We start from the raw sequence: 52,857 nt of genomic DNA, 5'->3' as shown, positions 1-52,857 counted from the left end.
GCCAGAGGAATCAACTAGAACCTACTAGACAACACCCCCCCCCAAAAAAAACCGTTAAAATTCGAAGAGCATTTTATCGGCGACTTGGTTTAGTGTGCCCATAGTTTGATGGATTATTACGTCAGACAGGGGTTTGAACGGTTCATGAAACGGAACTTGCGCTAGCGTTCCATGATTGACGCATGAGCGAGGACTTCAATCATTGTAAAAAGTGCGAGTGCGCGTTGTTGACGCTCGGTGCTAGCAACTTTCAGGAACATATGAGAGCTGATACCACATGAAAAATGGACGCCAGCATTGTCAGCGCACCACACTCACAATCCCCACGAACTCCCCCGCGAGCCCAACTCCACTAACTCCAACTCCCCACAATTGTTATATTTTCGTGGGAATATTGCACAACCCATCAGCTCCCCTCGTCTTTAGGCAGGGCATCACGCTAAAATATTGCATATGTCTGATCAAAATGGGAAGAATAAACTTACTCCTAAGCGTGTGTTCACGCTGATTTTATCGTATTTATTATTCTGCGTCATGGGTGGCGTAGTTGCTTCTGGTGTTGTGATGCCAGCAGTTGTGGGTGCGAACGTTCTTACGAAGGCCATTGAGCCACAAATGAGTGCCGGTTTGGAAGATGTGAAGTTCAATTTGGAAGATCTTCCACAGCAGTCTCGCATGTATGCTTCCGATGGCACCACTCTTATTGCTACTTTCTATACTCAAAACCGCATTATTGTGCCGTTACGCGATATTTCTCAAGCCATGCAACAAGCAGTTGTTGCACGAGAAGACCGTCGTTTCTTCGACCATGCTGGTGTGGACCCTGCTGGTGTTTTGCGTGCATTTATTCAGACATATGTCAATAAGGGAGATACCCAAGGTGGTTCTACCCTTACCCAGCAGTATGTAAAGAACATCCTTATTGATCAGGCAAATAACGATGACGATCCAATTGCTGCATATCATGCGCATGAAGATACTATTGCGCGTAAGCTACGCGAAATGTTGCTGGCTGTGCAGCTGGAGAAAACATATACTAAAGCAGAAATTCTACAGGGTTACTTAAATATTGCTCAGTTCGGCTCTGGCGTTTATGGTGTTGAAACCGCTGCCCGCCGCTATTTTAATGTGAGTGCTAAGGATTTGAATCTTGGACAATCAGCTATGATTGCTGCAATTACGAAAAATCCTCAGGCTTATGATCCTACTTTGCATCCTGAAGCAGCTCAACAGCAACGCGATTTAGTTCTTGATCTTATGCAATATCAAGGTTATGCAACCGCTGAGCAAGTGAAAGAAGCTAAGGCAGTTAGCATTGTCGATATGCTCAATGTTCAGTCTGTGCCGGTAGGATGCCAAACAGCTGGTAACGCTGCATATTTCTGCGATTATGTGGTTAATAAGATTTTGCAATCTCCGCAGTTTGGAGAAACCCAGGAAGATCGACGCAAGCTGCTGTATCAGGGTGGTTTAAACATTACGACCACTATGGATGCAACCGCTCAGCGTGCTGCATCCCAGTCTGTTCGTGCTGTTATTCCAGAGGACGATCCTTCCGGAATCGAAAGCGTTTTGGCTGCTATTAAGCCAGGCACTGGTGAGGTTTTGGCCTTGGCTCAGAACCGTACTTACGATGCTTCTGCTGGAGCTTCTGGTACGCATACTGCAATTAACTACGCTGTTGATCAGGCTGATGGTGGCGGTCAGGGTGTTATGCCAGGTTCGACCTTTAAGCCAATTAACCTCGTATCGTGGCTGGAAAACGGCCATACTGCTAACGAGCCTTTGGCAACATCGACCTCGTATGCTAACTCGAGCTTCCCTTGCAACTCCACTACTACTGGCGTATGGCGAGTACAGAACTCCGAAGGTGGCACGGTTAACCCAGAAACTCCATACCAGGGTATTATGAGGTCGCACAACACCACACAGGCTTCCATGGCTCAAAAGATTGGTTTGTGCGCTATTGCCGATACTGCAACGGCTATGGGTTACCACAACGCTATTCCTAGCCAGAGCGATATTCACGACACGATGTTCGCACCATTCGTTATTGGTTCTTTGAACGTGTCTCCTCTGACCATGGCAAACGTATACGCAACTATTGCTGCCGACGGCGTACATTGCGATCCAATCGCCATCTCCAAGGTAGAGAAGGATGGTAAGGAATACGAAGTTCCTTCTGCTAACTGCACGCAGGCTATTCCAAAAAATGTTGCACAAACTACTGCGTACGTGCTCAACATGTCTGCAACATCTGGTCAGGCACAGGAAGTGAACTTGCCTAACCGCAAGACCTTCGCTAAAACCGGTACTGCAGAAACCTACTTCATGTCATCTGCAGCATTCACCAACGGTGTATCTGCTTTCGCGGTAGCAGGCAATATGGAAAATCAGGAATCCTTGAGCGGCAAGCACATTAACGGTGTCTATCGTAGCAGCTGGTACGGTATGTACCTCGGCGCTCCAATGCTTAAGAACTTCTTGCAGCAGTACACGACCGAAGCCAATATTCCAGATAACCCTAACTACGGTACTCCGGATCAGGCTTTGATGGGTACTGGTAGTCGTAGCCGCTAAAGGCGCGATTCACGTTTCGAATGCGCGGTGGAATGAGGAATTCATACCCTCATTCCACCGCGCATTATGTCTACCACATACAAGAATGCTCCCCTCTTCGAAAAGAAAGGAGCATTCCGCGTTTGAGTACATGTGTTTTAATCCACGTCCACACCCACAGCTTCTTCAATCGAGTTAAAGCCATCGCGACGCAACAGGCTCGCCAAACCACGCTTAAGCACGGTAATATTTTGCGGGCCGCGATACATAAGCGAGGTAATAAACATAACCAAGCTCGACCCCTTGCGAATCTTAGCGTAGGCATGTTCTGGGGTAAAGACGCCACCAATGCCGGCAATAGCGAAACGATCATGATACTCACGGTACGTGTTCTCAATAATTTCGTTACTCACAGCAATAGACGGCAAACCCGAAATACCGCCCGCCCAATCCGGCGGAATATCTAAGCCATCGCGATCCTTGCGCAGGTTAGCAATAGACAAGCCCTGCACATTATGGTCAGCGAGCACATCCACGAGTTCCTTAAACTCTTCCCAGCTCTTATCGCTTGGCATCTTCACCAGCACAGGCTGCACACGGTCAATCTTATCGAGCTCAGTAAAGAGCTTATCGAGATTCTCCGGCTTGGTAAACTGTTCACCCACGCGCGTATTAGGGCAGGAAATATTCACCTCAAGCATATGCGTGCGGTTCGCTGCGCGACGGAAGGACTTCACATAATCTTCCACGCCCTCAGCAATGTCGCCTGTCTTGTTATCGTTAGTGCGCGCAATAGAGACAGAAATACGCATCGTTTTGGAATTCATATACGCTTTTTCCACGCGAGGCATAACCATGCCGATGCCTTCGTTTGCCAAACCAACATGCACCATCATCGATGCGTATTCTGGCAGACGATGGAACCATGGACGCGCGTTACCTGGGCATGGTCGCGAAGTAATAGAACCAACCGTTTCGAAACCAAAGCCAGCATTGTCGAGCAGAACCGGCAAATCGCAGTTCTTGTCTAAACCTGCAGACAGCCCAAAGGGATTATGGAACTTAACGCCCATTACTTCTGTTTCCAAGATGGGATCCGTGTAGTCAATCATGCCACGCAACGCCCACATAAGCGGCGCGATATTACGAGTCATGCGCGCGAACTGAATCATCTGATCATGCGCATCGTCCGGCGACTGATCAAACACCATCGGCTTCACAGCCTCTTTATAGGCCAGCTGGAACAGTCCCGTGCTCACTTTGTTTACGGTATCTCGAATAATATTGTCGCTTACGTATCCCATAACGCCTCCTCGCTGTGATTATTCTACCCTACCAGCTAGGCGATAGCATGCGTCCACGCAAAGCTTTCAAACTTCTCACGCGCCAGCTGCCGCGCCTGCTCGAGCGTTACCTCGTCAAGCTCAGATAGGTGAGCGCTCGGCAGCATCTCTAAAGCTTGCGACTGTAAAGCGCTGCACAGCTCATCGCGGCTCAAGTTCGTTTGGCTTTTAAGCGGATCGACACGTTTAGCTGCTGACTGTACCACTTTATCTGCAAGTTTTTCGCGCGAAATACGCAAAACCTGTATCATGCGTACCGCGTCAATATCGTAGGCCATCGTTACATGATGCAGAACGCAGCCCGTACTGCCGCGAACCAAGCGCTGCGCTGCTCCCCCAATTTTTCCGGCCGGCGAGGTTATATCGTTTATCGGCTTGTACCGCGCGCGAATGCCCAGCTTGTTAAGCGCTAACAGCGCCCACTCATCGCAGCGCTTATATGCTTCGAAACCGCGCACACCCTGCAGAAAATCAGCCGGAACATACAGCGAATACGTAATGGTATTGCCCGGCTCAACGAACATGGCGCCGCCGCCGGTTATGCGCCGAACGACGCTAAAATTCAGTTCGCGAGCGCGCTGCTCGTCTACCTCGTTGCGCACGCTTTGATGTAAACCGATGATGACCGCATTGCCACCCCACTGCCAAAAACGCAGGGTTGGTCCGCGCTGACCGTCAGCAACCTGCTGAGCGAGAACCTCGTCGAGCGCCATATGTTCAGCAGGCGTGTGCGGGGTTTGATCGGCAAGAACGGCCACGTCAACAGTGTTCCACGTGAAACTGAGCTCGTCTACGCTCTCCTCGCTTGTTGTGTCGGCCGCAGCCTGGGCGCTCTCAACCTGCTGACCGCGAGCACACGCCATAGCTTTATCGAGTGCTTGCGCAGTTAAGCCCACACACTGTGCTTCGGGAAATTCACGAGCAACCGCTTCTATAGCTGCAAAACCACTGCCCGCGCTGAGCACCTGCTCAATCAAAGCGACCACGGCTGTAGGGTCATCGACGCCGTCGATAAAGAAATCGCCGTCGATGTGCACGCCGTCGCCCACGTTCTCACCCAGTTCAACAGCTACAAGTTTGCCCCCAGGAACCTTATACTCACCACGATGAGTTGATAATCCTGAGGGCTGTGTATGAGAATGAGTCATGCTCTCCAGTTTAGAGTCGAGCCAGAATATCTTCACCCACTTCATGTGTGCTGCGCTGCGTAGAGCCCTTTTCAGCAATATCGGCTTCTACTGCTTTTTCAATACGCTCAGCAGCCTCGCCCAAACCAAGATGACGCAATAACATAGCTGCAGATAGTATAGCTGCTGTTGGGTTAGCAATACCTTGACCAGCAATATCTGGCGCTGAACCGTGAATTGGTTCGAACATAGATGGATATGTGCCGGAAGCATTAATATTTCCAGAGGCTGAGTATCCTACACCGCCTACAACAGCTCCTGCCTCGTCAGTAATAATATCGCCGAAAAGATTATCGGTAAGAATAACGTCAAAACGACTAGGATCAGTCACAATAAAGATTGTGGTGGCATCGATGTGCAAGTAATCGTGGCTAACTTCTGGATATTCAGCTGCCACTTCATTCACAATGCGCTGCCACATATCTCCTGCATTAACTAATACGTTCTTTTTATGCACAAGAGTTACGTGCTTGCGGCGCTTCATAGCCAGTTCGAAAGCATAGCGCACCGTACGTTCCACACCATGAGCAGAGTTAATCGATACTTCTGTAGCAACTTGTTGATTCGTTCCCGCATGTGTTGAGCCGCCTGCACCTGCGTAGAGCCCCTCTGTTCCTTCACGCACAACCACGAAATCAATCTCACCAGGATGAGCTAGTGGTGAAGTAACACCCTGATAGAGCTTGGATGGACGCAGATTAATGTAATGATCTAGAGCGAAACGCATTTTAAGCAGTAAACCGCGTTCGAGAACGCCTGCTTTCACGCGAGGATCTCCAATAGCACCCAGCAAAATTGCGTCATTCTTCTTGATGTCGTCCAAAATCTCGTCGGTGAGAATAACGCCATCGCGCAAATAACGGTCAGCACCCAAATCGAAGTGCGTATAGGAAAATTCAGCTACACCTTCGGTAGCTTTTTCCATAACAGCCTGGGCTTCTGGAGTAATTTCTTTACCAATACCGTCACCAGGAATAACGGCAATATTGAATGTCTGTCTTTGAGTCATGCCCCCAAGTTTATGGGAGCATGACCATAAAGTGACATCAGCGTCCGCTAGTTGGACATACCCATGATGTCGAGACACCACGCATTTTCGAGGGACACTTCTTCCCACTGCTTGTAACGTCCCGATACACCCCCATGACCTGCTTCTACCTCGATTTTCGCGAAAGCTTCTGCTACTACTTCTGGCTCGTTCAGGCGCGAAATCCATTTGAGAGGTTCTACGTAGAGAACGCGGGTATCGTTCATTGATGTAGTAATAAAGATGACTGGGAAGTAGTCGGTTCCGAAAGTATCTGCGCGCTGTTGAGCGCTCATAACATTTTCGTATGGCGTATACGACTTCATATAGTCATATACCTGAGCATTATGCAGAGGATCTCCCCACTCATCCCATTCCGTCACAGTTAGAGGCAAGGATTCATCCAAAATAGATGTGAGAGCATCAACGAAAGGCACATCTGCTTCAATTCCCGCATACAAGAATGGTGCCATATTTGCCACAGCTCCCATAAGCAAGCCGCCAGCGGATCCGCCGTTAGCAACAGTGCGATGTGCATCTGCAATACCGGCATGCTGCAAAGCAGCTGTAACATCAATAAAATCGTAGAAAGTGTTGATTTTATTGAGACGTCTTCCTTGTTCATACCATGCGCGCCCCATTTCTCCACCGCCGCGAATATGAGCGGTAGCAAAAATAACGCCTCGGTCTAACATGCTTGGTCGTGCCACAGACATGCCTGGTCCCATACTGCTTTCGTATGAACCATAACCAGTAATAAACATAGGAGCAGCATCAGATGGAGATTCACACTCTTGCACAGCGTACATGGCCGATAATTCTGGAGCAGTTAATTCGCTGCGGTCAGCCGACCACGCGTCAAGAGCGGGAACGAGTCCACGCTTCCACACAAGAGATACAGGAACACGCACTCCGTCACGCACTGTAACCCATAAGCGACGCTCTGCATAGGCTGTTTCGTCATAGTTGAGCACTGTTGCACGTTTAAGTAAACGGTCTTCACCTGTGAGAGGATTAAGTTCGCGCAGTTGGGAAGGTCTGGTATACGAGCCGAAACTATAGCGCACAACCGGAGCATCATATGACGGATTGGCAGAAAAACCGATAGATTGCAAAACAGTTGGATCATTTTCTCCCAGCAGCTCAAAGCTCCACGGACGCCCCTCCTGCCAATCTTCATACGCTTGTTTTTTGCTCATAATGGCGCAATGATGCAAACCGTTAGCACGATAGCCTAACGTAATAAAGTCTTTGTAGATTCCTAGACCGCCAATTTGTAAACCCGATGTGCCTTGCACAATAGTAGGATTATGCTCATTAAAGTACGGTGTGCTCACAGATTGGGCGCGATCTTCTTCGCTGGCTTGCTCACAACCATAATCCGAGCCCACAGCAATGCAATCACCATCGCCCAAGGAGTATGGTCCTTCGTGATTGCTCATATCGATAATATCAATTTCGAAATTTGGATGATTCACATTGTGAACCACAATAGCCACAGGAATATCGCTACCATCTTCAGCCATACCTTCGAAACGTGCAAAGCTCACATCATATTCCACGCCTTCACATCGCGGAATAAAAGCTTCAAAACGGCGAGAACGTGAGTCAGAGCTTGGCAGAAGTAGAGCTTCAATATCGTCAACAAGTAGATGAGACACTTCACTCGTTGTTTTCGAACTAGATTCGATAATAATCATGGATTCATCAAAAGATAAACCGCAACCCACCCAGAAACGTTCATCATCTTCTCGGAAAACTCGGGTATCCTCACTTACTAGTGTACCCACACGATGAAGCCAAATCTCACATGGTCTCCACGCATCATCAGTGCGCGTATAAAAAATCCAACGACCATCTGGAGTAGTAAAAGAACCCGGGCTTACGTTCCCAATCACATCTGGCAAATTCTGACCAGTGCTCAGATTACGCACATGCACATCGTAGCGTTCATTGCCATTCGTATCGATGCTATAAACCAGAAGCTCGCCTGCTTTATCTAAATCTAATCCTCCAGAACGGAAGAAATCATGCCCTTCGGCCTCTTTATTAGCATCAAAAATAACTTCTTCACCAGGCAGCGGAATATCTGGCTCTACTGTGGGAGCCGTCCAATCATTTTCATGCGCAATAGGAACGCGACATTGTTTACCATACTGTTGCCCCTCTTGTGTGCGCACAAAATACCAATATCCACCTATACGAGTAGGAACGCTCATATCTGTTTCTTGAACGCGACTTTTCAGTTCATCAAAAAGCGTGCTCATCAGCGGACGAAGACGCTGCGTAATAACATCAGCCACAGCATTATGTGCAGCCACATAGCCTTGAACCTCAGCGCTGTCTTTTGCACGTAGCCACTCATAGTTATCTATAAAACTATCACCGTGATGAGTGCGTTCTTGAGGTTTTTTAACGGCTTGAGGTATATCTGAACGTTCCAAACCGTACGCGGCGAGAAAATTAGTCATTAATGTTTACGTTTCTGTGAAGAGATGGATAACGAGACGACTTCAAGCGTTGGCAGCATAGTATTCATAAGGCTTACACCTGACTGCCCATAAAATACAGGCACATCAACATCAGGAATACTCGAAGCAGACAGCATAGCTGGTAAATCTTTCTCACTATAGGTGAGCTGGCGAATACCAATAGCCACAATGCGTCCTGGATATAACTTGGTTAAGCGAGCATACGTGGTTGGATCTTGCTGCCCGTCATCGCCAATAAGAATAAACTTCATATGAGGGAAGTCCGACATAAGCTGCTGCACAAATTCAAGCTTGTGCTGCACCCCACTAGGAATAAAAGTTTTCGGTCGCGGATCTATATCGCGCAACAAAATCAGGCCTTGAGGAAAACCGTGCACACGAATAAGTTCGCGAATAGTGCCCTCCACATTCCATGGAGATGTAGATAAGTAGAAGAATGGGGCGCCTGGGAACAGATCGCCAATCTTGTTGTAAAACACGCTCATACCTGGCACACTGGCTCGGTTACGTGGATTAACAAAAAGGAATTTCAACGCCGCTTTTGCCATATGAGGCACTTGAGACACCATAATAGTGTCGTCTACATCGGAAATAATGCCCACGGGAGAACCGTCAGGACTAATAAACAGCGGCGATGCCACAGGAGGACGCTTTCCTACCTGATACGTAATAGTGTGCGTTCCTGGAGTCATCGTGCGTGGAGCAAGCAAATCCAAATAACCATGCTCATCTGAACGAATAGCGCTTGCCGGCGATTGCTTTATATCGTGTACGCTTTCGAAGGTTGATAAATCGCCAACATGCCCTGCAAGCACAGGAATACCATCAATACTCACGCGCACAGGAACTCGAGGAGCTGGAACCAGAAAAATATTGCGAATGCCCCGCCCTAAACGGCGATGGAAAGTGCGTGCTGTAGATCCGTAAACAGTACGGCAAATAATGCGTGAGAACTTAGTGGTTCCATAACCCACATACGGTTCAACACGTGGCTTCCACCCAGCCTTGCGAGCGCTCGGCATGGATAAACCATACCAAGCGCCGAAAATACCCGTAACCAACCGTCGTCCCAGCTGAACAAGAGGCGGTTTTTTCTCAGTGCGCTCATGCACGGAAGGACGGTCAATGGTTGTGCGAGCGCGTTGCGCCATAATAGGACGCTGTTCCTTCGCATAACTAGAACGCTTTTTCTCTGTGTTTTTCTGGCGAACTGGACGGTTGGATTCCGAAGTATTATTTGGCAATGGCGGCATAACTTTCTGCGCTTAACAGTTCAGGTTCGTCTTCATCAAGTTCAATTTTGAGAATCCAACCCTCACCATACGGATCATTATTAATAATTTCTGGGTCATCGACCACATCGTTATTCACGTAGCGCACAGTACCCGACACGGGCATAACCATAGTGGAAATCGCTTTAGCAGATTCTAATTCCACTGGCTCGTCGCCTGCCTGAACTTGTGCTTCAACGTCAGGAAGATCAACAAAAACGAGGTCTCCTAACTGTTCTGCTGCATACTCAGTTATGCCCAGAACTGCAGGAGATACTGATGTATCAATCCACACGTGATCATCCGAATAATATAAATGTTCTGGAACGCTCAAATTTGGAGCATTATTACTTGTTGTTTCACTCATATTTTTATCTTAGCGTAATTGTGTTCCGTACCACTGCTCAATCATGCGCAAAGCGATAGATGCTTTACCGGGTAGTTCAATGCGTCCAGCAGCAAGAGCCTGCATAAACTCGTCTCGGCTAAACCACTGGGCATCTGCTACTTCGCTCGTATCTATGTTCAGCTGCGTATCGAGAGCGTATGCACCGTAGGCAAGCATCAGAGAACCTGGGAAGGGCCATGGTTGCGAACCCAGATAATGCACGGTATCTACTGTAATGCCCAGTTCTTCTTGAACTTCGCGATGAACTGCATGCTCTGTATTTTCTCCAACTTCCACAAAACCTGAGCATACAGAATAAACGCCATTCTCCCAGGCTTTATTATGCTGGAGCACAATACGATCTTCTGAATCGGTAATGCGCACAATCATCGATGGCTCTATACGAGGGAAATGAATATGTGCGTCTGAACCTTCACATTGCACAGTCCATCCGCCATTTATGCTGTGTGTGGCATGTGCACAGTATCCGCAATACCGTGTCTTACTGTGCCACAAGCTCAATCCCTGTGCCATTGCACCCAGCTGAGCCTGATGCACTGATAACAAGCCAGATACAGAACGGAAAATAGGCCAATCGTATTGCATAAGCGCACGGCTCACAAAAGTAGTAACCACGCTATGCGCTGTATCGTCGGTGAGCACATCAAAATCAAGGGCAATATATGTTCTCATCTCATCGTGCGCCGCATCGTAGAGTTCCCCCAAGTAGTAGAGAGCGTCAGGATGCTGCGCAAGAGTTTGCGCCACATACGAGCCTGCTAATTCTACAAGCCTGCGCATATGCCCAGTGTGTATAGCTGATTGTATGCCTGCTTTTGCCACAGCAATACGAGAGTTTTTCACAAGAACTACGAAAGTATTCTCGGCAGATAGAACATCGTGCCAATTATCTGGCGTTATCTGCTCGCGACGGTCAATATGCCAATTCACAGCGCCTTGAGTCATAGGAATATCGCTTAACAGCTCTCCCACACGCAAGGATTCAGCGTTTACGGTTAAAGGTAGCGCAGAGCAATCAGCAGATGGTGTTGACACGGAGCGTACGTCATCAACTAACTGAGCTAGAGCAGCAGCAACCTGTGCAGGCTTTTCATAACAGCTAAAATGCCCAGCGTCTTTAATCTCGGTAAAACGCATCTGAGATTGCTTCATAGCATCAGCAATCGGACGCATTACATCGGGTGCAGATGATGGGTCTAAGGAACCGCTGATAACTGCTGTTGGAACAGTAATCGTTCCTAAAGTATCATTATCGTCACGCCTACCTGCAGCCATACGTTGACGCCACGCCACTCCAGCAGGACTTTGTGAAGCAATCCACGCCATAAAAGTATGAATAAATTCATCGGATTTCTTAAAAGCTGAATCGTCATCTTGTGGCTGAGCAAAATGGAAAACTGGCTCAAGTGTTGCTTCACGTTCTAAACGTTCAGCAATAGCTAAACGGTTCGCGCGTTGAGCAGGAGTATCAGCATCTGCTTTTGTATCGCACAAGGCAATACCAGCAACAGCATCGCTAAACTGCCGCGCAATAGACAAAGTGGCGTAACCGCCCATAGAAATACCTGCAAAGATAGCACGATTAAAACCGGCAGAGTGCACAGCATGCACAATAGATGACGCCATGCGATCCATGGCTTGCGTATACGCACCATCATCGGCAATCTCGCCCACGCTTGCGCGATCGGGAACAGGATTCGTGCCCGCTCCAGGCATATCAACTGCAAGCACAGTTACGCGACCATGTGTCTGCTCAATAATCTGCGCTGCAGTAGCATCCCACACGTGATGATCAACTGGAAAAGCGTGAATAAGCACGAGCGGAATGTCGCTATGCCCTGCAGGAACAACAGCGCGATGATAAGTGTGCACAGGAATGTCGAAGTACTTTATGGCCATAGTTGTACGCTACCACGCGTGCTTTACTGTGGAAGTAGTTTACTGTAGAGGTTGCTCACTGTGAACGTCTGTGGCGCAACGATGCCTGAGAAGCAGCTCCTACTCACCTTTTACGCGCCTCTCCTACACGCCCGCGCTGGTTAAAGCCTGCACAACAATACGATCGAAACCATTAGGAAGTTGAGCTAAAAACTCAGGTCTTACTGCCTCACTTACGCTTACCCATTCCACGTCCAGAGTTTCATCCATAGGACGGCAATCACCGGCAATATCGACGATATAGCACAAAGCAACAGCATGTTGGCGCGCATCGAAGTAAGGACTTACTCCTGGAGTTGGGAAGAACTCAGCCACCATAAAAGGCTGCAGATTCACGGGAAGATGTGGCAAAGTCATATCGCCCAAATCTTTCGATATATTGCGCGCAATAGACTCACGAATCGTTTCGTGAAAGAGCACACGTCCTGTAATCAGCGTGCGCGAAACGGTGCCATCAGCATCATGAGCGGTTAGCAAAGAACCCACATACGCAATACGTCCCAAATCATCGGTTCGCACAGGAACAACAACAATATACGGCAGAGGCGTTTTTGAACGGACATCATCAATATCGCGACGCGATAACCATCCAGGAGGATTATGCGAGGACGAACCGCGCATAAAATCATCCGGAGTTATATCATCAAATTCGCTGCGCTTACAACCTGCATCAAAGTCGTCGCTATCAGGGACTTCATCATTGAGAACTGACATACACTTAATTATTGCACTTCACCCAGAGCAAAGTGAAGGGAATTTTCGTCACACTCAGAACGTTGAAACAGTTAAACTAGAAGTAGTACCGTTCTGCGCGAAACTTCGCGATATATAAGAAATTAAGAATACTGAAGGATATTTATGGCAACGCAGACTATTGAACAAGAAAAGTTTAACGATATTATTAGCAACAACAATATTGTTCTCGTTGATTTTTGGGCTACATGGTGCCCTCCTTGCCGCGCTTTCGGACCAGTATATGAGAAGGCATCTGAGAGGAACGAAGATATTTATTTTGGCAAGGTTGATATTGACCACAACCAAGATCTAGCTCAGGCTGCACAGATTCAGGCAGTGCCAACGCTGATGGCCATTAAGAACGGCACCGTTGTGTTCCAGCAGGCGGGCGCTTTGACTGCTTCTCAGCTTGACAGCGTTATTGAGCAGGTGCGCAATATTGATGTGGATGCTGAAGCTGAGACTGAAGCCTAGGATGAGGCTGAGTAAGCCTGAAGTGGCTAGAGGATTCGTATAGCATCTGCATAGCTGCCCAATTCTAAAAGCTGATTGCCCATATTTTAGCCTTTGAACACCGTTCATGGTAAAATTATGGGCAGTTGTGTAACTAGCTGCTATTAGGGCGGTTAGAGATGTTCGCGAGTCACATGCTCGCATACTTGAATAATTAAATATCGAGCATTATTCGCCAATCTGAGGAGCTTTATGCCTGGTCGTCACGGACAACCGATCGTACCATTACATAAAAAAATGACCCGCAAACACTGGATTGCAGCCAGCGCGGGTGCTGTAGCAGTTATTACTCTTGTCACCAGCACTGCTTTTGCAACCGTCAATTACTTTAACGGATCATCATCTTTGCATATTACTGCCTACTCTATTAACGATTTGGTCAGCAATAGTAAGGACGTATCGCGTAGTACGTTACGCTCTGCTTTGCGTAATAATGCGGGCGACTCCTCTGCAGATACCGAATACATTAAGGTTGTTATTAACGGAACCTCGCGTATGGTTTTGGGATCGGATTTTACTGATGTAAAGTCTGTTTTAGCTGCAGGAAATATTACTTTGGAATCAGATGATTCCGTCAGCCCTTCCCTCGACACGAAGGTGAAGGAATCCACTGTTATTAAAATTACGCGAGCTAACTCACAAGTTGAAACGGTTGAGCAATCTGTTGCATATAACACTGTAGAGATTGAAGACAGCACTTTAGCTGAAGGCGCTCGCAAAGTAACGGTTAAGGGCGAAGACGGCGTTGTTGAACAGACTAATTTGGTAACGAAGAACGCCGATGGCGTGGTCTCCACTTCTACTCTCACTGAGTATGTGAAAAAAGCTCCTGTGAATGAGGAAGTTCATGTAGGTACGAAGAAAGCAACAGCAAGCACATCTTCTGGTTCTTCTGCAAACCTTGGTACCACTGTTCCAGTCAGCGAAGCACAGTCTATTGCACATGAGATGGTTTTGGCACGCGGTTGGTCTGAATCTGACTTTACTGCTTTGGTGAACCTGTGGAATAAGGAATCTGGCTGGCGCACAACTGCTGCTAATCCTTCTGGAGCTTATGGTATTCCTCAGGCTCTTCCAGGAAGCAAGATGGCTTCCGCTGGTGCAGATTGGCAGACAAGCGCTACCACGCAGATTACCTGGGGCTTAGGCTATATTGCTGGTCGCTATGGTACGCCAACAGCAGCATGGGCACATTCTCAAGCTTATAATTGGTATTAAAGTGATTCATCTAATCCTTGCTGGTATTGAGATAGTTGAATAGCAGTTCGGATTAGTTTCGGATTAAGAGTCCCCGTGTTCAGTGCAAAAGTGCTGACGTGGGGACTTTGCGTGCAGTGGTGCTGCGGTGGCTGTAGTGTTGTGGCGGTTGTATCGCGTCGTACTTAACCGTTTCATACACCTCTTATGCCACTTATGATGCGGAAAAATGGCTTCACAAGTGGCATAACAGTTGCGCATATGAGCATTCCCCAAAAACCGATAAGAACAACCAACACGCTCCGATAGAGTTTCTGCCTCCACCTGTGCAAGAATGAGACTATGAGTTACATCGACGTACAGCATTGTTCCAAATTTTATACTGCAGGCGATAGCACAATCATCGCGAATAACGATGTAACTTTTAGCGTGGAAAAAGGCGAACTCGCTATTATTTTAGGAGCCTCGGGAGCAGGAAAATCAACCATGCTCAATATTCTCGGCGGTATGGATACCCTCAACGAAGGTCATGTTATTATTGATGGTCGCGATATTGCAGGATATTCCTCGCGCGAGCTCACTGCTTACCGCCGCACTGATGTTGGCTTTGTTTTCCAATTTTATAATCTTATCTCCAATTTAACCGCCAAAGAAAATGTTGAATTCGCTTCAGAAGTAGTGCGTAATGCTATGAGTCCGCAAGAGGCACTCACAGCTGTGGGACTATCTCATCGCATGAATAACTTCCCTGCTCAACTGTCGGGTGGCGAACAGCAACGTGTTGCAATTGCTCGAGCTATTGCAAAAAATCCTAAGATCTTGTTATGCGACGAACCAACGGGCGCTTTAGACTATCACACCGGTAAAGCGATTTTGCAGATTTTGCAAGATATGAGCCGCAAGAAAGGCTCTACAGTCATCATTGTGACGCATAACTCCTTAATTGCCCCTATTGCCGACCGTGTTATTCGCATGGCAGACGGTCGTGTGCGCAGTATTGATGTTAATCCTCACCCTCAAGACATTGCGGATATTGAATGGTAGGGGTGAGTTATGAGTTTATTGCATCGCACATTATGGAAAGATATATGGCGTTGCCTTATTAAATCAAAGGGTCGTTTCTTCTCTATTATGATTTTATTGGCTATCGGTTCTTTTGCTTTAGTAGGACTGAAAGTCGCATCTCCTGATATGGGCTTAACTGCCCAGCATTATTTTAATACTCATCATCTTGCTGATGTGCAGGTTATGAGCACGATGGGTTTAGATAAAACTGATTGCTCTCTTCTGCGCAAAATACACGGTGTAGAGCAATCCGAGTGCGGTTATCTTACTGATGTAACGCTGGGAACAAGCAATAAAGCTATCCGTCTTTTTTCCAATAGCTCTAAAATTTCTACTTACGAAGTCGTTAGCGGTCGTTTACCACGGTCTAACGCTTCCTCAGAAATAGCTTTAAGCAATCAATTATCTGGAACGTATAAAATCAGCCAAACAGTTGAGGCTCATGAGGATTCTCAGCAATCCGTTTTACGCACTAAAAAGCTAAAAATAGTAGGTTTCGTACACTCTGTAGAACTTATATCGACTATTAATCTTGGCCAATCACGGGTGGGTACCGGCTCTTTGGAGGGTTACGGAGTTCTCTCTCCCACAGCTTTTCGCACTGATTATTACACGCTGGCTCGTTTAACTTTTCGAGATATGCGCCAAATCAATCCGTATTCCAACGCATATACCGAGCGTTTACGCAAACATAAAAAGCAGATAGAGAAGGCTCTGGCTGGCAGACCTGAGCAACGCTTGGCAGAGATAAAAAAGGTAGCAACAGATAAACTGGACGCTGCTCAGCAAGACATTGACAGTAATACTGCCTCGCTTACCGAAAAGCAGGAACAGCTCAGCCGAGCGCAGGAGCAGTTTAATGCTCGAAAAATTGAGGCGCAGCAAGGCGAGCAGCGCAGTGCCGACGGTTTAGCTCAGCTCAACACAGCCAGAGAAAAACTTGATGCCACGCATGCCCAACTCGAACAGTTACGCGGGAATTTAGAGTATGCGCGCGAGCAGATTATTGCCGCGCAACATCAACTCGATGCTTTGCAGAACGCTCCCCCGTCTGCTGACAATACGCAGAACCAGCAGCTACGCGCTCAACTCAGCGCTCAACTTAATCAGCAAAGCGCAGCCTATAACGCGGCTTTAGCGCAATATGAAGCGGGTGTAGCTGAGTATGAGAAGGGTTTGCAAACCTACACGTATCAGCTGGCTCAGTGGGAGCAAGCGAATAGTCAGTTACGCGCTGGAGCTGAACAGCTCAAGGCTAACGAAAGCACGTTGAATTCCTCTCAAGCTCAGTTAGATGGCGCGCGAACGCAGCTCGATGAGGCTCGGCGGTTTTTAGACACGTCGCGCTCTGATACATTTAAGCAGCTCAACGAGTTAGAAGAGCCTGTGTATTCTGTTTACGGACGCAATGATTGGCCTGGGCATGAGGGCTACACGGTGTATTCTTCGTCCCCGCGCACGATTGACACGCTCTCGCATATTTTCGCGATTTTCCTGTTCTTTGTTGCCGTTATGGTTACGGTAGCTACAATGTCGCGTTTTGTGGATGAGGAGCGCACTAATGCCGGCAGTATGAAAGCTTTAGGGTACCCTGATACTGCGATTATGCTCAAGTTCGTGGTATATGGCGCTTTAGCCTCGCTGATTGGTTCGCTTCTGGGAAGTGCGCTCGGGCATGTGGTGTTACCAACAGTTATTTATGCAGCTCACTCCGACCGTTTTACTCTGCCTGCACTTGAATTACACTTTGATGGCGTTACCTCAATGATAAGCGTTGCCACTGCTTTAGCCTGCGCTACTGCGCCCGCTATTTTTGTGTGCCTGCGCGAGTTGCGCGAAAAACCTTCTGTTCTGCTTCTGCCGAAGCCTCCTGCAGCAGGTTCAAAAATTATTCTCGAACACATACCTGTGCTATGGAACCGCTTAAGCTTTACGTATAAAGTGACCTTGCGCAATATTATGCGTTATAAAGACCGCATGTTCATGACGCTTTTTGGCGTAGCAAGCGCTACAGCTTTACTCTTCGCAGGCCTCGGTTTGCAGTATTCAATTAATTCGATTAATAATCGTCAGTTTAGCGATTTGGTTCATTATGATGTGATTGTGTCCAGCTCCCCTTCTGCACAGACTTCCGCTGAGCAGAAGGCTCGGAAGGAGCAAAAAGCGCAGTTAGAGCAGGAGTTGCGATCTTCTGCCGTGCGCTCTTCAACTGCTGTACATTTTGAAACGGTATCGAAAGTGGCGGGACCCGATGATGAGGCACATTCGATTGCTCTTATTGCCTCGAACAAGCCTCGCGAGTTAAGTAAGTTTATGACGCTGTTAGACGCTTACTCGCATCGTCCTTTAGAACTGACAGATAAGGGCGCTATTATTTCGCATCGTTTGGCAAAGCTGACTGGGGTGCATGCTGGAGACACTTTAAGTTTCAAAGATGCTGATGGTCGTAGCAGATCTGTGCGCATTACGGGCATCAGTGAGATGTATATGGGTCATTACATGTATCTGACCGCTACCACATATAAGCGTGTGTTCTCCGCTGATTATGAAGCTCAGGGGTACCTTGTGCAGCTCAAAAACCGTAGCATTTCTTCTGTGGAGAAAGAGGCTGCGCGTCTGACTGAGCTGGATGCTGTGTCGGGCGTTGTTCAAAACGTGGCGCTTTCAGCTCAGATGGATACGATTGCGCAATCCCTCAACAAGGTGATGTTTGTGCTGGTGCTTGTGTCTATGTTGCTCACCTTCTGTATTTTGTATAATTTGACGAATATTAATGTGTCTGAACGTATTCGAGAGCTTTCTACGGTAAAAGTGCTGGGCTTCTTTAATGGTGAAGTAACTCTGTATATTTACCGCGAAACGATTATTTTGTCGTTGCTGGGCACACTTATGGGCTTCGGTTTGGGACGAGCTTTGCACGCATACATGCTGGAGGTGGTGCCTCCGAGTTCCACCATGTTTTATGAGGGGACGGGGCTATGGACGTATATCGTGCCGGCGGTGGCGATTGCGGTGGCGTTGGGGATGCTGGCGGCGTATGTGCATCATCGTTTGAGGAGTGTGGATATGTTGGAGGCGCTCAAAGCTGTGGACTAAGAGGTGCGCGGGTTTTTAGCGGAGTTTGGTTTGCTTTATTTGATTATTCTTGTACGGCAGACCGGAGCACTTGGGGGACGGTTCGTGAAATGTGACTTGGCATAGTGTTCCATGATTCACGTATGCGCGAGGACTTCAATCACTCCCTAAAATAATAGAACCGACCATACAGTCCAACAAAAACGGAGCAGCACAAACCCCACTAAGTCCAATGAACCACTAAAAAAGGGGAACGGTGCATAACACCGTCCCCTTCAGTCTTTACGCCTTAAATAATGGCTTGCAAAGTTAAATCAATAATAAACAGAAGAGCTACACCCCAAATAATTGGATGAACCTGCTTAGCTTCCTTCTTGCATACCTTTACTATGCAGTAGGTGATGAAGCCTGCTGCAATACCGTAAGAGATGGAGTAGGCGAAAGCCATGAATACGCCGGTAAAGAATGCTGGAATGGCTACAGTCAAGTCGTCCCAAGCGATTTCTGCGAAGGAGCTCATCATCATGCAGCCCACGATAACGAGAACTGGAGAAGTGGCTGCGCTCGGAATTGCAGAAATGAGTGGAGCGAAAACAGTAGACAGCGCGAAACCAGCGGCAACGATAACCGAGGTTAAGCCGGTACGACCGCCCGCAGCGATACCTGCAGCCGACTCTACATAGGTAGTGGTGTTCGAGGTACCGAGCAAAGAACCAATAGATGTAGCCGTTGCGTCAGCAAACAGAGCCTTATCCATCTTGGAGCTGAAGCCAGCGTGCTCTTCCATCTGCTTCTCATCATCAGCAGAGAAGATACCTGCGCGGCGGCCGGTACCGATAAAGGTGCCGATCGTGTCGAAAGTATCGGACAGAGAGAAAGCGAAAATGGTGACGAGGACCAGAGGCAGACGTGCTGGGTCAGCGAAAAGCGCTGGGAAACCCTTTGGCGTAAAGATAGCGAAAGCAGTTTCTGGCAGCTGCTGGAACGACTGTACGATGCTGATGGACTTGCCCATAGATGTGAGACCGTAAGGGATGCCGATAAGCGCGGCTACCGCGATAGCGATTACGAAAGCGCCCTTGTTGAGCCATGCGAGCTGAGCTGGGAACTTAACGACGAGCAGAACGATAGCAACGATGAGGCCAATAAGGAAGACCTGCAGCTGAGGATCTGCGAAAGAGGAGAGCGCCGGAGCGCCCGATTCGAAGTTAATGACCTTAATGTTGAGCAAGCCAACGTAAGCGATAAAGATACCGATACCGCCGCCAATAGCGTGCTGAAGCATTGGCGGAATGGACTTAATAATCATCTTACGCAAGGATGTAGCGGTAATAATAATGTTAATAATGCCGCAAATAAATACCATAGACATGGCTTCTTGCCACGTAAAACCAACACCTTTCACAACAGTGAAGGTGAAGAAGGCGTTGAGACCCATACCTGGAGCTAAACCGTATGGAACGTTAGCAAACAAGCCCATAATAAGGGTACCAACAATAGAGGCGATAATGGTTGCCAAGAATACTGCGCCCCATGGCATACCGGTTTGTCCCAAAATACTTGGGTTCACTGCAATGATGTAGGCCATTGCAAAGAAGGTGGTTAAACCTGCGGTTACTTCAGTAGATACCGAGGTACCGTTCTCCTTCAACTTGAAGAAATCCATTGTCTTCATTTCTTTCTCTCTAGTGATAATAAATGCAAGGCGCGGCACACCAGCCGTCGCACCCGCCCAACCCAATCAGCGCATAGTGTGCACCGACAATAAAGCCGAGACAGCACCCACAGGCAATCTCGGTTCTATTCTTAGCCGAAACGACCAGAAATATAGTTTTCTGTTTCTTCGGATCGTGGATTGGAAAAAATTGTTGTCGTGTCATCAATTTCAACAAGATGACCCGGTTTTCCTAATCCTTGAGTGTTAAAGAACGCCGTTGTATCGCTCACACGTGCAGCTTGCTGCATATTATGCGTCACGATAACAATGGTGAACTCATCTTTTAACTCGCCAATCAAGTCTTCAACTGCCAGGGTGGAAATAGGATCCAATGCAGAGCATGGCTCATCCATGAGCAATACCTGAGGATGCACAGCCACAGCACGCGCAATGCATAAACGCTGTTGCTGACCACCTGATAATCCAACTCCTGGTTTATCTAAACGATCTTTCACATCATTCCATAAGGCAGCTCCGCGCAAAGCCCACTCCACCACAGCGTCGGCATCGGACTTAGAAATGCGCTTATTGTTGAGCTTAACGCCTGCAAGAACGTTATCGCGAATAGACATTGTTGGGAATGGATTAGGACGTTGGAATACCATACCCACATCGCGACGCACAGCTACTGGATCAGTATCGGGGGCATATAAATCCTTACCCTCTAAAAGTACTTCACCAACAACGTGAGCACCTGGAGTTGTTTCATGCATACGATTGAGTGTGCGCAAAACAGTTGATTTTCCACAACCAGATGGTCCAATAAAAGCAGTCACCTTATTGGGTTCAATCACCATATTCACATCGTCCACAGCATGAAAATCGCCATAGTAGACGTTGAGATGATTCACATCAATACGTTGTCCCATGAGTTACCTTTCAGACCTTACTTCGTCTTCACCGAGAAAATCTTAGCAATAAGACGACCAATAGCATTCAAAATAAGTACGAGAATAATCAAAACTAAAGCTGCTGCCCACGCGCGTTCCATGCGGATTCCTGGCACGCACAAACCAACAGTCTCCATGCCAATCTGCGATATGGCTGGACACGATGCCATACCCTGCTGGAACTCGTTATATACGTATACCGGCAACGTGGTCATACGACCGGAGAGGAGGTTAAAGTTCGTACTCGAAATAGATCCTGCAGCAATAAGCAGTGGAGCTGTTTCACCAATCACGCGAGCAATAGCTAAAATAACGCCCGACACAATACCTGGCAAAGCAGTGCGCAAAACTACGCGAATAATAGTGCGATATTTCGGCACACCCAGCGCATACGAAGCCTCGCGCAAATCAACAGGAACAATAGAAAGCATTTCTTCTGTAGAACGCACGATGGTAGGAATCATCAAAATCGATAATGCAGCAGAACCAACAAAACCGTTCACTGTTCCCGGGCCAAAGAGCAAACTAAACATAGCGTAGGCAAACAAACCCGCCACAATCGACGGAATACCGCTCATCACGTCTACAAAGAAAGAAATTGCTTTATGTAAGCGTTTCTTAGCAGAATACTCCACCATGTATACAGCGGTCATAATACCTACTGGAACGGAAATAATAACGGCCCCCAAAGTAATTTCTAAGGTGCCAATGGCTGCGTGAAGAATGCCTCCGAAAGGATACAAACCGCCAACAACACCGCGCATATTATGCGTAAGGAAGTACCAGTCAAAACGCCTCGCACCATTAACAACCGTGGTATAAAGCACGGAAATCAGAGGAATAACGGCAATGAGAAATGCTGTGTAAATTAACACGCGCATAAGCAGATCTGTGCGTTTGCGAGCAGCTAAGGAAGATCGTGAAGGCTTGAGCTTGTCGAAGTCAGGGGTTGGGGAAGACTGAGCCGATAGCGAAACTTGAGTCGTTGGCTCGAGCGTGGTAGTGTGCGTTGTTTCTTGAGGCGTTGCTGCGCGAGCGGTTGCCGCGCTGGAAGTGCGCGATGCTTTCTGATTAACCATTTACTTGCCTCCTTTCTGAATGCTCTGCGTATCGGCTCGGTCAGCGGCAGTATTTTTGCGAGCGCTGAAACTATTCGCCCAGCGCTTCATCAACTTCTTTACCCAACTAGAGTCAGAACGACGATGGGTTAAACGTCGAGCGGCATAGTTCACAATAAAAGTAATAACAAAAAGAACCAAACCTGAAGCGATTAAAGTGGATACGCCAATAGAATCAGCTTCTGGGAACTGAGCGGCGATGTTAGCAGCAATCGTCTGATTTTGTGACGCGGTAAACAGATGCAAGGAATAGGTGCTGCCAGGAGACAAAATCATAAGCACAGCCATTGTCTCACCTAAAGCTCGACCTAATCCGAGCATAGAAGCGGACATTAAACCGTTAGCTCCGAAAGGCAAAACAGACAGTTTAATCATTTCCCACTTCGTAGCACCTAAAGCCAAAGCAGCTTCTTGCTGGAGCAATGGAGTTTGCACGAAAATATCGCGTGCCATAGAAGTGATAATCGGCAAAATCATAACTGCCAGAACCACAGCAACCGTAGCAATCGTGCGCGGAGGATTAGACACAGAGCCTGCGAACACCGGAATCCATCCGAAAACTTTGTTAATCGCCGACCATACAGGATACATGTGCGGCACAAGCACCAAAGCTCCCCACAAACCATAGACGACCGACGGAATAGCGGCCAGCAAATCGACTACGGAACTTAAAACAGAGCTAAGTTTTTTGGGTGCATAGTGCGAAATGAATAGAGCGATACCCACCGCAACAAAAAATGCTAAGGCGAGCGCCAAAGCGGAAGCGAGAACGGTTCCAAAAATCAGTGGTCCCACGAATGCTAAGAAACTTGTAGTGCGTCCGCCAGTAAAAGAAGAAATAACGTGGGCGGCAGCTTCGCGATTTCCTACAAAAACAGGGCTTGCTTGGATGAGTAAGAACACAAAAACAGCCGCAAGCACGCAAAGAATAAGAACGCCAGCAGCAACTGCACACCAGCGGAAAAGCTTGTCGGCGGTAATTTTTTTTAGACTGGCTTTTCCAGTGGTGTTTGCGGCGCTGTTTCCGGCGCTGCTATTAGCACTGTTTTTCATGCGGTTTTTCATGATTTACGCAAACTCCTTGGAGAGGGCGGAGGTTATCTCTTGGGGATGCGCAAAATTATTTTTATTTACCACAGTACGCAATGTAGTCATCGTTTTAGCAGTATTCTTCGCAGCACTGAACGTAGCATTGCTTGAAATATTAGCGCGCGCAGTATTGACTGCAGACACTGCTTTCTTTGCTGAAGAAGTCGCGCCAGAAGAGCTATCATCTGCAGAAATATCGCCGACCGCTTTCATCATCTGCTCGCGCAACGCACTAGGCAGTGGAGCCGCGCCAGCATAGTCCTCGGATACTTCCTGCCCCTCATCGCTGAGCACGTAAGTGAGCCACTGCCGCACAAATGTTGCCGTTCGCGCGGACTTGTAGGTGGTGCACGCCACTTCATAGCTCACCAAAGCGATAGGATACACGCCCGACTTCTTTGTGGCGTAGTCCACGTCAACGATATAGCGGCCGTTCTTGAGGGCTTCTGCATTGAGCGGTGAATGGTTAATCAGTTGTGCTGTTGCCTTAGCGCTTGGCTGCACATACTCTTGCCCCACTTGCACAGAAACCGTGCCAAGGTTGGAGACTTGCGCGAAGTCCGCATAGCCGATTGTGCCCTGAGCCTGCCCGATTGTCATTACCACGCTGGGCGTTCCTTTGGCTCCCTGACCGATAGTGTATGGCCATGTTTCGGTAGGATCGTTCGTCCAGTCTTGTGGCGCAGCCCCACGTAAATATGTTTGGAAAGTTTTAGTGGTGCCTGATTTGTCGGAGCGCCATACTGGGGTAATGGCTAAGTTCGGTAATTTGGCTGCGATGCTTGGATTTTCTGCAATGATAGCTGGGTCGTTCCAGCGGGAAATGCTTCCGTTAAAGATTTTAGCGAGGGTTGCGGGGGACAATTGTATGTGAGCGTCTTGGAGGCCGTACTGCGATAGGTTGTATGCGATTGCGATAGGCGAGACATAGGTTGGAACTTCGAAAGCTGTGCCTTGGGCGCATACTGCCTGCGATTGCTTGACTTGGCTATCACTTAGCGGAGCATCAGTTCCTGCCCAAGAGACAGCACCTGTAAGAAAAGTATTAACTCCAGCACCCGAACCTGATGGATCGTAAGAAATAGCTGCGTTCTGTTGACCTGCACTGTATCCAACAATCCACGCATCAACAGCTGATTTTTGAGACGACGCACCAGCAGCAGCAAATTCACCACTTAATGCTTCGAGTTTACGTGCGCTCCACTGCGAATCTGTTAGCGCCGAACTAGGCGTATTATCTCCACACGCCGATAACGCAAAAATACTTGCACCTACAAGCATTGAAGTTATAAGCCGACGCCAAGGCGCCAAAACATCTCCCAATGCAGGATGGTGACTGTGTGTGCGATGCATAACTTCTCTCACTACTGACAACTCATCAACAGTAGATATTTTACAGTACCCTCCTATATAATCGATAACGCTTACAACACTCAGGAATCCTTTAGTCCACTTACAGATAATTTTCAAGTGCGACACGCCTTTAATTTTCACCCAAAAGTGTTATATTGATCAAAGTTTCTTCGTATTTTTTTGAGAAAATTGAAAACACCTGATATATTTTATTCAGGCCAATGTTTCCTTTTTACCCTCTTCTCTTGGACTCATTGGCTCTTCTCTTTTTTGTTTTATATCAATCTGTTTGATTTACGCATTAACTAGAACGCAAGCGCCCAAGCCAATAGGTTTTATACGTCAAAAACAGCACGCGTTGTGTGTAACGTATCTGCTCACGCGTTAAAGACGCAACTGCACAAGCCTGAGCAGATACGTAAACCCTGCAACACAGTTATGGTTTATTACGAAGTCATTCGCGTGTTATCTTAAGCTTGCCCCACAATATGCGGGTTATAGGCCAAAATGTGTTGATAGTAAGCCTTCTTCCATCTTTAACCTTCACGCATAGGCACAGTCGTTGAATACCACAAACACTCCATACAAGCATCAAAATGGCGGAAGCTCCCCTTCCGAGGAAGCCTCCGCCTTATATACAGATTTCCTACACAGGTTTGCACAGCTTTAGAGCTTGCCACCTTCAACAACGATTTCATCTGCATTAATAGAATCACCATAAACTGACAGCAAGGTTTCTTCGTAATCCTTGTGGAAGAACTGCTCACCTGCTAAGGTGTCAATCTCTTTGTTGATCCAATCGAGCAGAGTCTTGTTGCCCTTCTTCACGGCTGGAGCAATGGTGTCAGTATCACCCAAAGAAGTAATACCCACCTTGAAGCCCTTGTTAGACTTAGCCCAAGTCAATACCTCAGTATTGTCAGTGGAGAATGCGTCACCACGGCCATCAAGCAAAGCGTTATAAGCATCAGCGTACTGATCATACTTTTGCAGCTTTACTTCAGGATGCTTCTCTTCGAAGTAGGTTTCTGCAGTCGTTCCCTTAGCAACAATCAAGGTCTTATCCTTCAACTGATTTACATCAGTAATTTCTGCGCCTTCAGGAGATACAACGCCCAAAGCAACCTTCATGTATGGCTTAGCAAAGTCAACCTTCTTAGCACGCTCTTCAGTAACCGTAAAGTTAGCCAAAGTAATGTCTACCTTATTAGAAGACAAAACGTCTACACGAACAGCAGGATCTACAGAAGTGTACTCAATCTTTACACCCAAATCCTTTGCCAAACGCTCAGCAAAGTAAACATCGTAACCTTGGTTCTTACCATCTTTATCTACATAACCGAATGGAGCTTTATCAGTAAATACAGCTACCTTCAAAACGCCCGACTTCTTAATATCATCTAAAGTGCGGGTGCTCTTTGAAGCAGTTGACGACGAGCCAGATGCGCTGCTGCTGACCTGTGGACCGCATGCTGCAAGACCAACCGTCAGGGAAAGTGCAGCCATACCAGCAACGATGTGACGTGCGTGCTTTTTAACTTGTGCGAGTGCTGAAACGATGTTCATACGCTCTCCTTATCTCTCTCTGCGATTTATTATTTCTGGGCTTCACTCATGCGGTGACGCTCAAATGCGGTGACGCTCAAACTTAAAGGTGTTGAGGAACTGCTGAGCACGCTCAGTACGAGGATGCTCAAAGAATTCGTCACTATTGTGTGACTCCTCAACAATGGAACCGTTCTCCAGCAAAACCACATGATCGGCTACTGCACGAGCAAAACCCATTTCGTGCGTCACGATCATCATGGTCATGCCTTGATCGGCAAGCTCAACAATAACGTCCAGAACTTCGCGCACCATTTCTGGGTCAAGCGCGGCTGTTACTTCATCGAACAGCATAATATCTGGATGCATAATAAGGGAACGTGCGATAGCTACACGCTGGCGCTGACCGCCAGAAAGCTCACGTGGCTTCGATTGCGCACGATTCTTGAGACCAACGCGATCGAGCAGCTGTAAAGTCTCTTGCTCAACTTCCGCTTTATTGCGCTTTTGCACAATAATTGGAGACATTGTTACGTTACCCAGCACGCTTTTGTGTGGGAACAAGTCATAGCTTTGGAAAACCATGCCAATACGTGTGCGCAAATCCGCTGGACGCCTGTTAAAAGTAACGCTCTGTGAAGCGATTACTTCATTATCTAAGCAAATTTCTCCGCCTTGGATTGGTTCCAAACCTGCAACGGTGCGTAATAACGTTGACTTTCCGGAACCTGAAGGCCCCAGCACAACAGTTACCTTACCGCGAGGAATATTGAGGTTAATACCGTTGAGCACAGGAGCTTGTGCATGTGGGTACTGCTTGACGACCGCATCAAAAACAACGGCATTATCTGCTGATTGATTCTTTGCTTCGTTTTGCGTTTCGTTACTCATGAGACCACTTTTTCTCTAAATATCCTGCAATAAGGGACAACGGCCAACTAATAAAGAAGTACATAAAGAAGATGACACCATAAATCCACAGCGCTCCTTGAGGATGCGTCATGCGATTGACATCGATGATTTGCTGACCAACTTTAATCACTTCTACTACGCCGAGCAATACAGCTAATGATGTTGTTTTGACCATGCGGGTAGCCAGGTTTACAGATGCTGGCAAAAGACGACGCAAAGCTTGTGGCAAAATCACGTAGAAGAAGCTCTGAGTGGAGTTCATACCCAACATTTGTGCATTTTCACGCTGTGAGTTCGGAATCGACTGCAAAGCACCACGTACCAAATCTCCCAGCTCAGCTGCACCCCACGCAATAAACACAATAATTGTTGCGAAAGTTGCATCAAAGTTCACGTTCCATGCGCGAGCAAAACCATAATACACAATGTACAGCAAAGCTAGCTGAGGCATAATGCGAATAATATCCAAGTAAATGCGCATAATCAGACGCACAAACTTATTATCCACAGTCATAAGCCAGCCCACAATAATGCCTGCAGGAAGAGAAGCGAGAACGGATACGCCAGCAATCCACAAAGTTACAAGAAGGCCCTCAAAAAGGCGCGGCATAACGGAAGGCTGGAAAAGAATATCAATTCCTTGCATAGTCGAACCTCCTCTCCAACCATGTGCCAATGAGGGAAATAGGCAGCAGCACAATCAGGTATGAAGCTGTAAGCAGAACAAGGGCTTCATAGGTGTTGTAATCATTGCCCATAATGTCTTTTGCCTCATACATAATGTCCGCGAGCGCGATAGCAGAAACAACAGATGATTCTTTAATCAGGAAGATGACGTTTGCTATAACGCCTGGCATTGCAGTGCTAAGCGCCTGAGGCAAAATAACGCGCGAGAAAATCTGCACACTATTCATGCCCAGCATTCGTGCTGACTCACGCTGTATAGGAGCAACCGCATCCAAACCGCCACGCAGAGCTTCTGCCATATATGATCCACCCAAGAAGGCGAGACCCACAATTGCTGACTGCGTTGGCGACCAGCGCACACCAAGTTTTGGTAATCCAAAGTAAATAAAATACAGCTGCACCAGTAACGGGGTATTGCGGCTGAGTTCAATATAGACGCGAATAATCTGACGGACTACGGGAACGCGAGCGCTTTCAATTGCTGCCGCGAAAACACCAATGATAAGGGAGAGCACTATTCCCCACACCGACACATTGAGTGTGACCACAAGTGCCTGAGCAAAAGTGGGAATTTCTTCAAGAATAAATGGCCAGTTCACGTCTTCACCTCCCTCATCTGTTTATTATTTGTGTTTTATTTTCTCTTTTTTCTCATTCATGTAATAGCAACATACGTAAGCGCGCCTTTAATAAGGTAAAACGTTCGGGATTGCAACACACGGTATGCGTAAGTGCTTCTTTTAATATAGCGTTATAGGCTCAATTTATTGAGCTGAGAGAAAAATCGCTCAAATCTTCGTTTATCGCGCAGGTAATACTTGGTTACTACAGCCATGCAAAACTTTGAGCATGGCGTTCTTCTCAGATGTTGTAACGCTGAGCTGATACTTCGTTTTCACGCCTATTTGGCGCGCAACATACGAGCACACGTAAGCCGTGTTTGATGGTAACCATTCGTCTGCTGAAGCATCTTCTTTCTGCTGATTTGCAGAACCATCAACTGCGAGAAGATTATAGGTATCGTTACCAAATTCATAGCGTCGAGCAGTATTCCACGCATATGCGCCTGATTTCCAGGCATTACTTAAAGCAACAACATGATCTATTTGCACTGCTCTGCTTGTGTCGATGCCGCGTTTAAAATGTATAATTTTTCCTGTATACGGGTCGTTAAGAACACCTGACGCAACTCTGCATGAGGTTAAACTTTTATAGCGCACGTCTGCTAAATCACGGGCAAGCACATCTTCGCGCACATCGCAGCCATTACCATCATCATCTGTTTGGCGAAAACCGAAATAGTCGCGCTTATAGTGACGGCTTGGGCGAGGATTATCGACAACTTTGAGCTGTGCTAGTGTTTCAGCCGCCTGACCGGTTGCTGTATATGTGCCGGTTGTGCGCGCCACAGTATCGCTAACTTGTGGCAGAAAAGAGCCAATAAGTACGCCAAGAAAAACAATGACACACATAAGGTAGTACCATTGCTTTTTTACTGCGACAACTTGACGGCGAGCTCTGGTGCGGCGACGCCTGTAATGCCTAACCATCAGCTATAGGAGAAAGTAGCTGGATCGTGTCCTGCACGTGTCAAAGTATTGAGAGAATCAATAAATGCTATATCATCTGCAGTCAGTTTAATACTGCGGCTTTCTAAGTTCTCTGCTAAACGCTCCTTATGCGCAGACTTAGGGATAATAATAATATTTTTAGCCAGATGCCAAGCCAAAATTACTTGAGCTACGCTTGCGTTATGACGTGCAGCTATCTGCTCGAGCTGTTCACCACCAGCGTTTAAATCTGCTCCGCGGGCCATAGGAGAATATGCTTGTACTGCAATCCCCTTACTCTGACTATATTCTACGACCTCGCGCTGTTGGAATGTTGGATGTAATTCAATCTGATTAACAGCAGGATACTCCCCCACCTGATCATATAAACGATCTAAATCTGTAGGCATAAAATTGCACACGCCCAAAGTTTTTACAACTCCTGCTTCGCGTAGTTCACGCAAAGCAGCCCATGTTGTATCGCTACGCCAATCAAAAGGAGTTGGCCAATGAATCATATACATATCAACGTAATCAGTTTTGAGCAGACGTAGCTGACGCTCAAACGCGCGTAAAGCTGTGTCGTATCCTTGCTCGGAATCTCGCAATTTTGTAGTGAGCCACAACTTACTGCGGTTCTCGCCCTGAGCAAAACCAGCGCGAACCAGACCTTCACCCACGCCATCTTCATTACCATAGCCGGCAGCAGTGTCGATGTGGCGATATCCGACTTCTAAAGCGTCGCATACAACTTGTGCCACATCGCCATTATCGATGCGCAAAACTCCCGCTCCGATGCGAGGGATATTACGACCGTCGTTGAGCTTCATTGAGTCTGCTGCTGGGGTTGTTGTCACGTCTACCATGCACCCCACTCTAGCGTAGGTGGCGTAGAAATTCGGTTGTGTTGTGACTCGATGAGCGAGTTATCCACATTGTCCGTTGCGGTAGTGTAACTCGCGGAGTGAGTGTGCGTGAACGTTACGCTGTTCTTGGCAACCTAACACACATGGCTGGCATATCGCAGAGAAAACTCGCTCAGTAGGCTGCATGTTATTCAAGCGCTAATGAATGGGGTGGTTCATTTTGATTCGCATGCTGTATCTTTCACCGCTATCAGTAGCGCTACACCTTAAAGTAATTTAGCCGCCGAAATCGGAAGTGGTAAAAGCTTTACCATTCACTACTAAGCACAGCAATGAAAGATACAACAGAAATGCGGATCTTCGGACTTAGCGGGGTTTAAGGGAGGATGTTGTCAAGACATCTCTTCGGCGTGAATGTGTTTATTTTATGAGCAAAGTCGATACGCGCAACCGATATGTCAGTTTTGAAGCCATTTTGTGCATCAAAACTGACACAACAGGTGTATTAATCGGTTAAGCAGAATGAGTGAGAGCAATAACCCTCGAATTTAATGCAGCGTGAAGCCTGATTGTGCCGAACAGCTACTAGTCACGCACGTGCAAGCATGAGACCCCGCCAAGTCCGATGAACAACAAAAACCGACGTTCGAACCGCCCCCCCCCCACACACACAAAACAGCAAAACAAAATCCCGCATACGCTGGCATTTCCATACCTATGCGTGATGCGGGATTAAAGTTCTGTTCGTATTATCGCGAACTATGCAACTACTTATGCAGCCAATGGAGCTACATCCAGTGGGACACCAGGACCCATAGTAGAAGTCATGGTTACCTTAGTGATGTAACGACCCTTAACGGTAGTTGGCTTCAAACGACGGATTTCATCAGCTACTGCCCGGAAGTTCTCTTCGAGAGCTTCTTCAGTGAAGCTGAGCTTACCCACGATAAAGCTCAAGTTGCCGTGACGATCAACGCGGAACTCAATCTTACCGCCCTTGATGTCAGATACAGCCTTAGCTACATCCATGGTTACAGTACCGGTCTTAGGGTTTGGCATCAAACCACGAGGACCGAGCACACGACCCAAACGACCAACCTGACCCATCATATCTGGAGTTGCTACTACTGCATCGAAGTCAGTGTAACCCTTAGATACCTTCTCGATGAGCTCTGCATCGCCAACTTCGTCTGCACCAGCTTCGAGAGCTGCAGTAGCCAATGGGCCACGTGCGAAAACGATTACGCGAGCGGTCTTACCAGTGCCGTTAGGCAAGTTCACGGTACCGCGAACGAGCTGGTCAGCCTTACGTGGATCTACGTTGAGGTTGTATACAGCCTCAACAGTTTCATCGAAACCGCGAGCTGGCATGCTTTTGAGCAATGCAATAGCTTCAGATGCGGTGTAGAGGTTTGAACGATCTACCTTTTCGGCAGCTTCGCGATACTTCTTAGAACGCTTTGTCATCTGCTTCTCCTTAGCAGTCGCAGTGTGGGCAAGCGTTTGCCCTTCTGCTTCGTGGATAATAATTAGTCGGTTACGGTAATGCCCATAGAGCGTGCGGTACCCTCGATGATCTTCATACCTGCTTCGATATCGCGAGCAGACAAATCAGCCATCTTGGTTTCAGCGATTTCGCGTACCTGCGCCTTGGTTACAGAGCCAACCTTGGTGGTGAGAGGATTTCCAGCACCCTTATCCACGCCAGCTGCCTTGCGAAGAAGTTCTGCTGCTGGAGGTGTCTTCAGAACGAAGGTGAAGGAACGATCTTCATATACAGTGATTTCTACTGGGATGATCTGACCGATCTTATCCTTAGTAGCATCGTTGTATGCCTTGGTGAAGTCCATGATGTTCACACCATGGGAACCCAATGCTGGACCCAGTGGTGGAGCAGGGTTTGCCTTACCTGCAGCAATCTGCAGCTTGATGAGCGCTGAGACTTTCTTCTTAGGAGCCATTTTATGGTTCTTCTTTCTGTTAGCGGTTCAACGGAGTTTGTCTCGTAAGACGCGCCCCTCCCGCGGTTTTCATCTTCTCTGCCTTTCAGCGTGCCAAAGCGTGCTGAAAATGGCAAGCCTTTCTATTATGCCTGATTGTTGTGACAAATAGCAAGTTTGGAGGAAGGATAGTTGTGCTCATGGCTGTGCGACATGACGGGCGCGCACATGACATGGCTGACAGCATCCGGTTTAAGTTTTGAGCACGTGAACCATGGAATAGCCATAGCCACCCATTTTTCACATCCCAGACCACGCGCAAACAAAGTTCGCATCCACTCTCTCGGGTGAACGCGAAGACAGAATAACAGCTTTAAGCAGCCTTAAGCGTCAATCTTATCCACTTGATCGAAACCAAGTTCTACTGGGGTTTCGCGACCAAAGATAGATACAAGCACAGACAGCTTTTGTGTTGCTGGGCTGACCTCAGAAATAACTGCAGGCATCGTAGCGAACGGACCATCAGTAACAGTCACGGCTTCACCCACAGAGAAGCTGACTTCAATCTGGCGAGCCTTCTTACGAGCTTCAATATTGTCAGTGCCCTTCAATGCTTCAGAACGAATCATTGGAGCCATCATAGACACAACTTCTTTGCGAGACAGTGGAGCTGGTTCACCGCCGTTACCCACAAAACCGGTTACGCCCTCTGTTTCGCGCACAATACGACGAGCATCCTCATCTGGCCACATGCGGATAAGCACATATCCTGGGATGCGTACGCGGGTAACAACTTTCTTACCCTTGTCAGTATGCTGTTCCACCTCTTCCATAGGAACTTCGATTTGGAAAATTTGGCTTTCCAGACCATATGACTGAACGCGAGATTCTACGTTCATCTTTACGCGCTTTTCGTAGCCGGAGTAAGTATGCAGAACATACCACTTACCTTCCAGACCGCGCAAAGACTTAGAGAAGTCCTGGACTGCCTTCTCACCTGGATCGAGAGCATCTTCAGCTTCAACATCCTGAGCTTCAGTTTCCACGTCTACTTCAGCTTCTACTGGCTCTGCAACTTCTGCAACCTCAAGAGCTTCTTGATTTTCTTCAAAATTCTCAGTCATAATTCCCTACTGGGTTAATCTCGATAGTTTTATATGCAATACAAGCTTTTACTAGCCAAACAAGGTGACCATGAGCTTACCTAAGCCAAAGTCCAAACTTGTAATAAAGATCATGAGCAATACAACGAAAATGAACACTGCTACAGACCATCCCAGTAATTCCTTACCTGATGGTGCTACAACCTTAGAGAGTTCTTCAAACATCTGCCTGATGAACATACCAACGCGCAGGAAGATATTTGGCTTGCGAACTTTTGCAGCCTTAGTGTTCTCAGACTTTGCCATTTTGCAATCCTCACTCAATGTTTCTGTGCAGTTTTACTGCCCTAGCAGGGGCCGCGGGACTCGAACCCACAACCTACGGTTTTGGAGACCGTTGCGCTACCAATTGCGCCAGACCCCTAGGTGTACTGGTAACATCGTACACAATCCTCGGGATTGCCTTTATATTGTGACAAGTACCCTCGACTATGTAACGACGTATGGCGTTTTTACCGCCAAATGTTCAGTTTACCGTGGAATGTCGATTTCGTCTAATCACTTATTTTTCAATTCCTCCACCAGCACATCTTCTCCGCACTCTCGGCGTGGCGCACGCATAACGCAACAGCTACGAAAAAGTGCATAAGCCCGTCTCGACTTATGCACTTTAACCGCACTGTAGTAAGGCTTATGCGAGCCATTCTTTCAAACGACGCATACCCTCAGCTAAGTCATCATCTGCCAAAGCGTAGGAAAAACGAATATATCCAGGTGCGCTAAATCCTTCACCAGGAACAGCTGCTACATGTACTTCATCTAAAATCAGGGCTGCAAGCTGCACTGTATTTTCACAAACCGTTCCGTTCTTACCGAGCGGTTTACCGAGCAAACTTGTAAAATCAGCGAAAGCATAGAAAGCCCCCTTTGGCATCTCGCAACTCACACCTGGCAACTCATTAAGAGCGCTCACGATTGCGTGACGACGGCGATCGAAAGCCTCACGCATAGCAGCTACAGCACTTAAATCGCCAGCAATAGCAGACACTGCAGCGCGCTGAGGAACATTAGACACGTTCGACGTCATATGTCCCTGTAACTTCGTTGCTGCTTTCGCCACTTCAGCAGGAGCGAGAAGCCAGCCGACGCGCCAACCAGTCATAGCATAAGTTTTCGCAACACCGTTCAGAACAATCAACCGATCGCGCACCTCAGGTACAAGAGAACCAATACGCGCGGTTTCGGCGTCATCATAAGTCATGTGCTCATAAATTTCGTCGGAAATAACCCATACATCATGCTCGATAGCCCACTTCGCGATTGCGCGCAAAGTATCTGCAGACCACACAGCACCTGTTGGGTTGTTTGGAGAATTAATGATGATAGCTTTAGTACGTTCGGTAGTAGCTACTTCGATTTGCTCGATACTTGGTTCGAAAGTATGCTCAGCATCTGCAAAAACCTCGACAGGCACACCACCAGCAAGTTTGATTGTTTCTGGGTAAGATACCCAGCAAGGAGTAGGAACGATTACTTCGTCCCCCTCGTTAAGAATAAGTTGGAAGCTCGCGTACACCGCATGCTTGCCGCCGTTAGTTACCACTATCTGCTGAGGATCTACCTCATAGCCGCTATCGCGTGCGGTTTTGTGAGCAATTGCTTCGCGAAGTTCTGGTAAACCCGCTGTTGCAGTATAACGATGATTTTTTGAGTCCTGCGCCGCTTCTACTGCTGTGCGCACAATATAGTCAGGCGTTGGGAAATCAGGTTCTCCAGCGCCGAAACCAATAATATCGATGCCGTTTGCTTTAAGAGCTTTTGCTTTAAGATCGACTTCTAAAGTAGCCGATGGTGCAACATTATGAATGCGTGTGCTTAACTGTGCCATGCCTTCACATTAGCGCGTGGGCTTTACTAACACCAAATCATCGCGATGAATAATAGGACGAGCATATTCTGCTCCCAAGAATCTCTCAATCTGCTCAGTATTTTTTCGAGCAAGCGAGGAAATATCATCCGAATCAAAAGCACATAATCCGCGAGCAATTTTATTGCCATGCGTATCTTCTACCCACACCGGAGCACCAGCAGAAAAATCGCCATCCGCACCTAAGGTTCCTACAGCTAGTAGCGAGGTTTTCCCTGTTTGTACGGCACGAGCAGCGCCATCATCCACCACAACAGTTCCCTGAGGATGAGAAGCATAACCAATCCATAGACGTCGAGCTGATTCGCGAGCGCGAATAGGCGCAAACGCCGTTCCCACAGCATCGCCCATTAATGCAGGAGCTGCATTAGCTGCAGACGTAAGCAAGCATGGAATACCGGAGGCGGTGGCAATGCGCACTGCATCCACCTTGGTCACCATCCCGCCCGTACCCACAGCCGAGCCCGTCCCCGCAATCGTCGAATCGTCAATCTCTTCAAGAGCATTATGCACAAAAGTCAAGCGCCGCGCCCCCGGCTGACTTGGAGGAGCAGTGTAGAGTCCGTCAACGTCGGAGAGCAGAATCAAAGCTTGAGCACGCACAATATTGGCTACAAGCGCACTTAAATGATCGTTATCTCCAAAACGCACTTCACTGGTAACCAACGTGTCGTTTTCATTCACAATAGGAACAACGCCGAATTCAAGCAAACGCTCCATCGTGTTGCGCACATTGCGGTAGCGCGCAGAACGCATGGTATCTTGGGCAGACATGAGCACCTGTCCAACACGAATATCGTAGCGCGCAAAGGCTTTCTCATACTCCGCCATGAGCAATCCTTGCCCCACGGCTGCAGCTGCTTGGCGAGAAACTGAATCATCAGGACGGCTAGTAAAACCGAGTGGCTTCAAACCAGCTGCCACCGAACCAGACGACACAAGCACAACGCGCGCCCCCAACTGAACAGCGGAGGCTAGCGATGTAACTAAATGGTTGAGTTTATCGACATCGAGCATGCCCTGTGCCGAAGTCAGTGAACTTGATCCCACCTTCACCACAATTGTTTGTGCTTGCAGAATGCGACTGCGTGTTTGTTCTTCATTCATAAATTCGTGGGCCTTTACTCTGCGCTCTCTACACTCTCCGTACCATCAGCGCGTGCTCCTTCAGCGCCGTCGTTAAAACGTGCTCCTTCACCACGTGCACCATCAGAACCACCATCAGCATCAAAACGCTTCAAAAAGTCCTGAGCACCTTCAGGGTCATCTACGCGAGACGGATCTGCCCAGTGCCCAGCTTTACGTTCTTCCATCATGGCGTTACGCACAGCTGTTTTGGCGTCCATCCACTCGTGGTAACGACGGCGACGCTCCACATTTGTACGACGACGGTTAAGACCTTGAACCTCATCCAAACGCAAATCATGACCGCGTTGAGCATGCGGGTCTCCGTCCAGCATTTCTGCACCAGCTTGCACAGTTGGATCCCAATCAAAAGTCATAGCGTTCTCGCCACGTCCAATGCGAACTTCATCACCTACGCGAGCACCTTTAGCGCGCAAAGCATCTTCCACTCCCAAACGAGCCAAACGGTCAGCCAAATAACCCACAGCTTCCTCGTTATCAAAGTTTGTTTGACGCACCCAACGTTCAGGCTTCGAGCCGGTAACAGTAAACCAGAAGTTGCCATCGCGATCCTGCTCACGCTCAATCTCAAAGTCAAAGCCCAAACCTACAGCCTTAGAATTACGTGCTTTGCGTTCAAGAGGACGAATAACAACGCGCTCTTCTTCCGCAGCTGCCATCCGCTCAGCAACGCGCGCACGCATCTTCTCCACCAAATCACTCAGCGCATACGTCAGTTGCTTTAATCCTTCATGAGAAGCCGTCGAAATAATAAAGACCTTATGCCCCATCTTCTCAAAATCAGGCTTCACAAACTCAGCTAATTCCTTAGCATCAGGAATATCAGCCTTGTTCAAAATAATCACTCGCGGACGCTCGGCAATAGGAATAGCACCCAAAGGAGTGCCAAGCTGCTCAGCATACTGAGCAAGCTCATTTTCTAAAGCATGATAATCAGACACAGGGTCACGGTCTTGTTCAAGCGTTGCGCAATCAATCACATGAGCGATAACTTGCGTGCGTTCAATATGACGTAAGAATTCCAAGCCTAAGCCCTTACCTTGTGCGGCGCCTGGAATAAGTCCTGGAACGTCAGCAATAGTAAAACGCTTATCTCCCGTATTGACCACGCCAAGATTAGGAACCAAAGTAGTAAATGGGTAATCAGCAATCTTTGGACGCGCAGCCGACAGCGTGGACACCAGCGAAGATTTACCCGCACTTGGATAGCCTACCAACGCAACATCTGCAATAGATTTCAGCTCCAAAATAATATCGCGCTCTTCTCCAGGTTCGCCAAGTAAGGCGAAGCCTGGAGCTTTACGGTTTTTGCTCGCTAAAGAGCGATTGCCTAAACCACCAGCGCCACCTTGAGCCACCACAAAACTATCTCCAGCGTGACTTAAGTCAGCGAGAATCTCCTCGTTCTTGTGCTTTGCCGCGCTTATAACGGTGTTCGTTTTGGCAACAGCAGCCCCGGCACTACCAGCACCAGAAGTAGCAGCTCCACCAGTTCCATTAGCGCCCGTAACCGATCTAGCCCCAAAAACAACCGTGCCTACTGGAACAGGCAAAATCAAGTCCTCTCCGCGAGAACCATCCTTGTTATCGCCTTTACCCATCGTGCCACTAGGTGCTGTGCGATGAGGCATATAACGGTAGTCCAGCAATGAGGTTGCGTTAGTATCCGCTACAACGATAACGCTACCGCCGTCGCCACCATCGCCACCGTCTGGGCCAGCTAGCGGCTTGTATTTTTCGCGTCGAATAGATGCAGCACCATTACCGCCATCGCCGCCTTTAACATGAACCGTTACGCGGTCTACGAAGTCACTCATGATTTATCCTTATATACCTTTACAAAAGACCCCTGCTCAGAGGATTCGTCGCTCGGAGATACTCCCGCGAGCAGAGACATTCCTCGTTCGCTCGGAACGCCCTATTAAGAGAAATACCTCATTAAGAGAGATACCCTCTAGCGCAGCACACCCCGCGAAGAGACTCTCACTCAGAGCACCCGTTAAGAGCCGCACCCTGCAAGCAGGCTCACCCCGTGAACAGAACCCCCACAAAAGCCTTATATACACAAAAAGCCGCGCTCAAGTGGCGCGGCTTCAAGCTGTCCGAATTTACTCGGAGATTACGTCTACAACCTTGCGATCGCGACGGGTACCGAACTTTACGGTGCCGTCTACGAGAGCAAAGAGAGTGTGATCCTTGCCAAGACCAACGTTCTGGCCTGCATGGAACTTAGTACCGCGCTGGCGAACGATGATGTTGCCTGCTACTACTGCTTCACCGCCGAACTTCTTCACACCCAGGTATTGTGGGTTTGAATCGCGACCGTTGCGGGTACTTGCTGCACCTTTCTTATGTGCCATGACTTATTCCTTTCGAAAAATGACTCGGCTATAATCCTCTACACCGCGAGTTACGCGATGGAGGTTACCTTGAGAACAGTCAACTTCTGGCGGTGACCCTTACGGCGAGCTACACCAGTCTTGTTCTTGTACTTCTGGATGCTAATCTTCGGCCCCTTAGCTTCGTCGTCTACAACTTCGGCCTTAACAGTCATCTTTGCCAAGTCCTTAGCTGCGAGAACAACCTTGGAACCATCAACTACGAGTGCAACAGGGAACTCTACGGTATCGCCCTTCTTTGCATCAAGACGGTTGACGGTAAATTCGTCGCCTACCTCGACCTTTTCCTGGTGGCCGCCGGCTTTCACAATAGCGTACATGTTCTTACCTTTGCCTCTTAAAAGCTTTAACGTTCGTTTTATCTTCTAAACTGTTCCCGGGCATACCAACCCGAGGTGTTCACAAGACACCAACAATCTAATATATTGCATCGCTTGACATCCGTCAAGTCGAGCAACACACAGGACTTGTAACTCTACTGCCTAGTTTGGACGAGCAATACGGTTACGCGCCCTGTTTCGTTGCTGCAAACAAAATCTTCACGATTATTGCTTGGTAGCGGCCTTTTACTCGGCTTCCTGATTATGCTGATTATGCTCTTTGCCCGCCCGAGAACCACGTGAATCTTGCAAGGTCTTGAGGTCTTCGGAAATCAAAGCCAAGGTTGTAGATGCTTCACGGTTTTCCACGCTTGGCGTTTCGCTCGTGTCCGCTCTTTCATTGCGATCATCACTACGACCATCGCTACGATTTTCAGCTCCATCTGCTGCACTGTTATTGTGCTGACCGCCTTCACTCTGGGCATTAGAAACCACAACATTGCCCGACACTCCAGAAGACACCTCTGAAGCCTCCGCAGAAGACACACCAGAAGACACCGCAACACTGTGTCCACTGTTTGTATTCGCCGAAGCTGCAGCAATTGCTGCCATAGAGTTTTTAGCTTTTTCACTCGTTCCAGCGCGTTCTTCGCGTGGCTGAGCAGTCTCGCTCACCTTTCCATGAGCAATATGAGCCGCATGCTTATTTGTTTTTACGAAAGGATCTCCACCCTTCATTGCATACGGATCATCATACTGAGCGGACACAGTTGGCTCGTCATGCAAAATAAAGCCACGACCACCACAGGTTGGGCACTCCTCTGAGAAGGCTTCAACCAAGCCTTGTCCCACGCGCTTTCGTGTCATCTGAACCAAACCCAGCGAGGTTACTTCAGCAACCTGATGTTTCGTACGGTCTCGAGACAAACACTCAACCAATCGACGCAAAACAAGATCGCGGTTAGCAGGCATCACCATATCCACGAAATCAATCATGACCATGCCTCCAATATCGCGCAAACGCAGCTGACGCACAACTTCCTCAGCAGCTTCCAAATTGCATCGGGTAACTGTCTCTTCCAGCGACTTGCCCTTGCCAATAAAACGTCCTGTATTCACGTCAATCGTGGTCATTGCTTCGGTACGGTCAATAACCAAAGAACCGCCGGACGGCAAATATACCTGACGCTCCATGCCCTTACGCAACTGGCTATCAATCTGCCAGCGGTCAAACACGTCTTTACCTCGATGCTCTGCTGGGTCCCAACGTTCTACGCGGTCAAGCAAATCAGGCGCAGCAGATTCAATATATTCATGAATGCGGTTATATACATCTTCGCCCTCAACAACAAGCTTCTTAAAGTCATCGTTAAAGATGTCTCGAATCACGCGAATAACAACGTCTGGCTCGCCTTGCAGGAGATGCGGTTTCTTGGAGTTCTTCAGTTCCTCTAACTGAGCAGAAATATGCTCCCACTGGTCCTTCAGATGCTCGAAATCTTTAATAATAGCTTCTTCAGGAGCGCCTTCAGCAGCGGTTCGAATAATAACGCCCACTTCTTCTGGAGCTACTTTCGACACAATAGACTTCAAACGAGCACGCTCGCGTTCAGGAAGTTTGCGGCTTACTCCTGTCATGCTTCCCGATGGCACGAGCACAAGGAAACGACCTGCAAGAGTAATCTGGCTGGTTAAGCGTGCACCTTTATGTCCGATTGGATCTTTCGTTACCTGAACGAGCACAGGATCGCCTGACTGGAAAGCGTGTTCCATACGACGAGGCTGACCGTCTAAACGTGTGGTATCCCAATTCACTTCGCCTGCATACAGCACACCGTTGCGCGCCTGACCAATATCTACGAAGGCTGCTTCCATGCTTGGTAGCACGTTTTGCACGCGTCCCTGGTAAATATTGCCCACAGCGGATACTTCTGCAATATCGGAAATATAATGTTCAACCAGCACATCGTCTTCAATAACGGAGACCTGCGTATGGCTTCCGCGTTCGCGCACAACCATTAAACGGTTGACTACTTCACGGCGAGCTAAGAAATCTTGCTCGGTAATCAGTGCTGCCTGGCGGTTACGGTCGCGACGATTATCGCGACGACGCTGACGCTTCGCTTCCAAACGTGTTGAACCGGCAACATCCGTAATTTCATCAATATACTGCTGCTTACGGGAACGACCGCGCGTATCTTCTCCTGTGTCTGCTGAAGAAGACAACGAATCAGACGACTGATTATCATCGTCCTGCGCATTCTTCGAGCCACGGCGGCGGCGACGACGACGACGTGTGGTGAACTCTTCATCCGCTTCCTCAGCTTCTTGAAGCATAGCGCTACGGCGACGAGGACGGCGCGAAGAGCTTTCAAAGCTTTCCGCTTCATCATCATTGCGCATATCGCCTTCAATAGGCTCGTAGTCAATCTCATCGAGCTCCAAATCGCTTTCAATCAGCTCGACTTCTGCTGCTGCTCGACGCTCTTGAGCATTCAGACGGCGATTGCGACGAGAGCGCGAATCTGTGTCGAATTCGTCAACATATTCCGCAGAACCGTTTTCTTCGTTACGCTCGTTACGCTCGTTACGTTCGTTTTTATCTTTGCGGTTACGACGGCGAGAAGAACGCGCGTTGTCGTCATCCTCATGCTGATTATTCTGTGCGCTTGAACGAGAACGTTCAGTTTCATCTAAAGCAGCGCTAATAGTATCGAGAACATCGTTATTATCTGCGTTCTCATGATTCTTATCGCGACGATGACGGCGATTGCGATGCAAGGTATTCTCGTCCTGCTCTTCATCGCGATAATCGCTACGCGATGAGCGCGTTATTGCAGGAATAACAGGAGCTTGGAACAGCAGGCTCATCATCGGATTGGTTGGAGCGCTGAATCCTTCGACTGCACGAGCATCCTCATGATTTGTTTGGGATGACGAGAACTCTAAAGCCTGACTTACTGCTGCACGAGCACGTTCAGAACGTGCTGTTGGTGTATCTTGTGCAGAATCTGGTTCTTGAGCTGCGCTAAACTGCTCCTCGGCTTTCGCGCGATTAGCACTGTTATTGCTACGGTTAGCGCTGTTGGCACTGGTAGCACTGGTAGCACTGGTAGCGTGATCCTCCATTGTGATACGACGGCGAAGGCGTGAACGCTGAACGCGCGGATTTTCGTCTCGCTCTTGAGTCTTTTCTTCTGCCACCACTTGCGAAGTAACAGCGGATTCCTCAGAATCGGTCTCGGTGCTTCCCGAAGGCTTATGCTCAGAAACAGCGCGAGAGTTCTCCTGAGCACTCTTCTGCGTTGCAGACTCTTCTACAACAACTTCGTCCGGAACAATAATGCCTCTATCAACAAAGAGTTCGCTAGCAATGCGGTGAGCTTTGTCGCTGCGCGTATATGCCGCTGATGTCTGCTGTGCAGATGTGCGGTTCTTCTCGCTATCTGCAGGTTCAGAACCGTCGCTGGACTGCTTATCCGATTGCTTTTCCGTCTGCACACCAGCCCGATCATTCGGCATATTCTCCGCATTCTGTACGCTCTGCCCGTCTGCCTGCGTTATTGCCTGTACCTGCTGAGTAGTATCAGCACTTTCAGGCTTAGCGTTCACCTGAGATTGAGCTGATGTCTCTTGAGAAGATACAGTATGCGAAATTTGTGTTACTTGGGAATCCTGAGAACCGCTAACACGCACAACACGGCGCGATCCTTTATTAGTGCGACGTCCCAGAACAGGTGGTTCCTGATTCATACGCTCAGACACTTGTATCTCCAGTCAAGCAGCTGCGTCTGCTGTGCTTTCCGTGTTTACAGTTCACCTATAAGATGGCACGTTTTGCAACGTTTCGTTTCATCGGTGCACCGTAAACGGTTAAAAGTCTGTCATATCTATGCGGACGCCAACGCTTGCCTACAAATCCTCATGTTTTCATCCCTACTAGGCAAGGGGATCAACGCATAGTGTGTGGTTACTACGCAGAGTTACCGAGTTCAGTTTACCACAGGAGTTGCTCTGAGCCACGTCTCTAAAAGTTGCGCATACTCAGTCACAGCATCAAGAGCTACTTGTTCATCTGATTTATGAGCCAGCAGAGCATCTCCTGCACCCAGATTTACTGCAGGAATTCCCAAAGAACTAAAACGCGCCACATCTGTCCAGCCAAATTTCGCGCGTGGCTGCTCGCCAGTTGCGTCACGAACTAAAGATACCAAAGACTGAACGAGCGGATGTTGCAAACCTGGGCGAGCGCCTGCTGATTCATCTTTCATATCAATATCAAAGCCTTCAAAAAGCCCCCCGTCAGCTCGTACCGGTCCTACTCCTACTCCACTAACAGTCGCGCAGCCTTCTCCCATCAGCAAAGCTTTTGCTTGCTGTATCGTCTTATCTGGAGCAAAACGATAATTCACATGCACACGGCAGTGTTGCGGAATAATATTCGTCCCTTCTCCGCCCTCAATCATGGTTGCGTTTAATCCTTCGCGATAATCCAAACCGTCAACACTAATCGTTGCCGACTCATATTCGCTGAGCAAAGTCAGTACTCGAGCAGCATGATGAATCGCATTATCTCCCATCCATGCACGCGCGGAATGTGCGGCTACTCCATGAGTAAGCACATCAAAACGCATAGTTCCGTTGCAGCCGCCTTCAATAAGACCGCTGGTCGGCTCACCAATAATCGCAAAATCTCCCTGCACCCACTCAGGATGCGCAGCCAGCACATGACCCAAACCATTCTTCTCTGCCTGCACTTCTTCATGGTCATAAAACACATAAGTCACGTCGCAACGCAGCTTATCCGCGCTATCTAAAACGCCCGCTAAATACGCAAATACTGCATCGCTCGCCTTCATATCAGTAGCTCCACGCCCCCACATAACTGGAGACTGCGGATAATCTCGCGCAACGTCTTCACGGATACGCGCATCTCCTGGCTGCAATATTTGCGGCGGAAAGTTATCGATAACAGGCACCACGTCTATATGACCTACCAGCAGCACGCGCTCAGCCTTGCCAAAATGAGTTGAAGCCACCACAGTATCTTCATGGCGATGAACCTCTAAATGCACATAGCCGCGCAGATATTCTTCGAGAGCATCAGCGAGCGCGCTTTCTTCATCAGAAACCGAGTAGATGCGCATAATGCGTTCGAACAGCGCGTGCAGGCGTGTTGGATCCAGTTGCGTTATATTTTCCGTGATGTCTAGAGCAGTCATAATTCATATCGTAAACTATCTGCACCCTGAGAGCATACATCGTGGCACTATGTGAGTATGGGATTATTGAGTGCGTTGCAGGGTTTTGCGGTTATTGGCATTGTTATTGGCACAGGATATGTGGCGGCACGTCTGCAAATTGGCGGTTCTCAGGCTCAATACGTTTTGAACCGCATAAGTTTTTTCGTTTCTAGCCCGTGCCTAATGTTTGCTATTTTATCGAAAGAACATTTAAATAAAATTTTTGATTCAACGATTATTGTTGCTTTTGCTTCTGCTGCAGCTGTGGGACTTATTTTTATTCTTATTAACTCTTTGTTTTTTAAGCTGGGGAAAGCAGAAACAACGATTGGCGTGCTCAACTCTTTGTATTTAAATTCCAATAATATTGGATTGCCTGTGGCCACATATATTATTGGCAACCCTGCTTTGGTAGCTCCTATCTTGGTTATGCAGCAGGCTCTGTTTACTCCTGTTGCATTGACTGTTTTAGACGTTCAGACCAGCGGTAAGTTTTCTTTCAAACGCATTGCATCGCAGCCGCTGCATCAGCCACTGCTGATTGGTTCGTTAGCAGGTATTACCATATCTTGGATTTCTGCTATGGCAGGGCATTTTATTGTTCCGCAATGGATTTTTGATCCGATTAATATGATTGGTAATTCTGCTGTTCCGCTGATTTTGATGGCTTTCGGCATGAGTTTGTATGGAACTAAACCTCTGCAGAAAGGCGCGCATATTCCAGCTATTGCTACTGTTGCTGTGCTGAAGAATATTGTGATGCCTCTGATTGCTTTCGTTTTGGCATATCTGATGGGTTTCCGCGGCGCTACCTTATATGGTTGCGTTATTTTAGCTGCTCTGCCAACAGGACAAAACGTTTACAATTACGCAGCGCGCTATGATGTAGGGACGAGCTTTGCGCGCGATGGCACGCTGTTTAGCACTTTGACTTCACCATTATGTATTTCGGTTATTGCTTTACTGTTTAGTCATTAAAACACTGAAAGGTAATTCCGCCGCGAATAAATAGAATGATTCATTGTGATTCGCGTGCTGTATCTTTCACCGCTATCAATAGCACTACTCGTTAAAGCTGTTTGACCGCTCAAATCGCAGCTGGTAAAAGCTTTACCATTCACTACTAAACACAGCCATGAAAGATACAACAGAAAACGCACGCACGGCAACCAACAGTGCTACCATCGCCTCACGAGGAACAAAACAGACCCTTCGGTTTTGATCGGGGTTGTGAAGGTTGCAGGTGCGTGGAGGTTGTGAGTGTGGAACGCTAACAATGCTCGCGGTCATCGTTAAGAGTGTTTTCAGTCTTCGTGCTGTGCGTGAATCGTGGAACGCCCTACCAAGTCATGCTTCACGAACCACCCTAGGGCTCCTACACACCGCAATAATAAACAGATAAGCCCAACCAAAACCAAAAACCTCGCTAAGTCCCAAGCGCAACAAAACAACACGGACAGAATTGATTAGTGGAACTTGCTGGTGGAGGATGCCCTTTTAGACCACCCTCCACTAGCAACGTAGAATAGCGTATTTACACGCACTGCTCTCGAGCAACAACATTCAATCGTTGCTCAAAATTCGCCCAATCTTGCTTAAAGTACGAGAGTAATGGCACGCTATCCATGTCTTCTACTGCAAGCCACCGTACATCTTCGCTTTCGTCATCTGTAGCAAGAGGACGAACCATATGTTCTGGTTTTTCAAAAGCAAATACTGTTGTGTAGCTCCATGGACCGTGGTCTTCGCAGTACGCGCCCACCACCACAATATCGTCCGGATGAATATTCGCCTCTTCAGCAGCCTCGCGCAACGCCCCCTCGATCACGTTTTCTCCCGTTGCCAGCGCTCCACCCGGGATGCCCCATGTGCCCCCTTCCGCGCTCCATGCTGCGCGGTGTTGCATAGCAACATGGGAAATATTCCCATCATCATCGCGTCGTGCCACGAGTACGCCCGCTGCACTATTGCGCCCCCAATGTTTATGCCCGCATGCACAGTCAATCCACCCGTCTCCAGGTTGCATAATATTGCTGTCCGGAATATCTGGGGTCACCTCTTTCGCATGGGTGAGAATCTGAACATCTGTCGCATTCCACAGATTCGTCCAACTAATGCCCAGTTCTTCAACTAATGCACGCACCGTGGGAACGCTCAAACCCATAACGCCGCTAGGATCTCCTTGAATAGACTCAATAAATGCTGAGCCAATCCCTTCGAGAGTAAAGCAGCCAGCCACTTCCAATGGTTCACCTATTGCAATATAACGTTCAATATCATCATCGCTAAAGTCAGCAAAATTCACATGAGCGTAACTAATGGACTGAGCCATATCTCCGGTCGACAAATCAATAACCACATGACCAGTCCATAATGTTCCTGTAGCCCCACGCATAGCGCGTAAACGTTCACGCGCAACCTCAGCCGTATGCGGCTTTCCATACACAGCCCCGTCAAGAGTGAACAGCGAATCACAGCCAATCACCACTGGACCGCGCACAAGTCCCGACAGCCCTAAGTGGTCACGCACGTAATCAGCTAAATCAACACGTTCGGCAACGCTTCCCTGCCCTTGCTCTATCGGACGCGAAATTGTTAACTCTCCGCAAGCCTCCTGCATCGTGTTCCACGTGGAACGGTAGTCATCAGCAACAGCTTGTGCTTTAGCGCGCGCCAAAACGAGCACCCGCTCTTCAACGCTTAAATCGTTGACGTGCACGCCGCGGTCAGTTGCCAAAGACGCTAAAACAGCATCTTCATCTACATGCGATACGCGTATTGTGGGACGAATACCGGCATGCACCAGCAAACGAGCGCGAGATGGCGATTGAGAAGCTAAAACAACAGGAATAGTCATAATTTCACTCCTTTTCAACGTTATTCAGCGCTAATCTGCACTCCCGAACGGTCTACCGATAAATGCACCATATGCCAATGGCTCATATCCACGCCACGAGCAGTAATATTATGCAAACTATCAGTAGCATCAGAAGCATGTAATGCGAGCACGCATGGACCGGCGCCAGAAATAGTAGAAGCGTATCCTTGAGAGCGCAAGAAAGTCATTAAATCAGCAGATGCTTGCATCAGAGGTGCGCGATACGGCTGATGCAAGGTGTCTTCAGTCGCCTCAAATAACAAGTCATTATCTGCATTCGCCATAGCTGCTGGAAGCAGAGCAACGCGCGATACATTAGTCAAAGCATCCGCATACGGTACGGTTGACGGCAAAGCTTTGCGCGCTTCTTCAGTAGACAGTTCAAAATTCGGAATAAAAATCCACGCATGAATATCTTTATGCACTGGATATATTTGCGTGCGAAAATCCTGCCCGCTCTTCCACGAAACTGTCATACCGCCATAGACTGCTGGCGCTACGTTATCAGGATGACCCTCTATACGCGCAGCAACCTGGAAAATAGCATCGCGTATTTCGCGCTGAGTGCTATCTAATCCTGCTAGGCCAGCGGCCAAACTAACGCCCGCGACAATAGCGCTAGCAGATGACCCCATTCCGCGAGACTGAGGAATACGGTTATACGCTTTCATGCGCAAACCAAACTCCGGCAAATCAAACTCTTCAGCAGCAGCCCGCAAAGCTTTAACAATCAGATGACGCTCATCGCGCGGCAATGTATCTGCACCCTCACCAATAATCTCAATATCTACGCTTTGTGTAGGCAAAGCTTCTACATAAATCGTGTCGTAGAAGCCCAAGGCTAAACCGCAGGCGTCGAAGCCAGGCCCCAAGTTGGCGCTTGTTGCTGGAACGTCCACACGAACGCGCGATGCTGCAAAAACCATCATGTTCCTTACTATATGCTGTTTCTCAGAGCTGGCTCAAGATAAAAAATACTCAAGATAGGAAGCGACTCGAGATAAGAGAATACTCGAGATAAGAAAACACTCAAGCTTCTCAAGCCTCTCACTTCAGTCAGCGCTGGATTCAGTTACACACTTCACATCAGTTACACAGTTTCTGTCTATTAGTCTTCAAAAACTCGCATAATCGACAGCACAGAGCCAATAGATTTAGCATTGGATACTTCTTCTGCTGTTTCGCGAATAACTCGATCAGCCACGTTATGAGTGGTAATCCATAATTCGTGATTGCCGTTTTCGTCTTCTTCTGGACGCTGCTGCACTGCACGAATAGAAATGTTGTGCTTAGCAAAAATATCGGAGACGCGCGCGAGCACGCCGACAGCGTCAGCTACGCTTAAGCGCATCATGTAGGAGGATTCCACTTCGGAAGCATCCACGATTGGCTCGTTCGAGTACAGCGGGATGAGCGGGCCAGTAGAGCCTGCAGCACGGTGACGCGCAACAGTTACGATATCGCCGGCTACCGCAGAAGCAGTTGGAGCGCCACCTGCACCGCGACCGTAGAACATGAGATCATCAGAAGCTTCGCCCTCCACGAAGACCGCGTTAAAGCTGCCCGATACCTTGGCCAGCTGATGATTTTCTGGCAGCATAACCGGATACACGCCGGCAGTAATACCCCGCTCAGAACGCTCAACAACAGCAAGAAGCTTGATGATGCGGTTCATCGCGCGGGCTGCAGCAATATCCGATTCGGTGACGTGTTCAATACCCTCGATATTTACATCGTCCATGCGAACATCGCGATGGAATGCGAGAACAGCCATAATGGCAGCCTTCGCAGCAGCATCGAAACCTCCAATATCTGCGGTTGGGTCGGTCTCTGCGAAGCCCTTAGCCTGTGCGTCCTTGAGTACGGTGTCGAAAGCCAAGCCCTTGGTGGTCATTTCGTCGAGAATATAGTTGGTAGTACCGTTCACAATACCCATAATGCGGTTAATGCGGTCTCCCACCATCGACTCGCGCAATGGACGCACAATTGGAATAGCGCCGCCCACAGCTGCTTCGAAGTAAATATCTACGCCGTTCTTTTCTGCAGATTCGTACAGTTCTGGACCATGCTGAGCCAGCAGCGCCTTATTCGCAGTAACTACGGAAGCGCCATGATTGAGCGCACTGAGAACGAATGTGCGGGCAGGTTCAATGCCGCCGATGAGCTCTACAACAATGTCTGCGCGCGTGGTTAAGTCTAATGTTTCTGTGGTGAGCAGCGACTTATCAATCCATGGATCATTTACTTCGTTCGGGTCGAGAACAGCCACACCGGTTAATTCGATGCGAGCGCCTGCGCGGCGAGCAAGTTCATCAGCCTGTTCTACGAGCAAACGTGCGGTCTGCGAACCTACTGTTCCAGCACCTAACAGCGCTACTTTAACGGTTTTCTCTGCCATATTATCTCCACATTCTTGTGATCAAAAATTTATGCGCGCACTACTACGTTACGCAAATCGCCAATACCTTGTACATGCACAATCGCCTCATCGCCCGGCTTTAAACTGCCAGTAGCGTATGGGGTACCGGTCAAAATAACATCGCCCGGCAAAAGGGTCGCGAAACTGGAGATAAAAGCGATCTGCTGTTCAATCGAATGAATCAAATTCGCGGTCGTCCCAGAAGCTTCCGGCACGTCCTCGCCGTTCAAAGTGAAACTAATCTGAGCATTCGAATGATCTAAATCCGTCTCAATCCATGGACCCAGCGGGCATGCAGTGTCGAAGCCTTTAGCGCGCGTCCATGTGGGATCATCGCCTTGCAGGTCGCGCAACGTCACGTCGTTCGTGCAGGTGAAGCCGAGCACATAGCTCATCGCGTCTTTCTCGCTCACGTTCTTGGCGATGCAGCCGATAACCACGGCAACTTCTGGTTCGAAGTTCATATCGTTGCTAAAACTTGGGAACACGATCGGATCGTCTGGACCGATGACCGAGGTGGATGGCTTCGAGAAAATGACCATCTCTTCCGGCGCATGCACGCCCGTCATGCCATTAATTTCACCCATATATTGAGCGTGAGCCTCGTAGTTCTTGGCGATGCCGTAAATCTTGCTCGGAATAATCGGTGTGAGCAGGCGCACACCCTCATCGTCCACGCCGAAACGCTCGCCGGTCGGCGATACGGGAGCTCCACCCAAAGGGTAACCGGATAATTCTACGAGATAATCTTTGCCGTCTTCCTCGTCTTTCTGAACGAAAGCGTACGAAACGGTATCATCATGACTGAAACGCGCAATTCTCATACTCTAAGAATATAGAAACCGTTGTACTGTGCTTCGAGATGCGCGCTAGATGAACGCGCGAGCGCCGAAAATCCCCGTTCCCACGCGCACGATGGTCGAGCCCTCCTCGATAGCCCACTGCATATCCGCGCTCATACCCATCGACAGCTGACTGCAGGTCTTAATACCGCCCTCGCGCAGACTATCGCGCAACTTGCGCAAATGTTCGAAACCGCTGCGCACGATTTTTTCGTCTTGCACGTGTGCGCCGATAGTCATGAGACCCTCGAGACGCAGCTGAGGCATAGTGTTAATCGCCGCCGCCATTTCGAGCGCTTCCTGCGGCTCGCAGCCCGACTTACTCTCCTCGCCCGACTCGTTTACCTCGAGATAGACGCCCACAGTGTGCGTTTGCTCGCTGGCTTCTACGCTGGCTTCTACGCGGCGGGCGATGCGCTCGGCCAGCTTGAGCGAGTCCACAGACTCAATAACCTGCACGTACGGCAGCACTTTAGAGATTTTATTTGACTGCAGCTGACCAATCATGTGCTTAGAAACGTTCAGACCGCGCTCGGCTAAGCCCTGTTTGAGGCCGTCAGCTTTCGCGAGGATTTCTTGTGGACGATTCTCACCAATACAGCGGATACCTGCGTCGATAGCCGACAGGATTTCTGCCACGTCGCGCGTTTTCGTGGCCGCAAGCAGCATTACCTCGTGAGGCTCGCGTCCCGCTTTGACTGCCACCTGGCTGACCGCTTCCAGCGTTCGATGCACGCCATCGGAGATTTGTTGTGCTCTTTCGGGGGTGATTGTGGTGTTTGCTAAGTCTTTATGATCCATGTATGCAGTCATGCTGTCCACTATAGTGCGGGGTGTGGTTTGTGTGTGGGCGAGGGTCGTGAGGAGTGATTTACGATACGGCTCGTTTTTCACGACCTTATAATGACGGTTTTGGGGCCGTGAGAAACGAGTCGTAAAGTCAATCACTTTTCACGCCACCAGATGTAGCCGTGGTGAGCGATGCTCAGGTAGTGCTTCGCTCTTCATGGCGAGAAGTGTACTTAAAATCAGCTATTTCGAGCTTTCGTGCGCGAATCACAGGCTGCAAGTCGCTCGGCACAACAGTTTAAGCCTCATGTGACCGTTCACGTTTGTGGCGTTGAGCGATGCGCCCATACCGGTTCGCTCACCACAACACAACCACCCCATAAACGCAAAAAGGGAGATACAGCCGAAGCCATATCTCCCTTATCTAAATCGCTACGAGTAGCTACAACGCTTCTCCTTAGAAGAAGATGCCTGCGAGGAATACACCCACGATAGCACCGCAGATTGGCGCTACAACTGGAATCCAAGCCTCACCCCAGCGAGAGCTGCCCTTGTGCTCGATTGGCAACAAAGCGTGAGCCAGGCGAGGCATCAAGTCGCGCGCAGGGTTCAGAGCTGGACCGGTTGGGCCACCCATGGAAGCTACGAGACCCCAAACAATGAAGCCTACGATAATAGCAGCTGCGATTGGAGCCTGCTTACCCCAGTCAAGGCTGAGGATGGTGAGCGCACCGAATACGAGGATAAGGGTACCTACGAACTCGTTAATGAAGTAGTTTGCCTTGTCCTCTGCCTCGTCGGTGGTTGCGAAGGTTGCGAAAATCTCGCCCGCGTTTTCGGTCTTATCGTAGAACGGCTTGTACATAATCCATACAACTACCTGACCGAAGAAAGCGCCGGTCAGCTGAGCGAGAACGTACAGACCTGCTTTATCCCATGAGATCATGCCGTTTACAGCCTGACCGATGGTCATAGCTGGGTTGATATGAGCGCCAGAAACGACACCGAACATAGCTACAGGGATCATTACACCGAGACCGTAACCGGTAGCGATATTAGCCCAGCCGGCGTTATGACCCTTAGTACCGGTAAGCAAGTGATTAGCCACAGCACCGTTACCGAAAAGCATCAAAATAGCAGTTCCAGCAAACTCTGCAAGAAGCTGCATCCATAATGGGAATGTCATTGGTTAAATCTTTCTTCTTTGTCTTCCTCTATCTGATTGATAGAAAGCCTTACATATTGTATAAGAAAATACTGAGAAAAAAGAGAGGAAAATGTGTATATATGAAAAGAGGGCGACCTATCATGGT

The 52,857-nt window shown here is 48.4% G+C and carries 41 protein-coding genes, 1 tRNA gene and 1 pseudogene; 6 read left to right on the top strand and 37 right to left on the bottom strand.

Annotated elements, in window-relative coordinates:
- Positions 1 to 453: 453 nt before the first annotated feature.
- On the top strand, positions 454 to 2,580 hold the full coding sequence (locus tag HMPREF2909_RS01680; RefSeq protein ID WP_071414986.1) for a transglycosylase domain-containing protein: 2,127 nt from the start codon (positions 454 to 456) through the stop codon (positions 2,578 to 2,580).
- Between the two features lie 137 nt (positions 2,581 to 2,717).
- On the opposite strand, the gene HMPREF2909_RS01675 is transcribed toward HMPREF2909_RS01680, so the two are convergent.
- The 8 genes from HMPREF2909_RS01675 to HMPREF2909_RS01640 all read right to left on the bottom strand — a co-directional run bounded on the left by HMPREF2909_RS01675 (position 2,718) and on the right by HMPREF2909_RS01640 (position 12,940).
- The gene (locus HMPREF2909_RS01675; protein ID WP_071414985.1) at positions 2,718 to 3,863 is read right to left on the bottom strand and encodes a quinone-dependent dihydroorotate dehydrogenase; all 1,146 of its coding nucleotides are present in this window, start codon (positions 3,861 to 3,863) and stop codon (positions 2,718 to 2,720) included.
- 35 nt (positions 3,864 to 3,898) lie between these two features.
- Complete coding sequence (locus tag HMPREF2909_RS01670; protein WP_071414984.1) at positions 3,899 to 5,050, bottom strand: lipoate--protein ligase family protein; 1,152 nt, start codon at positions 5,048 to 5,050, stop codon at positions 3,899 to 3,901.
- Between the two features lie 10 nt (positions 5,051 to 5,060).
- Positions 5,061 to 6,098, bottom strand: a complete 1,038-nt coding sequence (locus HMPREF2909_RS01665) for a 3-isopropylmalate dehydrogenase (protein ID WP_071414983.1) — start codon at positions 6,096 to 6,098, stop codon at positions 5,061 to 5,063.
- Between the two features lie 47 nt (positions 6,099 to 6,145).
- Complete coding sequence (locus HMPREF2909_RS01660; RefSeq protein WP_071414982.1) at positions 6,146 to 8,587, bottom strand: S9 family peptidase; 2,442 nt, start codon at positions 8,585 to 8,587, stop codon at positions 6,146 to 6,148.
- Positions 8,587 to 9,861, bottom strand: coding sequence for an App1 family protein (locus HMPREF2909_RS01655; protein WP_084797199.1), 1,275 nt, complete (start codon positions 9,859 to 9,861; stop codon positions 8,587 to 8,589). Before HMPREF2909_RS01655 ends, HMPREF2909_RS01660 begins: the two co-directional genes overlap by 1 nt.
- Positions 9,842 to 10,246 (bottom strand): glycine cleavage system protein GcvH, encoded by a 405-nt coding sequence (gcvH, locus tag HMPREF2909_RS01650; protein ID WP_071414981.1) that lies wholly within the window; start codon positions 10,244 to 10,246, stop codon positions 9,842 to 9,844. The genes HMPREF2909_RS01655 and gcvH overlap by 20 nt, the downstream gene beginning before the upstream one ends.
- Positions 10,247 to 10,255: 9 nt before the next feature.
- Positions 10,256 to 12,187, bottom strand: a complete 1,932-nt coding sequence (gene nudC / locus HMPREF2909_RS09135; RefSeq protein WP_022857087.1) for an NAD(+) diphosphatase — start codon at positions 12,185 to 12,187, stop codon at positions 10,256 to 10,258.
- 123 nt (positions 12,188 to 12,310) lie between these two features.
- Positions 12,311 to 12,940, bottom strand: a complete 630-nt coding sequence (locus tag HMPREF2909_RS01640; RefSeq protein WP_071414980.1) for a DUF4916 domain-containing protein — start codon at positions 12,938 to 12,940, stop codon at positions 12,311 to 12,313.
- Between the two features lie 144 nt (positions 12,941 to 13,084).
- Here HMPREF2909_RS01640 and trxA point away from each other — a divergent pair, with 144 nt between their 5' ends.
- From trxA to HMPREF2909_RS01620, 4 genes are all read left to right on the top strand, one after another.
- Positions 13,085 to 13,435, top strand: a complete 351-nt coding sequence (trxA, locus tag HMPREF2909_RS01635; RefSeq protein ID WP_071414979.1) for a thioredoxin — start codon at positions 13,085 to 13,087, stop codon at positions 13,433 to 13,435.
- 231 nt (positions 13,436 to 13,666) lie between these two features.
- Positions 13,667 to 14,692, top strand: a complete 1,026-nt coding sequence (locus HMPREF2909_RS01630) for an aggregation-promoting factor C-terminal-like domain-containing protein (RefSeq protein ID WP_071414978.1) — start codon at positions 13,667 to 13,669, stop codon at positions 14,690 to 14,692.
- 321 nt (positions 14,693 to 15,013) lie between these two features.
- Entirely contained in the window at positions 15,014 to 15,715 is a 702-nt protein-coding gene (locus tag HMPREF2909_RS01625; protein ID WP_071414977.1) for an ABC transporter ATP-binding protein, read from the top strand.
- 9 nt (positions 15,716 to 15,724) lie between these two features.
- Complete coding sequence (locus HMPREF2909_RS01620) at positions 15,725 to 18,832, top strand: FtsX-like permease family protein (protein ID WP_071414976.1); 3,108 nt, start codon at positions 15,725 to 15,727, stop codon at positions 18,830 to 18,832.
- A 268-nt stretch (positions 18,833 to 19,100) separates the two neighbouring features.
- Here HMPREF2909_RS01620 and HMPREF2909_RS01615 read toward each other — a convergent pair whose 3' ends face one another.
- From HMPREF2909_RS01615 to dapE, 23 genes and pseudogenes are all read right to left on the bottom strand, one after another.
- Positions 19,101 to 20,477, bottom strand: a complete 1,377-nt coding sequence (locus HMPREF2909_RS01615; RefSeq protein ID WP_071414975.1) for an NCS2 family permease — start codon at positions 20,475 to 20,477, stop codon at positions 19,101 to 19,103.
- 140 nt (positions 20,478 to 20,617) lie between these two features.
- Complete coding sequence (pstB, locus tag HMPREF2909_RS01610) at positions 20,618 to 21,397, bottom strand: phosphate ABC transporter ATP-binding protein PstB (protein WP_071414974.1); 780 nt, start codon at positions 21,395 to 21,397, stop codon at positions 20,618 to 20,620.
- Between the two features lie 17 nt (positions 21,398 to 21,414).
- The gene (gene pstA, locus HMPREF2909_RS01605) at positions 21,415 to 22,497 is read right to left on the bottom strand and encodes a phosphate ABC transporter permease PstA (RefSeq protein WP_071414973.1); all 1,083 of its coding nucleotides are present in this window, start codon (positions 22,495 to 22,497) and stop codon (positions 21,415 to 21,417) included.
- Between the two features lie 114 nt (positions 22,498 to 22,611).
- A pseudogene (pstC, locus tag HMPREF2909_RS01600) lies at positions 22,612 to 23,601 on the bottom strand (phosphate ABC transporter permease subunit PstC); the annotation flags it as partial.
- Between the two features lie 3 nt (positions 23,602 to 23,604).
- A complete protein-coding gene (locus HMPREF2909_RS01595; protein WP_148130776.1) occupies positions 23,605 to 24,906 on the bottom strand; it encodes a phosphate ABC transporter substrate-binding protein PstS in 1,302 nt (433 codons plus the stop codon).
- 738 nt (positions 24,907 to 25,644) lie between these two features.
- Positions 25,645 to 26,544, bottom strand: coding sequence for a cysteine ABC transporter substrate-binding protein (locus HMPREF2909_RS01590; protein WP_071414972.1), 900 nt, complete (start codon positions 26,542 to 26,544; stop codon positions 25,645 to 25,647).
- 60 nt (positions 26,545 to 26,604) lie between these two features.
- Positions 26,605 to 27,414, bottom strand: coding sequence for an amino acid ABC transporter ATP-binding protein (locus HMPREF2909_RS01585; RefSeq protein ID WP_071414971.1), 810 nt, complete (start codon positions 27,412 to 27,414; stop codon positions 26,605 to 26,607).
- Positions 27,407 to 28,081 carry an amino acid ABC transporter permease gene (locus tag HMPREF2909_RS01580; RefSeq protein WP_071414970.1) on the bottom strand — a complete coding sequence of 225 codons (675 nt, stop codon included), beginning with the start codon at positions 28,079 to 28,081 and terminating at the stop codon, positions 27,407 to 27,409. The genes HMPREF2909_RS01585 and HMPREF2909_RS01580 overlap by 8 nt, the downstream gene beginning before the upstream one ends.
- Positions 28,068 to 28,721: an amino acid ABC transporter permease gene (locus HMPREF2909_RS01575; protein WP_071414969.1), complete on the bottom strand. Its 654-nt coding sequence runs from the start codon at positions 28,719 to 28,721 to the stop codon at positions 28,068 to 28,070. The genes HMPREF2909_RS01580 and HMPREF2909_RS01575 overlap by 14 nt, the downstream gene beginning before the upstream one ends.
- 201 nt (positions 28,722 to 28,922) lie before the next feature.
- Positions 28,923 to 29,672, bottom strand: a complete 750-nt coding sequence (locus HMPREF2909_RS01570; protein WP_071414968.1) for an HNH endonuclease family protein — start codon at positions 29,670 to 29,672, stop codon at positions 28,923 to 28,925.
- Positions 29,672 to 30,538 carry an aldo/keto reductase gene (locus tag HMPREF2909_RS01565; protein WP_071414967.1) on the bottom strand — a complete coding sequence of 289 codons (867 nt, stop codon included), beginning with the start codon at positions 30,536 to 30,538 and terminating at the stop codon, positions 29,672 to 29,674. Before HMPREF2909_RS01565 ends, HMPREF2909_RS01570 begins: the two co-directional genes overlap by 1 nt.
- Before the next feature lie 771 nt (positions 30,539 to 31,309).
- Positions 31,310 to 32,005 (bottom strand): 50S ribosomal protein L1, encoded by a 696-nt coding sequence (rplA, locus tag HMPREF2909_RS01560; RefSeq protein ID WP_021617664.1) that lies wholly within the window; start codon positions 32,003 to 32,005, stop codon positions 31,310 to 31,312.
- 62 nt (positions 32,006 to 32,067) lie between these two features.
- The gene (gene rplK, locus HMPREF2909_RS01555) at positions 32,068 to 32,499 is read right to left on the bottom strand and encodes a 50S ribosomal protein L11 (protein WP_018143356.1); all 432 of its coding nucleotides are present in this window, start codon (positions 32,497 to 32,499) and stop codon (positions 32,068 to 32,070) included.
- Between the two features lie 362 nt (positions 32,500 to 32,861).
- Positions 32,862 to 33,602, bottom strand: a complete 741-nt coding sequence (gene nusG, locus HMPREF2909_RS01550; protein WP_071414966.1) for a transcription termination/antitermination protein NusG — start codon at positions 33,600 to 33,602, stop codon at positions 32,862 to 32,864.
- A gap of 51 nt (positions 33,603 to 33,653) precedes the next feature.
- Complete coding sequence (gene secE / locus HMPREF2909_RS01545; protein WP_022857074.1) at positions 33,654 to 33,887, bottom strand: preprotein translocase subunit SecE; 234 nt, start codon at positions 33,885 to 33,887, stop codon at positions 33,654 to 33,656.
- Positions 33,888 to 33,932: 45 nt separating this feature from the next.
- A tRNA-Trp gene (locus HMPREF2909_RS01540) sits at positions 33,933 to 34,005 on the bottom strand.
- A 267-nt stretch (positions 34,006 to 34,272) separates the two neighbouring features.
- Entirely contained in the window at positions 34,273 to 35,469 is a 1,197-nt protein-coding gene (locus HMPREF2909_RS01535; RefSeq protein ID WP_071414965.1) for a pyridoxal phosphate-dependent aminotransferase, read from the bottom strand.
- A gap of 9 nt (positions 35,470 to 35,478) precedes the next feature.
- Positions 35,479 to 36,615, bottom strand: a complete 1,137-nt coding sequence (proB, locus tag HMPREF2909_RS01530; RefSeq protein ID WP_049206918.1) for a glutamate 5-kinase — start codon at positions 36,613 to 36,615, stop codon at positions 35,479 to 35,481.
- Between the two features lie 14 nt (positions 36,616 to 36,629).
- Entirely contained in the window at positions 36,630 to 38,471 is a 1,842-nt protein-coding gene (obgE, locus tag HMPREF2909_RS01525) for a GTPase ObgE (RefSeq protein WP_084797197.1), read from the bottom strand.
- 291 nt (positions 38,472 to 38,762) lie between these two features.
- On the bottom strand, positions 38,763 to 39,014 hold the full coding sequence (rpmA, locus tag HMPREF2909_RS01520; RefSeq protein ID WP_022857069.1) for a 50S ribosomal protein L27: 252 nt from the start codon (positions 39,012 to 39,014) through the stop codon (positions 38,763 to 38,765).
- A gap of 50 nt (positions 39,015 to 39,064) precedes the next feature.
- Positions 39,065 to 39,373: a 50S ribosomal protein L21 gene (gene rplU, locus HMPREF2909_RS01515; RefSeq protein ID WP_022857068.1), complete on the bottom strand. Its 309-nt coding sequence runs from the start codon at positions 39,371 to 39,373 to the stop codon at positions 39,065 to 39,067.
- 246 nt (positions 39,374 to 39,619) lie between these two features.
- A complete protein-coding gene (locus tag HMPREF2909_RS01510; protein ID WP_084797334.1) occupies positions 39,620 to 43,126 on the bottom strand; it encodes an Rne/Rng family ribonuclease in 3,507 nt (1,168 codons plus the stop codon).
- 239 nt (positions 43,127 to 43,365) lie between these two features.
- Positions 43,366 to 44,595 carry a succinyl-diaminopimelate desuccinylase gene (gene dapE / locus HMPREF2909_RS01505; protein ID WP_071414963.1) on the bottom strand — a complete coding sequence of 410 codons (1,230 nt, stop codon included), beginning with the start codon at positions 44,593 to 44,595 and terminating at the stop codon, positions 43,366 to 43,368.
- Positions 44,596 to 44,652: 57 nt separating this feature from the next.
- Here dapE and HMPREF2909_RS01500 point away from each other — a divergent pair, with 57 nt between their 5' ends.
- On the top strand, positions 44,653 to 45,594 hold the full coding sequence (locus HMPREF2909_RS01500) for an AEC family transporter (protein WP_071414962.1): 942 nt from the start codon (positions 44,653 to 44,655) through the stop codon (positions 45,592 to 45,594).
- A 556-nt stretch (positions 45,595 to 46,150) separates the two neighbouring features.
- Here the strand turns inward: HMPREF2909_RS01500 and HMPREF2909_RS01495 are convergent.
- From HMPREF2909_RS01495 to HMPREF2909_RS01470, 6 genes are all read right to left on the bottom strand, one after another.
- Positions 46,151 to 47,473: a Maf family nucleotide pyrophosphatase gene (locus HMPREF2909_RS01495; protein ID WP_071414961.1), complete on the bottom strand. Its 1,323-nt coding sequence runs from the start codon at positions 47,471 to 47,473 to the stop codon at positions 46,151 to 46,153.
- Between the two features lie 20 nt (positions 47,474 to 47,493).
- Positions 47,494 to 48,420, bottom strand: a complete 927-nt coding sequence (gene thrB / locus HMPREF2909_RS01490; protein WP_071414960.1) for a homoserine kinase — start codon at positions 48,418 to 48,420, stop codon at positions 47,494 to 47,496.
- Positions 48,421 to 48,602: 182 nt separating this feature from the next.
- The gene (locus HMPREF2909_RS01485; RefSeq protein ID WP_071414959.1) at positions 48,603 to 49,892 is read right to left on the bottom strand and encodes a homoserine dehydrogenase; all 1,290 of its coding nucleotides are present in this window, start codon (positions 49,890 to 49,892) and stop codon (positions 48,603 to 48,605) included.
- Positions 49,893 to 49,921: 29 nt separating this feature from the next.
- Positions 49,922 to 50,737 (bottom strand): fumarylacetoacetate hydrolase family protein, encoded by an 816-nt coding sequence (locus HMPREF2909_RS01480; protein ID WP_071414958.1) that lies wholly within the window; start codon positions 50,735 to 50,737, stop codon positions 49,922 to 49,924.
- A gap of 45 nt (positions 50,738 to 50,782) precedes the next feature.
- Positions 50,783 to 51,568, bottom strand: a complete 786-nt coding sequence (locus tag HMPREF2909_RS01475; protein ID WP_071414957.1) for a YggS family pyridoxal phosphate-dependent enzyme — start codon at positions 51,566 to 51,568, stop codon at positions 50,783 to 50,785.
- 433 nt (positions 51,569 to 52,001) lie between these two features.
- On the bottom strand, positions 52,002 to 52,730 hold the full coding sequence (locus HMPREF2909_RS01470) for an MIP/aquaporin family protein (protein ID WP_071414956.1): 729 nt from the start codon (positions 52,728 to 52,730) through the stop codon (positions 52,002 to 52,004).
- Between the last annotated feature and the right edge of the window lie 127 nt (positions 52,731 to 52,857).

This window comes from Alloscardovia sp. HMSC034E08, assembly GCF_001813415.1.
Classification (GTDB): Bacteria; Actinomycetota; Actinomycetes; order Actinomycetales; family Bifidobacteriaceae; genus Alloscardovia; species Alloscardovia omnicolens.
Note: the sequence above shows the minus strand (reverse complement) of the source record. Positions and strands in the feature narration are given on the sequence as shown.

What these genes read in the sequence shown, in the direction of transcription:
- proB (WP_049206918.1), bottom strand. Translation starts at nt 36,615, where the DNA reads ATGAATGAAGAACAAACACGCAGTCGCATTCTGCAAGCACAAACAATT.
- HMPREF2909_RS01580 (WP_071414970.1), bottom strand. Translation starts at nt 28,081, where the DNA reads ATGCAAGGAATTGATATTCTTTTCCAGCCTTCCGTTATGCCGCGCCTT.
- obgE (WP_084797197.1), bottom strand. Translation starts at nt 38,471, where the DNA reads ATGAGTGACTTCGTAGACCGCGTAACGGTTCATGTTAAAGGCGGCGAT.
- trxA (WP_071414979.1), top strand. Translation starts at nt 13,085, where the DNA reads ATGGCAACGCAGACTATTGAACAAGAAAAGTTTAACGATATTATTAGC.
- thrB (WP_071414960.1), bottom strand. Translation starts at nt 48,420, where the DNA reads ATGGTTTTTGCAGCATCGCGCGTTCGTGTGGACGTTCCAGCAACAAGC.
- HMPREF2909_RS01565 (WP_071414967.1), bottom strand. Translation starts at nt 30,538, where the DNA reads ATGGTAGACGTGACAACAACCCCAGCAGCAGACTCAATGAAGCTCAAC.
- HMPREF2909_RS01615 (WP_071414975.1), bottom strand. Translation starts at nt 20,477, where the DNA reads ATGGATTTCTTCAAGTTGAAGGAGAACGGTACCTCGGTATCTACTGAA.
- HMPREF2909_RS01590 (WP_071414972.1), bottom strand. Translation starts at nt 26,544, where the DNA reads ATGAACATCGTTTCAGCACTCGCACAAGTTAAAAAGCACGCACGTCAC.
- HMPREF2909_RS01655 (WP_084797199.1), bottom strand. Translation starts at nt 9,861, where the DNA reads ATGCCGCCATTGCCAAATAATACTTCGGAATCCAACCGTCCAGTTCGC.
- HMPREF2909_RS01475 (WP_071414957.1), bottom strand. Translation starts at nt 51,568, where the DNA reads ATGACTGCATACATGGATCATAAAGACTTAGCAAACACCACAATCACC.
- rplU (WP_022857068.1), bottom strand. Translation starts at nt 39,373, where the DNA reads ATGTACGCTATTGTGAAAGCCGGCGGCCACCAGGAAAAGGTCGAGGTA.
- HMPREF2909_RS01620 (WP_071414976.1), top strand. Translation starts at nt 15,725, where the DNA reads ATGAGTTTATTGCATCGCACATTATGGAAAGATATATGGCGTTGCCTT.
- HMPREF2909_RS01510 (WP_084797334.1), bottom strand. Translation starts at nt 43,126, where the DNA reads ATGAATCAGGAACCACCTGTTCTGGGACGTCGCACTAATAAAGGATCG.
- HMPREF2909_RS01640 (WP_071414980.1), bottom strand. Translation starts at nt 12,940, where the DNA reads ATGTCAGTTCTCAATGATGAAGTCCCTGATAGCGACGACTTTGATGCA.
- HMPREF2909_RS01675 (WP_071414985.1), bottom strand. Translation starts at nt 3,863, where the DNA reads ATGGGATACGTAAGCGACAATATTATTCGAGATACCGTAAACAAAGTG.
- rplK (WP_018143356.1), bottom strand. Translation starts at nt 32,499, where the DNA reads ATGGCTCCTAAGAAGAAAGTCTCAGCGCTCATCAAGCTGCAGATTGCT.
- HMPREF2909_RS01470 (WP_071414956.1), bottom strand. Translation starts at nt 52,730, where the DNA reads ATGACATTCCCATTATGGATGCAGCTTCTTGCAGAGTTTGCTGGAACT.
- pstA (WP_071414973.1), bottom strand. Translation starts at nt 22,497, where the DNA reads ATGGTTAATCAGAAAGCATCGCGCACTTCCAGCGCGGCAACCGCTCGC.
- HMPREF2909_RS01500 (WP_071414962.1), top strand. Translation starts at nt 44,653, where the DNA reads ATGGGATTATTGAGTGCGTTGCAGGGTTTTGCGGTTATTGGCATTGTT.
- HMPREF2909_RS01625 (WP_071414977.1), top strand. Translation starts at nt 15,014, where the DNA reads ATGAGTTACATCGACGTACAGCATTGTTCCAAATTTTATACTGCAGGC.
- HMPREF2909_RS01680 (WP_071414986.1), top strand. Translation starts at nt 454, where the DNA reads ATGTCTGATCAAAATGGGAAGAATAAACTTACTCCTAAGCGTGTGTTC.
- dapE (WP_071414963.1), bottom strand. Translation starts at nt 44,595, where the DNA reads ATGACTGCTCTAGACATCACGGAAAATATAACGCAACTGGATCCAACA.
- HMPREF2909_RS01630 (WP_071414978.1), top strand. Translation starts at nt 13,667, where the DNA reads ATGCCTGGTCGTCACGGACAACCGATCGTACCATTACATAAAAAAATG.
- pstB (WP_071414974.1), bottom strand. Translation starts at nt 21,397, where the DNA reads ATGGGACAACGTATTGATGTGAATCATCTCAACGTCTACTATGGCGAT.
- HMPREF2909_RS01670 (WP_071414984.1), bottom strand. Translation starts at nt 5,050, where the DNA reads ATGACTCATTCTCATACACAGCCCTCAGGATTATCAACTCATCGTGGT.
- HMPREF2909_RS01485 (WP_071414959.1), bottom strand. Translation starts at nt 49,892, where the DNA reads ATGGCAGAGAAAACCGTTAAAGTAGCGCTGTTAGGTGCTGGAACAGTA.
- HMPREF2909_RS01585 (WP_071414971.1), bottom strand. Translation starts at nt 27,414, where the DNA reads ATGAGTAACGAAACGCAAAACGAAGCAAAGAATCAATCAGCAGATAAT.
- secE (WP_022857074.1), bottom strand. Translation starts at nt 33,887, where the DNA reads ATGGCAAAGTCTGAGAACACTAAGGCTGCAAAAGTTCGCAAGCCAAAT.
- HMPREF2909_RS01495 (WP_071414961.1), bottom strand. Translation starts at nt 47,473, where the DNA reads ATGACTATTCCTGTTGTTTTAGCTTCTCAATCGCCATCTCGCGCTCGT.
- rpmA (WP_022857069.1), bottom strand. Translation starts at nt 39,014, where the DNA reads ATGGCACATAAGAAAGGTGCAGCAAGTACCCGCAACGGTCGCGATTCA.
- HMPREF2909_RS01660 (WP_071414982.1), bottom strand. Translation starts at nt 8,587, where the DNA reads ATGACTAATTTTCTCGCCGCGTACGGTTTGGAACGTTCAGATATACCT.
- HMPREF2909_RS01665 (WP_071414983.1), bottom strand. Translation starts at nt 6,098, where the DNA reads ATGACTCAAAGACAGACATTCAATATTGCCGTTATTCCTGGTGACGGT.
- HMPREF2909_RS01595 (WP_148130776.1), bottom strand. Translation starts at nt 24,906, where the DNA reads ATGCTTGTAGGTGCAAGTATTTTTGCGTTATCGGCGTGTGGAGATAAT.
- HMPREF2909_RS01535 (WP_071414965.1), bottom strand. Translation starts at nt 35,469, where the DNA reads ATGGCACAGTTAAGCACACGCATTCATAATGTTGCACCATCGGCTACT.
- gcvH (WP_071414981.1), bottom strand. Translation starts at nt 10,246, where the DNA reads ATGAGTGAAACAACAAGTAATAATGCTCCAAATTTGAGCGTTCCAGAA.
- HMPREF2909_RS01570 (WP_071414968.1), bottom strand. Translation starts at nt 29,672, where the DNA reads ATGGTTAGGCATTACAGGCGTCGCCGCACCAGAGCTCGCCGTCAAGTT.
- nudC (WP_022857087.1), bottom strand. Translation starts at nt 12,187, where the DNA reads ATGGCCATAAAGTACTTCGACATTCCTGTGCACACTTATCATCGCGCT.
- nusG (WP_071414966.1), bottom strand. Translation starts at nt 33,602, where the DNA reads ATGACTGAGAATTTTGAAGAAAATCAAGAAGCTCTTGAGGTTGCAGAA.
- HMPREF2909_RS01480 (WP_071414958.1), bottom strand. Translation starts at nt 50,737, where the DNA reads ATGAGAATTGCGCGTTTCAGTCATGATGATACCGTTTCGTACGCTTTC.
- rplA (WP_021617664.1), bottom strand. Translation starts at nt 32,005, where the DNA reads ATGACAAAGCGTTCTAAGAAGTATCGCGAAGCTGCCGAAAAGGTAGAT.